Here is a 40878-nt window from a genome sequence, read left to right as displayed (position 1 = left end):
GTGCATCCGCATTCAGCGCTCGGCTACAAATCGCCGCGGATGTTTAGGAAAGAGCGACGCCGTCAGGCTCTGGAAACTGACGCTAACTAAGCATCAGGCTGTGTCCGGGAAAAGCGGGGCAAGATCACTGTTCGGGAGGGGCAGCTCTTCTGGACGGTGATTGCCATGTGTGCGGCTGCGTCGTACGAGGCTGCCGTTTACATGGGCACATTGAAGGGTGCGGACATTTCCATTGGTCGCATGATTGCCTGGACTGCGATAGCTTGGCATATCGCAATCATAGTAATTTCAGCAGTACTGATTGTGTTGGGCGCGATGGAGGCTGTAGATGAGGAAGACCGCGCGGCCACTCTTCAGGCAACCCAGGTCGCGGCCCAAGCGCCGCAGATTATGGTCGTTTCGGTATGGCTGTCGATAGCGACTGCTGTTTCTGTTACAGCTACACACCTGTGGGCAAGTTAGCGCGCCATCAGTGCTCACTCCACCGACTCCCGATGCAGGTGCGCTGCCCGGTACCGGCGGACCAGCGAGCGGGACTGGCGGCCACCATAAACGCGCGCCCACTCGACTGCCTGGCCTATCTGTTCTACGTCAATCGCATCATCGAACTGGATTACTGTGACCTGCACTGCATTCCGGTGCCGAAGGAGCTCATCTCGGCGGCCTGCCAATTCATCTGCAGCCTCGCAGCTGGTTGCCATCAATTCGTCAAGGAAGGCTAACTCCCCGTTCAGGTTAGCCAATAGCTTTGCGAGGCGCGTGAGTGCGGTCTGCGTTCGCGTGCGGGTCATCGTCAACGCCATTGCTGCTCCAGCTCGGCAAACGTCGTTATGGGCGCCTGCCAGCGCCACGTTCCGAGCGCTCCCGCTACTCGACGTTTCGTCGTCAGGCGCTCAATGAGGCCAAGCGACTGCAGCCAGCGCAGCCCGCGGCCGACCGTATTCACTTTAAAATCGTAAAGCTCCTCCGGGCAGGACATCGTCAGCTTGAAGTGCACCAATGCCTTCTCCGCTAATTCGGAGGTGGTGAATTGCGCTGGTGACGCCTCCCTTAGCGTATCAAGCATGAACTCCTTGAGGCCGCCGTAGCGTCCATAATGGCGGTGCGCGCGAACCGTCGGCAATCCACGCACCTGGCGGCCGGCTTGATAGTCCAGCGTATGCTGACAAGCCGCACGCGCGCGCTCAACTGATTCCCGAAGCGCAGATAGTCGGGCTAGTTCCAGGTCGATGCGCTCAAGTTCGCCCTTCAGCATAGCCGTCTCGTTGATGAGCCATTTGATGTCCGGCCTCGTCTTGGTCGACATCATGCGCCTTTGAGGCCGGGAGACCGGCGAGACGTGCTAGGTCGGCGAATGTGGGTACCCTCGGCCGCAAACGCCATGTGGAGGACTGATTTTGGCCGGCTGAAAACACCTCCAGCATCCCCTCTCGTCGCAACCGCTGAAGCTGAGGTCTCAAGCTGTTGCGCATGAACTGGGTGCGCTCTTCTTGGGTAGCAAATTTGAGCTGAAAGTGTTCCTCCGCCTGGCTCGTGAGCGCTTGCAGCGTGAATTCGGCTGTCGAGGCCGAAACGGTCGAGACGAGGAAGTGTTTCAACGCGCCGCGGCTCCCATACGCCGGTGCATGCCGCCGCACCGTGCCACCAGCATCGGCTCTCGCACGGGATTCCAGCACTGCTATCGTATGGTCCAGGGCTTCTCGCGTGACACGAAGCTGCGCAAGTTCTGCCGCCAACAGCGCCTGACGCCGTTCCAGCTGGACAATGTCGCCCATGAGAGTAGCCCGCTCGACGAGCAGCCATTTGATTTCGGGAGGGGTGCGGAAGGCCAAGTCGGGTATCCATAAAAATGACGATACCCAAGTACAGCGAATTGACAACGCTGATTTTGCGCCGCAACGCGGCAAATCAGCCTATTTAGTCGCCCTGGGCGGCGACGTTGGGCCAACTGCTTAATAACACCCTTGCGCCGGTTTTCGTTCAAGCCTTGACCCTGCGCCTGCGCGCCATCGCCAGGCCGGCCAGGGCCGTGCCGAACAGGGCGAGCGAAGCCGGTTCCGGCACCGTGAAGTCATCCATGGCCCATTGCGTGCCGCTGCTGTTGTAGATGACAAGCGTATCGATGTCCTTCCATCCGAGCCCGATCCACAAGGGCGTGGCCGTATCGATCACATAGGACACGGCGGTGGAATGGACCAGCCGCCCATCGCGCCAGCCGTCGAAGGCAAGTTCCTGCTCGAGCCAGGCGGAAGTGAAAAAGGCGCCGACGAAGTCGAATCCGCCTGCCTTCGACACCGCCGCGATGCCGCCGTCGCGGTTGAAGGCGGTATTCCCGAACGAAACCGTGCCGGCGGCGTAGCCGCTGCCGGGATAGGCGTCGGCCCGGATCGCGCCCAGGTTGTCCCAGTCGAAACCCTGGTAGCCGTTGGCGATCGGCGCGCTTTCATCGCCCGCCAGGTCATCGAAGCCGATCACGCCGGCGCAGGCGCCGGCCGAGGCCAGCAGGAGCAGCAGGGAGAAAATGGTGTGTTTCATGCTCGTATTCCTTATGCTTGGGTGATCAGCGGGCCAGGGCCGCGATATCGGCATCGCTCAGGGCCGCGCCATAGATGCGCAGCTCGTCCATCGCGCCCTTGTAGGGCGCGTCCCACCAGTTCACGCCCAGTGCGAACACGCCGCTCGTGGTGGTGAACACGTTGGGGAAGTTGCTGCCGCTGAAGCGCTTCACGCCATCAACGTAGACATTGACCGCGCCGTTCCTGACGCTGAAGGCCACATGCGACCAGCGGCCGACCGGCAGGTTCATGCCCAGTCCGGCGTCGTACCAGGCCGTCCCCGACCACAACATGGAGGCGCCGTTCACAAAGCCATGCCCCATCGGCAGGAAGCTGATCCAGGCGTCGGCGGTCCGGGCGCCGAAGAAGGTGGTGCTCAAGGCCGTCAGTTGCGCCGGCTTGAGCCAGAGCGCGACCGTGTAGGTATTGGTCGAGATCAGGCCGTTCGGCAGGCGGATGCCGCTGGCGCCGTTGAAGACGGCGGCCTGGCCCCTTACACCTGCTTCATAGCCGATGCTGCCGCCGGCGAGGTCGAGCCTGGCGCCGACCACGGCGCCGGGCGCCGCGGCGCCATTGGTGTCGGCCAGGTTGCCGTCGAAGGCGTAATGCGCCAGCAGGCCGCCGGCCTTGCGCACCGTGACCGTAAATAGCTTGGTGGCGCTGGCTGAGCCTTTGCCGATGCGGGCAGTCAGGGTCACGGTGAGGTCGCTGGCGCCTGGGGTGACGACGCCGCTGTTGCTCACGACGGCCGGATGCGATGAGCTCCAGGCGATGGTCGCGCCGCGCGTCGCCGTGGTCGGCAGGTTCAGGTTGGCGCTCACGGCCGCCGTATTGCCCAGGCTGAGCTCGGCGTAGATGGCATTCACCACCTGCGCATCGGTACGCGGAAGCAGGCGGCTGCCGAACACCGCGACCCCTTCGCGCGACAGGGCCGACAGGGTCATGACATAGCTTTTCGAGGTCTCGTCCCACTGGCTCAGGAAGATGCCCTTGTACGGCGAAGGCGAGTCGGCCAGGCGCAGCTCGACGCCATTCGCGCCGGAGAGCAGCCAGGTCCCCGTCACCGCGCCGCTCACGGCGCCGTCGCTGCCCAGCGTGACCGACTGCGACTTCTTGACGGTGGCGGAGATGTCCTTGCCGTGGTTGACCAGCAGGTAGTCGCCGATCACGAACTCGCGCCGCACCGCCGTCGCATTCTCCTTGGCGTAGCGGTAGGGCGCGACGACCGGCCAGCCGTCGGCGTTCATGAACATCTGGTGGACGCGGACTTCGTGCTGCTCGCCGCGCTCCGGAAAGCGCGCATGGAAGACCAGGAAATGCCTGCCGGTCGCGGCATCGTAGTAGGCCGAGTTGTGGCCGGGCGACACGTAGCCGGTGCCGATGCCGGTGCCCGGCTCGCCCAGCTTGCGCTCGAACAGGAAGTTCCCCATCAGCTTGACGCCGTAGGGCGCGATCGAGGCGTCGTCGAACAGGGGCTTGCTCGGGTCGGAGCGGACATTGGCCATGTCATTGCCTTGGGCGTCCAGGTAGGGCCCGTCGGGCTTGAGCGAGCGCGCCACGCGCATGTTGTAGCCGCCATTGGCGTCCAGGCCGCCGAACGAGGTGAACATGTAGTAGTAGGAGGTGGCCGGGCTGTACATCACGAAGGCGCCCTCGATACGGCTGTGGTTGCCGCCCATCAGGCGCTTGCCGTAGCCCTGGCCCGGCAGGGGCATGCCGTTGGTCGGGTTCATCTGCATGATGAAGATGCCGCCCGAATACGAGCCGTAGATCATCCACAGCCGGCCCGCATTGTCCGTGAACACGTGGGGATCGACGGCATTCGGGTGTTTCATCGCGTCATAGATGCTGCCGTCATGGCTGGCCTGCCCCCACATGCCGGAGCGCAGGATGATGCCCTTGTCGACATAGGGGCCTTCGATGCGGTCGGCCACGGCAATGCCGAGGGCGGAGCGGGGCGAGTCGCCCTTGCAGGCGTTGTAGTACATGTAGAACCTGCCGTCCGCCAGCTGCCTGACGTCCGCCGCCCACAAGGTATCCGATTGCGCCCAGCTGAAGGTTTCCGCCAGCTCGGTGAACACGTTCGCCGTGCCGTTCAGGAACAGGGGATTGGTGGCGCTGACGCCGCTGGCGATCTGCTGCCAGTTCATCAGGTCGGTGGACTTGGCGGCAGCGAGGTGGGAACCGAAGACGTACCAGGTGTCGCCCGACTTCACGATCGACGGATCGTGGACGGCAGCGTTCTTGAAGGTGATCGGGGTGAATCCGGCCTGGGCGGCGGCATCCGTGGCGAGCAGGGACGAGGCCAATAGCGCCCCCAGCCCCCATAGCGAAAGGGTGTTCTTCATGCATGTCTCCGTGATCGTTATGTAGCGTGATGCCGGCGCATGCAAGATTGAAGAAGTCTTTGCCTTTTTACTAATGAGATTAATGCGGCTGCCGATACCCGTATCGGTATCGGCAGCCGTGCACGGCAGGGAAGTGTTGGCGCGGCCGGCTTACAGCAGGGCCGCGGTCAGGCTCTTGACTTCGTCGGCCGATTCGGCAAGCACCTGGGCCAGGGTGCCTTCGCCGATGGTGAAATCGATGGTGGAGGCCGAGTCGAGCGTGGTCGCGCCCGGACGCATGTGCAGCGGGGAGGGGAAGGGGGCCAGGTCCTTGGCCAGCAGCAGGGTGTCGCCCAGGGTTTCCGGCGGCAGCGCGCGCATGCCGTTCCACAGCGCCTCGATGGCGCCCATCACCGGTACCGGCACGCCGAGCTTGAGCAGCACGCCGCGGCCGATCGCCACTTCGCCATGCTCGATCCACTCCGCGGCGCTGTCGCCGGTGGAATCGTCGAGCAGGCCGGGGAATTCGCCCGCGCGCGAGAGCAGGTAGAAGCCGCCCACCTCGTGCACGATGCCGGCGAACATCGCGGTTTCCGAATCGACGAAGGAGACGCGGCGCGCGATCACCTGCGCCAGCGCGGCCACGTGGGCCGAATGGATCCACAGGGCGTCGGCCTTGGCGCGCAGGCCGGGATCGACGATTTCGCTGGCCAGCTGGCGCACGATGACCGAGGCGGCCAGTGCGCCCAGGGTACGGAAGCCCACGCGCTGCACGGCCGCGCGGACATTGGTGACGTCATGGCCGGCCCGGTTATAGGCCACCGAGTTGGCGATCGCCACGGTGCGCGCGGCGAGCAGGGGTTCGGCCTGCACCAGGCGCGCCGCCATGTCGGTATGGCAGTCGGGCTCGTTCAGCGCGCGCTGCAGCTTGAGCGTCGCATCGACGTTGGTGGGAAAGCTGAGTTCGCCACGGCTGGCCTGGGCGGCGATGCTCTTGAGGGCGGAGAGTCGGTCCATCAAAAAATTATACCCCCATCGCCCCATTCAGCTGGGAAAACTTTCCTTGTGGAACTATTCTAGTGTTTGATTTGCATCAAGGTTCACTGAAGATGGCGTCGCAGCCTTCCTTCTGTTCTTCACGGTCTTCCAGCTCATCGACCAGACCCATGTCGAGCAGTTCTTCACTCGCATTCATGAAGCTGTTGAGCTTGGTTGCGCCGATGAGGCGGTAGATCTCGCCGGCTTCGTTGCGCACGCCGATCAGCATGGCTTCCTGCTTGACTTCTTCCAGGGGAGCGACATCCAGCAGGATGTTACCGATGATGTGCTTGTCGAAATGGGCAGGCTTCTTGCCTTCGATCAGGGATGTTTTCAAGGCAATTCCTTTGCTTGTGGTGGTTGGGGAGGAAGACTGCCGGCGGCGATCTGGTCGCGCAGCTTGCGCAGGACGTTTTCCAGGGCGTCGAAGTCGGCTTCGCCATAGCTTGAAAACAGCTGCTTGCCGTGCGCGATTACCCTTGGGAATACATCGCGGAATATGCCGTCGCCGGCAGGCGTGAGGCGCACGAAGAAGGAGCGCTTGTCGTCGCTGCTGCGTTCGCGCAGCACCAGGCCTTTCTGTTCCAGCCGTTCGATCACGCCGGTGAGGGTGCCCTTGGTGATCAGGGTGCGCTCACCGAGTTCCTTGTAGCTCATGCCGGGCGTGTTGCCCAGCGTGGCAATGATATCGAACTGCGCGTGCGTCAACCCGTGCTGGCGCACCGATTCGCCGGAAAAACGCTCGAAGCCTTGCATGCACTCGGCCAGCAGCCGGACGCTCTTTAAATATCGTTCCCCCATGGGCAGGATTATAGCTGGCCGCAGGCGTTTTTCCGGAACGGCATCGAACGGGCCCGACCACGGCACTTGCTCCCAGTCGAGGTATCTCCGGTATCATTATCCCTTGATGACACCGCCCGTCCGTTCCGATGCAGCCTTCTGACCTGTCCCTCCTGGCACAGGAACGTCCGTTGCGCGTGCTGCTGGTGAACGCCGGCGAGCCGGACATGCTGACCTGGTCCGGCCTGGTCCAGCCGCTGCGCCTGGCCGCCAAGCTGCTCGGCCCCGAGCTGCTGCACGTCGACGTGCGCAGTCCCGACAAGTTCAGCGACTCGCAGCGCCACTGGCACCTGGTGCTGCTGGTGGCCGACGAGGCCGAGGCCGCCCTGAGGCCGGCCAACTGCCGCGCCCTGGTCGACCGCTGCCGCGCGGCGCCGTTCTGGGGCGGGGTGGGGGCCGGCGTGCTGTGGCTGGCCGATGCCGGCGCCCTGCACGGCGTGCGCACCGCCTTGCCCTGGGCGCTCTACCCCGACACCAATGCGCTGGCCGAGCAGGCCCTGTTCACTCCCAACCTGTACGAGTTCGACCGCAACCGCCTGACCTGCTGCGGCGGCGCGGCCAGCATCGATTTCGCCCTGACCCTGGTCGAGATGCTGTTCGGCGCGGGCGTGCAGGCCCAGGTGAAGGAAATCCTGTGCGTGGACCGGGTGCGCGGCAAGGACGAGCGCCAGCGGGTGGCCCTGCAGGCCCGTTTCGGCACCCTGCAGCCGAAGCTGACCGAGGCGGTGGCCTTGATGGAGGCCAACATCGAAGAACCCCTGTCCACCGACGAGATCGCGCAACTGGCCGGCATCTCGCGGCGCCAGCTGGAGCGCCTGTTCAAGCAATACCTCGGCAGCCTGCCCTCGCGCTACTACCTCGAGCTGCGCCTGCAGCGGGCGCGCAAGCTGCTGTTGGAAACCAATTACTCGATCGTGCAGGTGGGGCTGATGTGCGGGTTCTCGTCGGGCTCGCACTTTTCGACGGCTTTCGGGGCGCTGTTCGGGAATACGCCGCGGGAGGAGCGGCAGAGGAAGCTGGGGCAGTAGTGAACAAACTTGGGTACCGGCCTGCGCCGGTACGACGAGCTGGTGGCTCACGGTAAATCGTCTTGTCACTTCCGCAATATTTCTCCGACCAAAAACGAAAATCCCTGTCGCACTTCTGCAAGAACTTGTCAGGGTGGCTTTCTATAATGGCTTGAACCTGCGCGGCAATCGGTCCGCGTACAACGATCATCCATGAGGAAGCAGCCATGAACGCAAACCTTGACTCCGGTGTCACCACGCGGCCTGTCACCCGGCAGACCTTCGACGAAGTCCTCCTCCCGACCTACGCCCCGGCCGCCATGGTGCCGGTGCGCGCGAAGGGCCTGGACGTGTGGGACCAGGAAGGCAAGCGTTACCTGGACTTCACCTCGGGCATCGCCGTCTCGAGCCTGGGCCACTGCAACCCGGAACTGGTCGCGGCCGTGACCGAGCAGCTCAATACCGTCTGGCACCTGGGTAACGGCTACACCAACGAGCCGGTGCTGCGCCTGGGCCGCGCCCTGACCGAAGCCACCTTCGCCGACCGCGCCTTCTTCTGCAACTCGGGCGCCGAAGCCAACGAAGCGGCGCTGAAGCTGGCCCGCAAGTACGCGCACACCAAGTTCGGCCCGCACAAGTCGCGCATCGTCTCCTGCCTGTCGTCCTTCCATGGCCGCACCCTGTTCACCGTCTCGGTGGGCGGCCAGCCGAAGTACACCGAAGGCTTCGAGCCGCTGCCGCCGGAACTGAGCCACATCCCGTACAACGACATCGAGGCCGCGCGCGCCGCCATCACCGACGACGTCGCCGCCGTGATCGTCGAGCCGATCCAGGGCGAGGGCGGCGTGATCCCGGGCGACCACGCCTACCTCAAGGCCCTGCGCGAGCTGTGCGACCAGACCGGCGCGCTGCTGGTGTTCGACGAAGTGCAGTCGGGCGTCGGCCGCACCGGCGCCTTCTATGCCTACATGGACACCGGCGTCACCCCGGACATCCTGACCTCGGCCAAGGCCCTGGGCAACGGCTACCCGATCGGCGCCATGATCACCACCGAGGAAATCGGCATGCACCTCAACGTCGGTTCGCACGGCACCACCTACGGCGGCAACCCGCTGGCCGGCACCGTCGGCCTGAAGGTCGTCGAGACCATCAACACCCCGAGCTTCCTGGCGCGCGTGCGTGAAGCCAGCAGCAAGATCTTCGCCAACCTGGAGAAGCTGGCCGCCGACTACCCGCAGGTGTTCGGCAAGCCGCGCGGCCTGGGTCTCCTGATCGGCCTGCCGATGGGCGCGGACTACAAGGGCCGCTCCAAGGACTACACCAAGATCTGCGAAAAAATGGGCCTGATGCTCCTGATCGCGGGCCCGGACGTGGTGCGCCTGGCGCCGGCCCTGGTGGTGTCGGACGAGCAGATCGCGGAAGCCGACCGCATCATGCGCGAAGCGGTCGAGGCATTCATCGCAGGCTGATCCACGGCAGGCATCCGGCCGGCGCGCTTTTTGGGGTGCGCCGGCTTCGCTGTTTGATCTCTTCCAGGAGTTCGCATGTTTGTAGTCCGACCGGTTGAACGCGCGGATATCGGGGCCCTCGAGGCCATGGCTGGGGTCACGATCCCCGGCGTGCACACGCTGCCGCGCACGCGCGAAGCCATCGTCGCGGCGGTCGAGCGCTCCATCGCCTCGTTCGCCGCGCACGTCGACATCCCGAGCGAGGAGTCCTACCAGTTCGTGCTGGAAGACCTGCGCACGCGCGACGTGGTCGGCACCGCGTCGATCCACGCCTCGGCCGGTTCGAACGGCACCTATTTCGCGTTCCGCAACGACGTGATCCAGCAGGTCTCGCGCGACCTGAACATCAGCCACAGCGTGCACGCGCTGACCCTGTGCTCGGAACTGACGGCCTACTCGCACCTCTCAGGGTTTTACATCCGCAACCGCGACAGCGCCGGCTTCGAGGCCGCGCTGCTGTCGCGCGCACGCCTGCTGTACGCCGTGCTGGCGCCGCACCGCTTCGGCGACCGCTTCTTCGTGCCGCTGGCCGGCGTCACCGACGCCGAGGGCCAGTCGCCGTTCTGGAACGCGCTGGGCCGCAAGTTCTTCAAGATGGACTTCCTCGAGGCCGAGCGCGTCATCGACGGCGCCCGCAACCGCACCCTGATCGTCGAGCTGATGCCGCACTATCCGGTCTACGTGCCGCTGCTGCCGGGCGACGCCCAGGCCGCCCTCGGCCAGATCCACCCGAGCGGCCAGCTGGCCTTCCAGCTGCTCACGCAGGAAGGCTTCGAGGCCGACGAGTACATCGACATCTTCGACGGCGGCCCGATCCTGCAGGCCCACCGGAACGCGCTGCGCTCCTTCTGCGCTTCGCAAGTGCGCCAGGTCGAGAGCGCCGGTCGCGCGGCCGGCAGCGCGAACGGGCACGACGAACTGGTGACCTACGCGGTGGCCAGCAGCGAACAGAACTTCCGCGCCGTCATCACCGCCTGCCCGCCGGCCGAATCCAGCCAGGTGGTCTGCCTGTCGCGCGACGCCCAGCAGGCGCTCGGCGTGTCGCCCGGCGACAGCGTCACCTGCGTGCGCATCTGAGAGGGGAATTGATGCTCGTAATCCGTGCAGTGAAAACCGACGACCTGGACGCCCTGATTGAAATGGCGCGCCAGGCCGGCAGCGGCATGACCACGCTGAAACCCGATCGCAAGATGCTGGGCGACCGCGTCGCGACCGCGGTGGCCTCGTTCAACGAAAGCATCCCGCCCGAAAAGCGCGACTACATGTTCGTGCTCGAGCATACCGAGGATGGCAGCATCGCCGGCGTGTGCGCGATCAAGGGCGCGGTCGGCCTCACCGAACCTTTCTATAACTACCGCATCGGCACCCTGGTGCACTGCAGCCGCGAACTGAACGTGTTCACGCGGATGGAGACCCTGTACCTGTCGAACGACCTGACCGGCTCGTCCGAGCTGTGCTCGCTGTTCCTGCTGCCCCAGTACCGCGCCGGCTTCAACGGCAAGTGGCTGTCGAAAAGCCGCTTCCTGTTCATCGCCCAGTTCCAGCAGCTGTTTACCGAGAAGATCATCGCCGAGATGCGCGGCTACCAGGACGAGAACGGCGTATCGCCCTTCTACGAGGGCCTGGGCCGTCATTTCTTCAAGATGGACTTCGACCACGTCGACGGCCTGACCGCGCTCGGCAAGAAGTCCTTCATCGCCGAGCTGATGCCGCGCCAGCCGCTCTACGTGGACTACCTGCCGGATTCGGCGCGCGACGTCATCGGCAAGGTCCATACCTCGACCCAGCCGGCGCGCAAGCTCCTGGAGAACGAGGGCATGCACTACGAAGGCTACGTCGACATTTTTGATGCCGGTCCGGTGCTGCAGGGCCGCGTGTCCGAGCTGCGCGCGGTGCGCGACAGCGTGCTGGCGGAGGCGGTCGAAGGCGTCCACGAGGAAGAAACCGAACATCTGCTGGTGTCGAACACCAGGCTCACCGATTTCCGCATGATCCTGACCCGCGGCGTGCCGGGTGCCGCCCGCATCGCGCTGTCGGCGCAGGAGATGTCGCAGCTGCACGTGCAGGCCGGCGAAGAAGTCCGCACGCTGCCCCTCAACACAAGGAAGAACGCGAATGCCTAATCTCTCGAATTACATCGGCGGCGAATGGCTCGCCGGCAGTGGCCCCGAGCTGGCGACCGTCGACCCGTCGACCGGCAAGCAGACCTGGACCAGCAATGCCTCCAGCGCCGAGGATGTGGCGCAGGCGGCCGCAGCGGCACGCAAGGCATTCGAAGCCTGGGCGCTCACCCCGCTCGAAGAGCGCATCGCTGTCTGCACGCGCTTCCGCGACCTGCTCAAGGAGCATGCGGAAGAGCTGGCCGCGATCATCGCCGAGGAAGTGGGCAAGCCGCTGTGGGAAGCGCGCACCGAAGTCACGACCATGGCCAACAAGATCGACATCTCGGTCCAGTCCCATGGCGCGCGCACCGGCGAAACGGCTGCCAAGGTCGCCGACGGCAATGCCGTGCTGCGCCATCGCCCGCACGGCGTGTTCGCGGTCTATGGCCCGTACAACTTCCCGGGCCACCTGCCGAACGGCCACATCGTGCCGGCCCTGATCGCCGGGAACACCGTGGTGTTCAAGCCGAGCGAATACGCGCCGCGCACCGCGGTGAAGACCGTGCAGCTGTGGGAGCAGGCCGGCCTGCCGAAGGGCGTGCTCAACCTGGTCAACGGCGGCCGCGACACCGGCGTGGCGCTGGGCCAGCATGCCGACATCGACGGCATCCTGTTCACCGGCAGCAGCCAGACCGGCATCGCCCTGCACAAGCAATTCGGCGGCAAGCCCGGCAAGATGCTGGCGCTGGAGATGGGCGGCAACAATCCGCTGGTGGTGTGGGACATTCCGGAAGATCCCAAAGCCTTGGACGCGGCCGTGCACCACACCGTGATGTCGGCCTTCATCTCGGCCGGCCAGCGCTGCACCTGCGCGCGCCGCCTGGTCATCCAGGACACGCCGCAAGCCCAGGCATTTCTTGACCGTTTGGTAAAAATCGCATCGACCCTGCAGGTGGGGCCGTCCAACGCCGACCCGCAGCCCTTCATGGGCCCGGTGGTATCCAGCGCCGTCGCTGCCCGCCTGGTCGAGGCGCAGGCCGATATGGCCGCGAAAGGCGGCAAGGTGCTGCTGCAGATGAAACAGCTCGACCCGAACGCCGGTTTCGTCACCGCCGGCATCGTCGACACCACCGACGCGCAAGGCATCCCGGACGAAGAGTGGTTCGGCCCGCTGCTGCAGGTGATCCGCGTGAAGGACTTCGACGAGGCCCTGCGCGTGGCCAACGCCACGGAGTATGGCCTGGCCGCGGCCCTGCTGTCGCCATCGGAAGAACTGTGGAAGCGCTTCTCGGTGCGCGCACGTGCCGGCATCGTCAACTGGAACCGTCCGACCACCGGCGCGGCCAGCTCGGCCCCGTTCGGCGGCGTCGGCAAGTCGGGCAACCATCGCCCGAGCGCCTACTATGCCGCCGATTACTGCGCCTACCCGGTCGCCTCGATCGAGACGGCGGAACTCGAGATGCCGGCCAAGCTGTCGCCCGGCCTGACTTTCTAAGACTATGCGTATCGCTCGCGAATACAACTTCGACGGCCTGGTTGGGCCGTCCCACAACTACGCCGGCCTCTCGTTCGGCAACGTGGCTTCGTTCAGCAACGTGCGTAGCGCCTCGAACCCGCGCCAGGCCGCCCTGCAGGGCCTGGCCAAGATGCGCGAGCTGGCCGCGCGCGGCTTCGCCCAGGCGGTGATGCCGCCGCAGGCGCGCCCGAACTTCCGCCTGCTGCGCCGCATCGGCTTTTCCGGCACCGACGCCGACGTGCTGGCGCGCGCGTGGCGCGAAGCGCCGGTGATCCTGGCCTGCGCCTACTCGGCCGCGCCGATGTGGACCGCCAATGCCGCCACCGTCAGCCCATCAAGCGACACCGCGGACGGCCGCGTGCACTTCACCCCGGCGAACCTGAACAACAAGCTGCACCGCTCGGAAGAATACCTGCAGGCCACGCGCACCCTGCGCGCCATTTTTGGGGATTCGAGCCGCTTCGTGGTGCACGATGCGCTGCCGCCGGTCCCAGCCTTCGGCGACGAAGGCGCCGCCAACCATACCCGTTTCGCCGCCGCACATGGCGCGGCCGGAGTGGAGTTCTTCGTCTACGGCCGCGCCGAATTCGACCCTGCCGCTCCGGCGCCCAAGAAATACCCGGCACGCCAGACCCTGGAAGCCTCGCAGGCAGTCGCCCGCCTGCACGGACTGGACCCGGCGCGCACCGTATTCGCCTCGCAGAACCCGGACGTGATCGACCAGGGCGTGTTCCACAACGACGTGATCGCGGTCGGCAACGGCAACGTGCTGTTCTACCACGAGCAGGCCTTCTTCGACGAAGCCGCTACCCTGGACGCGCTGCGCGGCGCCCTGGGCAGCGTCGACACCGACCTGGTGCCGGTGCGGGTCTCAAGCAGCCAGGTGCCGGTGGCCGACGCGGTGGCCAGCTACCTGTTCAACAGCCAGCTGCTCACCAAACAGGATGGCCGCATGGCCCTGGTCGTGCCGCACGAATGCCGCGAGAACGAAGCGGTGGCGCGTTACCTCACCGAGATGGTCGCGAGCGGCGGCCCGATCGACGAGCTGCTGGAATTCGACCTGCGCCAGAGCATGCGCAACGGCGGCGGACCGGCCTGCCTGCGCCTGCGCGTGGCCCTCACCGAGGACGAGGCGCAGGCCATGCACGGCGGCGTCGTCATGACCGAGACCCTGTACGGGCTCCTGACGTCCTGGGTCGAGAAGCACTACCGCGACCGGGTCGAGCCGAAGGACCTGGCCGACCCGCAGCTGGCGATCGAATGCAACACCGCGCTCGAGGAACTGGAACGCATCCTCGGCCTGCCGGGCCTGTACGACCTGTCGTAAGGCCCGGTGGCCATGTTCTAATAACGGATTCGGACGGGACACCCCCGTCCATATAAAGCCAGGGGGGCGCGAAGCCACAAGCAAGAGCGCACCCGGGCACACAAACTTTGGAGAAGTAACATGAAAGACATGCCTCAAGATTTGCGCAGCCAGACGCTCAACCTGGTCAACGCGAACCAGTCCGCCGCCGGCGCCAATGCGCAGGTAGGAGCGCTCATCAGCGCCTGGCTCGGATCGCTCGACGACGAAGACCTGGCCGGCACCGCGCCCGAAAGCCTGGCCCCGGTGCTGTGGGAAGGATTCTCGCAGCTGGCCCAGCGTAGCGGCCCCGGCTGCCAGATCGCCACGATGCGCTATTCCGACGGCCGTGGCGGCATGGCGACTGCCCTGCTGATCCTGAACGACGACATGCCTTACCTGGTCGACTCCTTCGTCATGGCCCTGCGCAAGGAGCGCCAGACCGCCAGCGGCGTGATGAATGCCGTGCTGCCGGTGCGCCGTGACGCGAATGGCCAGGCGAGCGCCGTCGGCGAAGCCGGCGCGCCGCTGGAATCGATCGTCCTGATCCTGATGAGCGACGAGCTCGAATTCTCCGAACTGGATTCCCTGACCGCGCGCATCCGCATGGTGGCCAACGATGCCGCCACCGTGCACCGCGACGCGGTCAAGATGGCCGACCGCATGACCGCGGTGGCCGCCGCAGCCGCGCAGGCCGGCAGCGCCGAAGGCCAGGAAGTGGCCGCCTTCCTCGAGTGGGCCAAGAACGAAGGCTTCGAGCCCTTCGGCTACGCCTATTACGTGGTGAAGGAAGGCGCGCGCGAACTCGAGCGCGACATCCCGAGCCGCATCGGCGTGCTTGCCGACACCGCCCACCCGGTCTACGGCACCTGCCTGGCCAACATCCCGGGCGACTTCGAAACCCTGTCGCGCCGCGCCGACACCCTGTCGATCGTCAAGGCCGACGTCGAGGGCACCCTGCACCGCGACCAGCCGCTCGACTTCATCGGCGTGCGCAACACCGACGCCCAGGGCAAGATCCTGGGCGAGCACTGCTTCGTCGGCCTGTTCACCCGCGCCGCCACCTCGACCCCGCTGGCGCGCCTGCCGTTCGCGCGCGGCCGCGTCGCCAAGGTGCTGTCGATCGCCGGCGTGCGCCAGGAAGGCTTCCGCGCCGAGAAATTCGTCGAGATCCTCGAGTCGCTGCCGCGCACCGAAGCGCTGGAAGCCGATCCGGAGTGGCTGGCCCAGGTGTGCTCCTCGGTCGTGTCGATGTACAAGCAGCCGCGCCCGAAGGTCTTCGCGCGCCGCGACGTGTATGCGCGCCACCTGAACGTGCTGGTCTACCTGCCGCGCGAGCGCTACAGCGCCGCCGTCGCCGCCAGCCTGGCCTCGGCCCTGAAGGAGACCTCGGGCGCCGTTGAGGTGCGCGTCCAGACCCTGGTGGCCGACGGCCCGCTGGCCCGCGTCTACCTGATCGCGCACGCCGCCCGCTATCCGCTCGACCTCGAAACCGACATCCAGCAGCCGCTGCTGGCAGTGCTGGACGGCTGGCATGACCGCTTCGCCACCGCCACCAACACCATCGACGACGCCGGCCTGCGCAGCAGCCTGCGTAAACTCGGCGCCAACCTGCCGGTTTCTTTTGTTACCAACACCGCACCCGAAACCGCCTTCCGCGACCTGCAGGCCCTGCTGAAGAACGGCCGGACCGATGGCCAGAACCAGCGCGTCGCCGTGCGCGTGGAGCCGGGCGACGCCGCCAACGGCATCGACGCCTCGATCCGCCTGTACTCGGGCGAGGTCGTGCCTTCGCTGTCGCGCATCCTGCCGGCCCTGCAGAACGCCGGCATCGCGGTCGACCGCGAGCAGACCTGGACCTTCAAGACCGCCGACGGCGCCGTGCACAACGTGACCGCCCTGGCCGTCGACGACGAGAGCGGCGCCAAGCTGGTCAAGCCGGGCATCATCCCGGTGGCCGAGGAGCTGTTCACCGCGCTGTTCAACAACGATGCCGAAGACGGCCGCATGAACGGCCTGACCATCGAAGGCGGCCTGTCGCTGCGTGAAGTGCAGCTGGTGCGCGCCTACATCAGCTACTGGCGCCAGCTGGGCTCGAAGTTCTCGGTGCGCTACATGGCCGAAACCCTGCGCACCCAGCCGGCCCTGGTGAAGGAATTCGTCACCGCCTTCCTGCTGCGCTTCGATCCGAGGCTGGACCAGGCCGAGCACGCCGCCGGCACCGCCAAGCTGGCCGCGCTGAAGGCCGGCCTGTCGACCGTGAACCACGCCGACACCGAGGAAATCATGGCGGCCCTGGTCGACCTGGCCCTGGCCACCATGCGCACCAACTACTTCCAGAATGCCGGCGAGAAGATGATCTTCAAGGTCGACACCAGCAACCTGGCGCTGGCGCCGGAACCGCGTCCGTACCGCGAGATCTACGTGTTCTCGCGCCGCTTCGAAGGCGTGCACCTGCGCGGCGGCCCGGTCGCCCGCGGCGGCCTGCGCTGGTCGGACCGCATGGAAGACTACCGCACCGAAGTGCTGGGCCTGGTGAAGGCGCAGATGGTGAAGAACGCCGTCATCGTGCCGGCCGGCTCGAAGGGCGGTTTCGTGTGCAAGCAGATGCCGCAGGGCGCCCCGCGTGAAGTGGTGGCCGCCGAGGGCGAAGCCTGCTACCGCGAATTCATCTCCAGCCTGCTGGAAGTGACCGACAACCGCGTGCGCGGCGAAATCGTCCCGCCGGACAACACCGTGCGCCATGACCAGGACGACCCCTACCTGGTGGTGGCCGCCGACAAGGGCACCGCGACCTTCTCGGACATCGCCAACAGCATCGCCGTCAAGCGCGGCTTCTGGCTGGGCGACGCCTTCGCCTCGGGCGGCTCGAACGGCTACGACCACAAGAAGATGGGCATCACCGCCAAAGGCGCGTTCGAAGCGGTCAAGCGCCACTTCTTCGAACTGGGCCACGACATGAACACCACCCCGGTCACCATGGTCGGCGTGGGCGATATGTCGGGCGACGTGTTCGGCAACGGCGTGCTGCTGTCGCGCCAGCTCAAGCTGGTGGCGGCCTTCGACCACCGCCACATCTTCCTGGACCCGAACCCGGATACCGAAGTCTCGTTCAAGGAACGCCAGCGCATGTTCGCGCTGCCACGCTCCTCGTGGGAAGACTACGATAAATCGCTGATCTCGCAGGGCGGCGGCGTGTTCCCGCGCACCGCGCGCTCGATCGAGCTGAGCCCGGAAGTGCGTGCCGTCCTCGACATCAAGGAAAGCTCGCTGTCGCCTGAAGAGCTGATGCACCGCATCCTGCTGGCGCCGGTGGACCTGTTCTACAACGGCGGCATCGGCACCTACATCAAGTCCTCGAACGAGACCCATGCCCAGGTGAAGGACCGCGCCAACGACCGCATCCGCGTCAACGGCGGCGAGATGCGCTGCAAGGTGGTGGGCGAGGGTGGCAACCTGGGCGCGACCCAGGCCGGCCGTATCGAGTTCGCCCTGAACGGCGGCCGCATCTTCACCGATGCGATCGACAACTCGGCGGGCGTGGACTGCTCGGACCACGAAGTGAACATCAAGATCTGGCTGGACACCGAAGTCAACGCCGGCGAGCTGCCGGAAGCCGACCGCAACCGCATCCTGAACGAGATGACCGGCGCGGTGGAAGACCTGGTCCTGCGCGACAACAAACAGCAGACCCACCTGCTGACCCGCGAAGCGCAGGCGCAAGCCACCGCCTCCGTGGTGGACGGCTACGCGGCATTGATCACCAACCTGGAATCGGAAGGCGCCGTCAACCGCGAGCTGGAGCAGCTGCCGACCGACGCCGAGCTGGCCCGCCGCAAGGCCCTCGGCCTGGGCTTGACCACGCCGGAACTGGCGGTGGTCATCGCCAACGTGAAGAACCGCTTCAAGCGCACCCTGCTGGCGCTGCCGCTGGTCGAGGAATCGTGGGCCGAATCGCTGCTGCGCCCATACTTCCCGGCGCAAATGGTCGCCACCCGCAACCCGCTGAACCACCCGCTGGCCAACGCCATCCTGGCGACCGTGCTGGCCAACGAAGCGGTGAACCGCTGCGGTCCGCTGATGCTGCGCGACCTGGCGGCCGAGCACCGCGTCGACGAGACCGAAGTGGTGAAGGCCTGGGCGCGCGCCTGGTCGGCGCTGCACCTGGCGCCGGTGTTCGACGCGCTCGACGCCGATGCGCTGAAGGTGCCGCGTGACGTCTCGATGGCGGTCGACATGCGCACCCGTGCGCTGATGCGCGCCGTGATCGAAGGCGTGCTCTCGCTGCCGGCCGGCGCCGACGGCATGGCCGAGCTGTCGACCCTGTTCGGCCAGGCCGACCAGCTGCGTTCGCTGACCCCGGCCCGTTCGGAAGCCGACGGCCACAGCGGCCTGCCGGCGCCGTTCACCGCGGCCTGGAAGACGGTCGAGACCATCGAGTCGCTGGCTACCTTCCTGTTCGCGGCGGTGTCGGTGCAGCGTCCGGGCGGCATGAGCCTGGCCCAGTTCCTGCAGGTCGGCATGGCGCTGCGCCAGCAGGCCGGCATCGACATGCTCGAGCGCGGCCTGAAGCTGCCGGCCCAGAGCAAGGCCCAGGAACAGCTGCGCAACTACGCGATGCAGGCCCTGCGCCGCACCCAGCAGCGCCTGCTGCTGCAGGTGATCGAGCGTGCCGGCCAGGGCGGCGACCCGCTGGCGGCCGTCAAGGAAGTCACCGAGGCGCGCGGCCTGACCGGCTTCGCACAGCCGGTCGAGCTCGAGCAGGCCATGCTGGACGTCTGGGCGCTGTCGGAAGGTTCGAGCCCGGACCGTCTGGCTGCGTAAGCGGATGAGCGCGAACCTGGGTTCCGCGCTGCCGGAAGCGGTGCGCGCACTGGCCGAAGCGGACTTCGCTTCGGTCGCGCAGCGCTTTTCAGGCGCCGGCTTCGCGGTCGCGTTGCCGGCGCCCGGCATCCTGACGGTGAAAGCGGCGACGCCTGACCCGGCACGCGCGAGCGTGTTGGTGTCGGTGGGCGTGCACGGCGACGAGACCGGGCCGATCGAGATGGTGGCCTGGCTGATCGAAGCCTTGTCGCGCACCCCGCGCGAGCTGGCGGTGGACCTGATGCTGTGCGTCGGGAACATCGACGCCATCGCCCAGGGCAAGCGTTTCATCGACGCGGACCTGAACCGCATGTTCCGTGCGGATCGCGGGACGCTGGCCGGTACCGCGGAAGCGGCGCGGGCCGATGCGCTGGTCCAGGCCACCTGCGCCTTCTTCGAGGGCGCGGGGCCGCAGCGCTGGCACCTCGACCTGCACACGGCGATCCGGCCGTCGCACTATCCGATGTTCGCGATCGTGCCCGAGATCATTCCCGATGCGCCGCGCAAGGCGCTCATCGACTGGCTGGGGCAGGCGGCGATCGGCGCCGTGATCATGAACCCGAAGTCGGTGGGCACCTACAGCTACTATTCGTCGGAACACCATGGCGCTGCCGGCAGCACCGTGGAGCTGGGGCGGGTCGGGACGCTGGGGCAGAACGACCTGTCGCAGTTCGCCGATGCGTCGAGCGCGCTGGATCGCCTGCTGCGCGGACAGCCCGGCCTTGCGGCCAGGGCGGCGCCGCACGTGTTCGCGACGGCGCGCCAGGTGATCAAGCTGTCGGATGCCTTCACCATGTCGGTGGGGCGCGAGACCTGGAACTTCACGCCGATGAAGAAGGGTGAGGTGATCGCGACCGATGGCGAGACCGTGTACCGCGTGGAGCATGACGAGGAACTGGTCGTGTTTCCGAATCCGGATGTGCGGGTTGGCTTGCGCGCGGGGCTGATGGTCACGCGTATCGGCTGATCGAGCAAACTTGGGTCCCGGCCTGCGCCGGGACGACGGTCTTAAAGCCAACAAAGTAAGCACGTCATCCCGGCGAAGGCGGGAACAATGCCACTGGCATTGTTCCCTCCAATTTCCCCAAGCAACGTCGCAGCACCAATTTCCCCTCCAAGCTAGACTGAAGCCTTTGCCCCAAGCGGAGGCCTCATGAGCAGCATGCTTTTCTCCCCAGTCACCCTGGGTCCCCTGCAACTTCCGAACCGTATCGCGATCGCGCCGATGTGCCAGTACTCGGCCGTCGATGGCCTGCCGACCGACTGGCATACCATCCACCTGGGCAACCTGGCGCTGTCCGGTGCCGGCCTGCTCATCATCGAAGCGACGGCGGTGACGCCCGAGGGCCGCATCTCTCCGGACGACCTGGGCCTGTGGTCCGACGCCCACCAGGAAGCGCTGGCGCCGGTGATCCGTGCGATGCGCCGCCATTCCCCCATCAAGATCGCCATCCAGCTGGCCCACGCCGGCCGCAAGGCCTCGACCAAGGTGCCATGGGAAGGCGGCGCCCAGATCGCGCCAGGACAGCCGCGCGGCTGGCAGACCCTTGCGCCGTCAAGCATCCCGCACGCGGAAGGCGAGGCGCCGCCCCTTGCGCTCGATGCCGAGGGCCTGGTGCGCGTCAAGGAAGCCTTCGTCGCCAGCGCGCGCCGCGCAGCTGCGCTGGGCCTGGACGGCATCGAGCTGCATGCGGCCCATGGCTACCTGATGCACCAGTTCCTGTCGCCGCTGTCGAACCTGCGCGAGGACGACTACGGCGGCTCCCTGGAAAACCGCATGCGCTTCCCGCTCGAGGTCTTCGACGCCGTGCGCGCCGCGGTTCCGCGGGAGATGGCGGTGGGCGTGCGCATCTCGGCCACCGACTGGGTCGAGGGCGGCTGGGAGATCGAGCAGAGCCTGCGTTTCGCCCGCGAGCTGAAAGAACGCGGCTGCGACTTCATCCACGTCTCGACCGGCGGTCTGTCGCCGCAGCAGAAGATCCCCGTGGGACCCGGCTACCAGGTCGGGTTCGCGCAGCGCATCAAGGAGGAGACCGGCATGCCGACCATCGGCGTGGGATTGATTACGGAGGCGCAGCATGCGGAAAGCATCCTGCAGCAGGGCCAGGCCGACCTCATCGGCCTGGCGCGCGCCATGCTGTACGATCCGCGCTGGCCCTGGCATGCGGCGGCCCAGCTGGGCGAGCAGGTGTTCGCGCCGCCCCAGTACTGGCGCTCGCAGCCGCGTGAATACAAGGAACTGTTCGGCAGCATGCGCGTGGGCTGACGCGGGGCGGCTGGCGGCGCGCAGCCGCAGCTCAGCTATCGTTTCTTGCAGCCTGTCGCACGGGGCAAGCGGGCAGGAGAGGTGATTGTTAAAGTCGCACCAGTTAACAACCACAGAGGATTTTCGCCATGCGTCTCATCGCCCTTGCCACCATCGCCGCGGCTGTCGCTTCCCTGAGCGGCTGCGCCATCATCGTGTCGCCGAACGACGGCGACGTGCGCATGCGCACGGTGTTCAGCGACAACGCGGTCGAGGGCGACGGCGTTGCCGCGCGCGACCAGCGCCAGGTCGCGGCGCACGGCGTGCTGGAAGTGAGCGGGTCGATGCAGGTCGAGGTGCGGGTCGGCCAGGCGCCTTCGCTGCTGGTCGAAGCCGACGGCAACCTGCTGCCCTATATCCGCACCGAGGCACAGGGCAATACCCTGAAGATCTCCAACGAGCGTCAGCTGCGCAGCAGGACGCCGGTGCGCATCGTCTACACCACGCCGCGCCTGACCGAGGTGCGTGCCGGCGGTTCCGGCCAGGTCGTCGTGCGCGACCTGAACGGCGCGCCGCTGGAGGTGCGCAAGAGCGGTTCCGGGACGGTAGCCCTGTCCGGCAAGGTCGACAGCCTGCATGCGCGCGTGAGCGGCTCGGGCGTCCTCGATGCGGGCCAGCTGCGCAGCGCCAGCGCCGACCTGAGCCTGGCGGGTTCGGGCCGCATGAACGTCGGCGAGATCCGCGGCGACTACGTGCGCGCCAGCGTGGCCGGCTCGGGCGTGCTGCAGGCTGGCGGCGCGGTGCGTTCGCTGAATGCCCGTGTCGCAGGCTCGGGCAGCGTGGACCTGGCCGCGCTGTCGACGCAGGACGCCGACCTGGCGGCCGATGGTTCGGGCGGGATTCGCGCCACCGTCAAGCAGTCGCTGGTGGCGCACGGCGGCGGCTCGGGCGGGATCCGGGTGTATGGGCATCCGGCGCAGCGCAGCGTTACCGGCCGTAACGTGCATCTGCTTGATTAATATTTGTAGGGTGGGCGGCTCGTGATCTGGTCCACTGGACCAGATCACCCCACGCGGTGATACGTGCAACCGGATCTATCGCGGCCGTGCTGGCGGCAGTTGAACGCGTGGGCGGGAGACCCGCCCACCCTACGTAAAGCAAGGCCTCGCTTAGAGCAAATTATCGAGCAGATCCGGCCCGAACACCTCGCGGTGCAGGCGGCTCGCCGGCGCGCCTGCCGCCAGCAGGGCATTCCACTGCGCCTGCATGAAGGGCAGCGGGCCGCACATGTAGACATCGGTCTCGCCGCGCGGCCACGAGGGCAGGCGCGCCAGTTCCATCTTGCCCTTGAGGGCGGCGCTTGCCTCTTCCTCTTCGTAGAACGTCACCACGTGCAGGTGCGGCATGCGCGCCTTGGCTGCGGCGATGTCCGCCTGGTGCGGGTGGTGCGCCGCGTTGCGTGCGGCGTGGGCGAAGATCACGCGGCGCTCCGGGTTCACGGTCGCGATGCGGTTCAGCGCCGCGATCATCGGCGTGATGCCGACGCCGGCCGAGAGCAGCACCACGGGCTCGTTCGATTCGGTATCCGGCAGGAAGTCGCCGAAGGGGTGGATCACGTGCAGCAGGTCGCCCACGTTCACGTTGTCGTGCAGCCAGGTCGACACTTCACCTCTTGGTGCGGCGCCGCCATCCTCGCGCTTGACCGAGATGCGCAGGCTGCCCTTGCCCGGCGCGTCCGACAGGCTGTACTGGCGCAGCTGGCGGCGGCCGTCGCTGAAATCGACCGCCACGCTCAGGTACTGGCCGGCCTTGAAGGGCGGCAGGGCGCCGCCGTCGGCCGGGACGAAGCGGATGGAGACCACGTTGTCGCTCTCGCGCACCACTTCCGTCACGCGCATCGCGCGCGTCTCGCCCGGCTGCACGCCGGCTTCCTCGTACATCTTCGCTTCCGCATCGATCAACAGGCGCGCCAGCGAGGTGTAGGCCTCTTCCCAGGCCTTGAGCAGCGGCTCGGTGGCGGCGTCGCCCAGCACGGTCTTGATGGCGCCGAGCAGGTGATGGCCGACGATCGGGTAATGGTCGGCACGGATGCCCACCGCGGCGTGCTTGTGCACGATGCGGCTCACCACCGGGCCGAGCGCCGCGGCGTTGCCGATGTTGGCGGCGTAGGCGAACACCGCCGAGGCCAGCGATTGCTGCTGCACGCCGCTGGCCTGGTTGCCCATGTTGAACAGGTTCTTCAGCTCCGGATGGGCCTCGAACATGCTGCGGTAGAAGGTGGTGGTGATGGCCAGGCCGTGGTCGCGCAGGACGGGGACGGAAGCGTCGATGTACGGACGGGAAGCGCTCGAGATCATGATGTGTTCCTTGATAGATGTATCAGTTATGCATGTTTAAGGCCAAAAAATTGGCCCGGACGCGATGGGCAATCGGTGCGGACAGGAGCATTCTAACAAAAGATGCTGAGTAAATGCATCTTTGCGCAAACAATTTTATTGCGAGAACACAAAACCCATATAATCGCTGCTTTTAGATGAGCGCTTGACCGGAGCGCTGCCGACGCTTCCATACAAAGGACATGCCGTGAATCTGACCCTTGGCCAAAAGCTGATCCGCACCAAAACAGCCGAACGTCAGCATGACGAAGAAAGCAGCGGCGGCGGCCTCCAGCGATCGCTCGGCCTGTTCCCGCTGACCATGATCGGCGTCGGCGCCACCATCGGCACCGGCATCTTCTTCACGATGGTCGAGGCGGTGCCGAAGGCCGGTCCGGCCGTGATCCTGTCCTTTCTGCTGGCCGCCGTTACCGCCGGCCTGACCGCGCTGTGCTACGCCGAACTGGCCGGCCGCGTGCCCGCCGCCGGTTCCTCGTATTCCTTCGCCTATGCGACCGTGGGCGAGTTCGCCGCCTTCATCGTGGCGGCCTGCCTGCTGCTCGAATACGGCCTGGCGGGAAGCGCGGTGGCGATCGGCTGGTCGGATTACCTGAACAACTTCCTGTCGAATGCCTTCGGATGGGAGATCCCGGCCCACCTGCGCTCGCCGATGTTCGTGTCCGACCACCACAACGTCCACTTCAGCCCGGGTAACTTCAACCTGCCGCCGGTGATCCTGGTGGCGATGTGCTGCATTTTGCTGATCCGCGGCACCAAGGAATCGGCGACCACCAATTCCATCATGGTGCTGGTCAAGCTGGCCATCCTGATCTTCTTCGCCGTGATCGCCTTCACCGGCTTCGATTCCGCCAACTTCACGCCTTTCTTCAGCCCCGACCCCGACAGCGGCTTCGTGGGCATGGCCGGCGTGACCGCCGCCGCCGGCACCGTGTTCTTCTCCTTCATCGGCCTGGACACCATCGCCACCGCCGGCGAGGAAGTGAACAACCCGCGCCGCAACGTGCCGATCGGGATCCTGTCCGCGCTCTTGATCGTGACCGTGTTCTACCTGCTGGTGGCGGTGGCCGCGATGGGCGCCCAGCCCGCCCGCATGTTCGCGGGCCAGGAAGCCGGCCTGTCGGTGATCCTGCAGAACGTCACCGGCCAGGCCTGGCCGGCGCTGGTGCTGTCGGCCGGCGCCGTGGTGTCGGTATTCTCGGTGACCCTGGTGACGATCTACGGCCAGACGCGCATCCTGTATGCGATCAGCCGCGACGGCCTGATCCCGAAGACCTTCCAGAAGGTGAACAAGCGCACCCTGGCGCCGACTGCCAACACCATCATCGTCTGCCTGGTGGTGGGCGCGGTGGCCGGCCTGGTCGACGCCACCTTCCTGTGGGACATGGTGAGCATGGGTACCCTGACCGCCTTCATCGTGGTGTCGATCGCCGTGCCGGTGATCCGCGCCAAGCAGGGCCCCGGCGAGCCGGGCCACTTCCGCGTGCCTTTCGGTCCCTACTTGATCCCGGGCCTGTCGGTATGCGCCTGCCTGTACATCATGAAGGACCTGTCGCCGGCCACCTTCCGCGTGTTCTTCATCTGGATGGGCGTGGCCGTGGCCACCTACTTCCTGTACAGCGTGCGCCACAGCCGCCTGAACAAGGGGTAGAAAAATGGACGTGTTCGAACGGCGGCGCGACCGCTTCGCGCTGTTCGATGCGATGGACAGCGCCGCGGTCAACATCTGCTTCCCGCTCGAGCTGCCGGATTTCCGGCCCTGGTGCCGGGAAGCGGGCCTGGCCCCGTTCCACGTGCTGCTGTGCGCGGTGCTGCGCGCAGTGCTCAAGGTGGAGAACTTCCGCTACCGCCTGCTGGACGGCGAGGTATTCCGGATCGAGCGCCTGCGGCCGTCCTTCACCGTGATCAACCAGCACCAGGACCTGAATTTCGCCCTGTTCGACTGGAGCGACGACCTGCGCGAATTCGTGGCGCGCGGCATCGCCGCACGCGAACAAGCCTCGGCGATGACGGAGCTGAACGGCGCCTACCGCAGCCTCGGCCCGCGCGAAGCAAAGGAGCAGGTCTTCATCACCTGCATTCCCTGGCTGGCCTTCACCTCCATCCAGCACCCCAGCGCCTCGCTGGCACATCCGGACATTCCCTCGCTCGCCTGGGGCAAGTTCCGCGACGCGCCGGGCGGCCGCCTGGAGCTGCCGTTCTCGGTGCAGGCCCACCACGGTTTCGTCGACGGCTTCCACATCCACCAGCTCGCGCAGCAGATTGCCGGCGAGCTGGAGGCGATCATTTCGCCAGCGGCTTGACGACTTCCAGCAGGCTGACGAGAAGCTTGCCCGGCTCTTCCCACGGCACCATGTGGGCCGAGCGCTCGAACCAGACGATGCGCTTGTAGGGCGCGTCCACCGCGTCCATCCAGGCGACGGTCGGCGCGGCCGGTGTGGTGTAGTCGTGGCGGCCCAGGAACATCACGACCGGGATCGGGAAGCGCTTCAGGTTCGAGAAATCTACCTCGAGGAATTCGGGCAGCACGCGGCCCAGGGTCAGCAGGCTGCCCTTGTCGATGTCCTTCACCTGGCTCGGGGTGTATTCGGGCGAGAGCAGGGGACCGCGGAAGAAGTAGCCGGATTCGCTGCGGAACGCGGACAGTCCGCCGTAGTGTTGCGGCCATTTACGGGCGATAACGATGCGCTCGCGCGTGATTGGCCGGTCGCCGGGGTAGGGCGCGATCGATGCCATTTCCTTGAGCGCTTCGGCATTGTTCTCGCGCCTGGCGCGCTCCCAGGCGTAGTCGAAGCTGATGCGCTCGTTCTCGCGCACGTTCAGCACCTGGCCGATGCCGACATAGGCGTGAAACAGGTCGGGGCGCTTGAGGGCCGCGCGCATGCCGACGATGGTGCCCCAGCTGTGCCCCATGAGGATGAGCTTGCGCTTGCCGTATTTCTCCTTCAGGTGCGTGGCCACTTCGATGGCGTCGTCGACGTAGCGCTCGATGCGGATGGTCTGTCCGACCTTGTCCGGATCGGCTTCGGCATAGCTCTTGCCGGCGCCGCGCTGGTCCCAGTTCACCACCGTGAAGTATTCCTCGACCGGGCGCTGGAACTGCCACATGGTCGGCGTGATGGGGGAGGCGGGGCCGCCGTGCACGAACAGGATCATCGGGTTGGCGCGGTCCTGGCCGCGCACGCTGAGCCACTGGTCGACGCCGCCGATGCGGACCTTGTAGGATTCCTGCACGCCGGACGGGGCGCTGATGCGGTTCAGGTCCTCGATGATGGCGCGCGCTTTCGCGTACGGGTCAGGGGTTTCCTGCGCCGTCGCGCCGGAGCAAATCAGCGCAAGCAGCGCGCCGCAGAGTAGGCAGGTCTTGTTCATGCCAGTCCTTTCACTATCGATGAAAGGAGTATGGCGGCGCGTCTGCATGCCTGCATCCGTTGCGCGACGAACTGCACGAACGGTGGCATGAAACGAAAAAAAGCCACGCGGCCTTGCGGCGGCGTGGCTTCAGGGAAGGCGCCCGCAGGCGCCGTCGGGCTTATTGCACGCCCATTTCCTTCAGCAGGTTGTCGGCCTTGTCCACATGCTTCATGTTCCACAGCATGTAGCGGCTGTCGACCTGGATCGAGCGGGTCATGGCCTTGTTGAAGTCCCAGTCCGAGATGATCGAATCCAGGGTGCCGTCGAAGGCCAGACCGATCAGCTCGCCCTTCGAGTTCAGCGCGGCCGAACCCGAGTTGCCGCCGGTGATGTCAAGCGTTGCCAGGAAGTTGACCGGCACGGTCTTCAGCTTCGGATCGACGTACTTGCCGAAGTCCTTGGACTGGATCGCCGCCAGCTGGGCTTCCGGCGCGTTGAACTCGCCTTCGCCGGTGTGCTTGGCCACGATGCCCTTCGGGGTCGTGAACGCGGTCCAGGAACCGGTGCCGTCGGCGCCGACGTCACGGCCCATCACCTTGCCGAAGGTGACGCGCAGGGTGCCGTTGGCGTCGGGGTAGACGGCCTGGCCCTTGCTGTTCATGTAGGCGATCTTGGCGCGCATGTAGTTGCCGTAGGCTTGCTGGATCTTGCCCGCCATTTCCTCTTCCTTGGCTTCATCCTTCAGGCCAGCGTCGTACATCGCGACGGCGGCCTTGATGAAACTGTCGTTCGAGGCCTGGAACTCGGCCGGCGACTTCTTCAGCCATGCGGCGCGCTCTTCCTTGTTGGCCAGCTTGGAGCCGGCGTAGATGCGGTCCAGCGCGGCCTTCAGCTCGGCGTCGCTCATGCCCGGCTTGATGCCGAGGGCGGCATCGAAGGCGGCGTCATGCTCGGCAGCCGGCTGCGCGTTGTACTTGGTGAGGAAGTTCAACACCAGCGCCTTGTCGACCTTTTCGTCGTAGGTGCGGTCCTGGCCGGTGATGACCGAGGTCCAGCGCGCCAGGTCGCGTTCCTGGAAGCCGGTCTTGCGTTCGGCGTCCGGCTTGGTGCGTTCGTTGGCCAGGCGGTACAGCGAACGCGCCGAGGACAGGAACTTCGGCTGGGCGTACGAAAGGTAGAAGCCCTTCTTGGCGTTGGCGTCGCGCTCGGCGATCAGCTTCTCGGCCTGCTCGATGTCGGCGGCATACTGCGCCTTGCGCGCCGGGGTGGCGTTGACCCAGGCCTTCAGGGCATTGTGCTCGGCCGTCTTACGCTGCAGGAAGTCGCTGTTCGCGTACGAGGTCAGCATGCCCTTGCGGTTCTTGTAGTAGTTGTTGACGCCGGCGATCTGGCCGGCGTACTTGAGCTTGGCGGCCGGGTCGTTCTTGGTCTCGCGCTCGATGATCGCCAGGGTCTCGCCCGATGCCTGCACGAAGGCCGGGTAGTTCCAGGTGAAGGTCGATTCGACTTCCGACGGCAGGCGATGGCGGTTGGTGCGGCCCGGGTAGCCCAGCACCATCACGAAGTCGCCTTCCTTGGCGCTGGCGCTCGGGTCGGCAATCTTCAGCACGTGCTTCGGCTTGTACGGCACGTTGTCCTGCGAGAACTCGGCGGCCTTGCCGTCCTTGCTCACGTAGGCGCGGTAGAAGCCGTAGTCGCCGGTGTGGCGCGGCCACATCCAGTTGTCGGTGTCGCCGCCGAACTTGCCGACGCCGGCCGGCGGTGCGTGCACCAGGCGCACGTCACGGATCTCGAGCTGCTTCAGGCGGTAGAACTCCAGGCCGCCGTAGAAGCTGGCCACGGTGCAGCGGTAGCCGGCATCCTTCTCGCACTCGGCCACCAGCGTCTTCTGGTTCTTCTCGATGGCGTCGATACGTGCCTTGCCGCTCAGCTTGGCGACGTCCGGGGTGATGATCTGGTTGGTGACGTTGGCCACTTCCTCGGTCACGTAGACACGGCTGCCTGGTGCGGCCGGCAACTCTTCGCCCAGGGTCTTGGCCAGGAAGCCGTTCGCCAGCAGGTCGCGTTCCGGGGTCGAGTTGACCGCGATGCTGTTGTACACGCAGTGGTGGTTGGTGACGACCAGGCCCTGCGGCGAAACGAACGAGGCCGAGCAGCCGCCCAGGCTCACGATCGCGCCCATCGGAAATTCGGTCAGCTTGGTCAGGGTGGACGGATCCAGCTTGAGGCCGGCGGCTTTCAGTTGCTTGGCTACTTGTGGCAGCTGCTGCGGCATCCACATGCCTTCGTCCGCGTGTGCGGCGAAGCTGGTCAGGATGGCCAGCGAGAGGAGGGTCTTTTTCATTCGCGTCTATGTATAGGAAGTGGGAACTCTTGGGCTCCGCGGAGCATCCAAGAGTATCCGTAATCACCATACACATCGTCAACCAGTATTTCGTACAGACAAACGCGTAGTTTTTCGTTAGAAACTTGTCCTACAACTGGGCGCTAAACAGCGAGGCGACGCCGGTGCTCAGTCGCTGCCACCACGGCCGTTCGCGGTGTTCCGCCTTGGTTACCGGGCTCGAGTGCCGCCAATCATCCTCGAAGATGGCGGTCTGCTCGCGCGCGAAGCCTTCGTGCAGCACGTTGAGATTGGCCTCGTCGTTGATGCTGAAGGAGCGGTTGTCGAAGTTGGTCGAGCCGACCGACACCAGCAGGTTGTCGACGATCAGGGCCTTCACGTGGTACATCGTGGGCTGGTATTCGGCCAGCTTGACGCCCGCAGCCAGCAGTTCGCCCCAGCGCTCGCGCGAGGCGGCCTTGACCAGGTCCGAATCGATGATCTTGCCTGGCATCAGGATGCGCACCCGCACCCCGCGTTTCGCCGCTTCGATCAGGGTGCGGATGGTGAGCTCGTCGGGCACGAAGTAGGCCGCGGACAGGTCGATGGTCTTGCGCGCCGAGGTGATCGCCATCAGGTACATCAGGTGCATCGACTCGGCGCCGCCGGTCGGCGAGCTCGAAAACATCTGGGCCGGCATGTCGCCCACGTGCTGCAGGGCCGGGAAATAATCGGCGCCGTCCAGCACGGTGCCGGTGGCCTTGGTCCAGTTGTCGTTGAACACGGCCTGCACCTGGCCGACCACCGGTCCTTCGATGCGGAAATGGGTATCGCGCCAGTGGTCCTTGTCCTGGGCATTGCCGCGCCACTGGTCGGCGATGCCGACCCCGCCGGTGAAGCCGACCTTGCCGTCGATTACCAGGAGCTTGCGGTGGGTGCGGTTGTTCAGGCGCGCCAGCTTCCACCAGACCGGCTTGTGGTAGCGCTGCACCTGCACGCCGGCCTGTTTCATGGCGTCGATCTGGGCCAGGTCGAGCTTGAGGCTGCCCATGAAATCCAGCATCACGTGGACTTTCACGCCGGCGCGGGCGCGCTCGATCAGGGCCTCGGTGAATTCCTTGCCGATCGAGCCGGACCAGTAGATATAGGTTTCGAAGGTGATGCTCTTCTTGGCCGAACGGATCGCATCGAGCATGGCCGGGAAGATCTGGTCGCCGTTGAGCAGGACCTCGACCTTGTTCCCTTCGAGGATGGGCGGACCGAGCAGGACCCCGAGCGAGCGGCGGAACTGCGGGTCGTTGGTATCGTACTGCCGGGTCAGACGGGTATCGATTTGCGTTTCGCTCGGCATGAAATTGAGCGCGAGCACTCCGCCGACCAGCGTGAGAGCGGCCGTGACGAGGATGGTCCAGAATCGTTTGGGTGATAGTAGGGACATACGGAAAGACCGATGGAACTGCGGGCGTAAAAAAACCAACGCATGAAGCGTTGGTTTTTAGCTAGGGCTACCCGATTGCTGATTAGCGAACACGGCCGCGACGCAGCAGGTTCACGATCGCCAGCAGGATGACAGCACCCAGGAACGAAACCAGCAGCGACGAGACGCTGAAGTCATCGGAGTTGATGGTGCCGGTGCCGAACAGCGGCGACAGCAGCCAGCCACCCAGGAAGGCGCCAACGATACCAACCACGACGTTGAGAATCATGCCTTGCTCTGCGTCGGTCTTCATGACCATGCTGGCCAGCCAGCCCAGAATGCCACCGACAACGATCCAAATGATGAATAACATGGTGTACCTCCTTCAAGTGTAAGAAAACATACCCCCAGGCCCTTGAATTGCCGTGGCCATGGAGAAAAGTCTAGAGACCAGTCCCCTTCAGGTCGGTGCGGCAACGAACGTTAGACGGCGAATCTGCAAGCCTGTTCTGCCGCTTCGAATTGTTGAGCGAAAAGAACCGGGTAGGGTGCGTCAGCGAACAGAAGAGGTCTTGTGCGGGGCATAAGGTTTCAACACTTGCAAGATCGATTTTGTTTGCAGGACCCAGCACCTGAACCTTCTGAAAGGATTCGCCATGAGCAACTACGATTCGAATAACACCAACCAGAATTCCCGCATGGTCACTGGCCTGTTCCCCGACCGTGCCAGCGCAGAACGTGCATATTCCTCGATCTCGACCCGCGGTTACACCAAGGACGACGTCAACCTGATGATGTCGGACGAGGCACGCAAGACTCATTTCGGCGACACCGATACTGAACTGGGCAGCAAGGCCGCCGAAGGCGCCGGCATCGGCGCCGGCATCGGCGGCACCATCGGCGCCGTCCTGGCAGGCATCGCCGCCGTCGGCACCACCCTCGTGCTGCCTGGCCTGGGCGTGGTCGTCGCCGGCCCGCTGGCAGCGGCCCTGGCCGGCGCCGGCGCCGGCGGCATCACCGGTGGCCTGATCGGCGCGCTGATCGGCGCCGGCATCCCGGAAGACCGTGCTGCCCACTATGAAGAAGGCATCAAGCGCGGCGGCATCGTGATGGGCGTGAACGCCCGTTCGGACGAAGATGCGCGCCACATCCAGCAATCCTGGACCGACAGCGGCGGCACCCACATCATCGGCACCGGCGTCGGCGCCCTGGGTGGTGCGGCAGCCGGCGCCGCCATTGGTTCGGCGGCCGGCCCGGTCGGCACCGTGGCGGGCGCCGCCATCGGCGCGGTCACCGGCGGCATCGCCGGCAAGGGCGTGGGCGAAGTCGTGAACCCGAAAGCGGGCGACGACCTGTCGGAACACTACCTGGCCAAGGGCGTCGGCGCCAGCAGCGGCGCGGCCGTGGGCGCGATGGCCGGCGCGGCCGGCGGCCCGATCGGCATGGCTGCCGGTGCGGTGGTCGGCGGCCTGGCGGGCGGCGCAGCCGGCAAGGGCGCGGGCGAAGTCGTGAACCCGAAAGCGGGCGACGAACTGCACGACCATAACCTGGCGCAGGGCGTCGGCGGCGCCGGCGGCGCTGCGGCCGGCGCGGTTGCCGGTTCGGTGGCGGGCCCGGTCGGCGCCGCAGCGGGCGCCGTGATCGGCGGCCTGGCCGGCGGCGCGGCAGGCAAGGGCACCGGCGAAGTCGTGAACCCGAAAGCGGGCGACGAACTGCATGACCACCACCTGGGCACCGGCGTCGGTGCGGCTGGCGGCGCTGCGGTCGGCGGTGCGGTGCTGGGCGGCGCGGTCGGCGGTCCGGTCGGCGCGGTGGCCGGTGCCGGCATCGGCGCGGCCGTCGGCGGCATGGCCGGCAAGGGCGTGGCCAAGATGGTCAACCCGCAGGAGGAAGACGCCCACTGGCGCAACCAGTACCAGACCCAGCCGTACTACACCCCGGGTTACACCTACGACGATTACGCACCGGCCTATGCGCTGGGCTACAACTCGGCAGGCCGCTACCCGGGCGGCTACGACATGCACGAGAACGAGCTGTCGACCGAGTGGGAACGCACCAAGGGCAATTCGCGCCTGAGCTGGGACCAGGCCAAGCACGCGTCGCGCGCCGCATGGCACAAGGTCGAGCGCGCCATCCCGGGTGACGCGGACCGCGACGGCCGCTGATCGCTGACGGCGTCTTGACGTAAAAAAGCCTCGGTTCCTTGCGGAACCGAGGCTTTTTCCATGCTGAACGAGCGATTACTGCTTGACCGCTTCCACCTGGATCGCCAGCTTCACTTCCGGCGAGAACTTCGGCAGGCCGAAGTTGATGCCGAAGTCGCTGCGCTGGAAGCTGCCGGTCACGTCGGCGCCGCACACTTCGCGCTTGAGCATCGGGTGGTCGATGCACTTGAACTTGTTGATGGTCAGGGTCAGCGGCTTGGTCACGCCGTGCAGGGTCAGCTCGCCTTCGGCCGAGGTCGGGACGTCGCCGGTGAACTTGATCGACTTCGACTTGAAGGTCGCGGTCGGGAATTGGGCGGCGTCGAAGATGTCCGGCTTCTTGGCGTGCTCGTTCATCTTGTCGTGGCCGAAGTCGATGCTGTCGATGTACACGGTGATGTCGAGGGTGCCGGTCTTGGCCTTACGGTCGAGGGTGACGGTGCCGTCGGTCTTGTTGAACTTGCCGCGCCAGACCGAGATGCCCATGTGGTCGGCCTCGAAGCTCGGGTAGGTGTGGTTCGGCTCGATCTTGTAGGTGTCGGCGGCGAAGGCGATGCCGGCGCCGAGGGTGCTCGAAGCGGCCAGGGCTGCGATCAGGTGCTTGATTTTCATGGAAGGATTCCTTGCGTGTGTTGAGGTGTTTGCTGGGGTGATTACTGGCCCGCCGTGACGCGGAACTTGATGACAACCTCATCGGCGACCATGCTCGTGTCCTTCCACTCGCCTTCGCCGATGTTGAACGCCAGCCGCTTGATCGGCAGCTGGCCTTCGAATACCTGTTTGCCGCCTTCCGCCTTGACGCTCAGCGGGAAGCTGACGTCGGCGCTGCGGCCCTTGATGGTGAGCTTGCCGCTCACGTTCAGCTTGCCCGCGCCGGCCGGCGCGATCGCGGTCGAGACGAAGCTCGCCTTCGGGAACTGGGCGGTGTTGAACCATTCCTTCTTGGCGACTTCCTTGTTGTAGTCCGGGTCGCCCAGGTCGAGGCTGGCCGTCTGGATCTCGACGCTCGCCTTCGACGCGGCCGGCTTGGCGGCGTCGTAGTCGATCTGCGCAGCAAACTGCTTGAACTTCGCTTCGACCGGCACGCCCATCTGCTTGAAGGTGGCCGTCACGCTGCTTTTCGCCGGGTCGGTTTTCAGGGGCGCCGCGATGGCGACGGCGCTGGCCAGCAGCGAGGCCAGCAGCAGGCTTTTCATGGGTTTCATCGAGACTCCTTACGGGTAGAGAAAGGCAGCATGCGCGCCATCACGCCGTCGCGGTCGACGAGCAGGTGCTTGAACGCGGCCGCCACGTGCAGGCCGACGAGCAGCGCCAGCAGCATGTTGAGCCAGTAGTGGACATCCTTCAGGATGACTCTCAGGGCCGGATCCGGCCCCATCAGCACCGGCAGTTCGATCACGCCGAACCAGACGATCGGATAGCCGGTCGCCAGGCTGTAGAAATAGCCGGACAGGGGCACTGCGAACATCAAGATGTACAGCAGCCAATGCAGGCCATGGGAGGCGCCGCGCTGCCACGCCGGCATCTCGTCGGCGTAGGCCGGCGGATGACGAAACAGGCGCCACAGCAGGCGCAGGGCGGCAAGCAGCAGCACCGTCACGCCGGCCCATTTGTGCCAGTTGAAATACTTCAGCTTGGTCGGCGTGATGCCCGGGATATCGGTCATGACCAGCCCGAGCGTGAAGGTCCCGATGATCAAGAAGGCGATCAGCCAGTGCAGGACGATGGCCGGGATGGTGTAGCGGTACATATGTTTATTTTCAATAATTCGTACTGGTTAGGACTATACCAGTCTTTAGCGGGGCTCGCTGTAGGTGTAATTTCGCTGGGTACACTAGCACGCTTTGTATTCACTGCACAGCAATAGCCGCCAGAATGTAAAATTCGATAAAGAAGGCCTTATCAAAGATTACCTGCGGATACTTTTGCTGCCATGGAGCAGGACTTATGCGACATCCTTTTACACCATCGGGCCTGAGGCTCAGCCGGCGCGCCCTGGCCTGCCTGGGCGCGGCCCTGGCCTGGCCGGCGCTGGCAGCTGGCGACGTACCGGCGAGCCAGGGTGAGCTGGCCGACCTGTCGATCGAGGAGCTTGCCAACATCCACGTCATGTCGGTGTCGAAGAAGCCGGAGCGCCTGCTCGATGCGCCGGCATCGGTGTTCGTGATCACGGCCGAGGACATCCGCCGCGCCGGCGCGCACAGCCTGCCCGAAGCGCTGCGGCTCGCGCCCAACCTGCATGTGGCACAGCGCTCCAGCTTTGGCTACTCGATCAGCGCGCGCGGCCTGAACGGCAGCAACAATAGCGCCTCCAACAAGCTGCTGGTGATGATCGATGGCCGCTCGGTCTATGCGCCCCTGTTCTCCGGGGTGTTCTGGGACATGCAGGACCTGATGCTAGAAGACGTCGAGCGCATCGAGGTCATCAGCGGCCCGGGCGGCACCCTGTGGGGCGTGAACGCCGTCAACGGCGTCATCAACATCACCACGCGCTCGGCCGCGGCGACCCAGGGCGGCCTGGCGGTGCTGCGCGGCGCCACCGATGGCGGGGATGCCGCCTTCCGACAAGGCGGAAGCAGCGGGGAAACCAGCTGGCGCGTCTACGGCAAGCTGCTGCAGCGCGCACACGGCGAGAACGGCGACGGCAAGCGTATCCGTGACGCCTGGCGCCAGGCCCAGCTTGGCTTCCGGGCCGACTGGAAGGACGGCGCCGACACCGTCAGCGTGAACGGCAACGCTTACCGTGGCGAGCCCGAACAGCCGGAACCGGGCGAGATCTCGGTGAGCGGCACCACGCTGCGCCTCGGCGACATCGACACCGCGGGCGCCAACCTCACGGCGCGCTGGGAACGCGCCCTTGCGGACGGCGGGCGCTTGTCGGTGCAGGCCTACCTCGACCACACACGGCGCGAAGTGCCACCGACCTTTGTCGAGTCGCTGCAGATCGCCGACCTGCAGTTCCAGCATACGCTGCCGGCCTGGGGCCGCCACAGCCTGGTCTGGGGCGCGAACCTGCGCCACAGTTGGGACGAGGTGGAAAACAGCGAGGTGATCGCCTTCCTGCCGGCGCAGACGGAGCAGACCTGGTCCAGCCTGTTTGCCCAGGACGAGATCGCGTTGCGTCCCGACCTGAGCCTGGTCGTCGGCGCGCGCGCCGAGCGCAACGTCTATACCGGCCTGGAATTCCTGCCGAGCGTGCGCCTGTCGTGGCGCCTGGCGCCCCAGCACGCGTTGTGGACCGCGCTGTCGCGCACCGTGCGCGCGCCGACCCGCCTCGACGTGGACGCCTTCATCCCGGGCCGTCCGCCTTACCTGCTGCGCGGCGGTCCCCGGGTGCGCTCGGAGGTGGCGCGCGTGTTCGAACTGGGTTACCGCGGCCAGCCGCTGCCCGACCTGTCGTATTCGGCGACGCTGTTCCACAACCAGTACGACCACCTGCGGACCCAGGAGATCGACCCGACCTGGACTTTCCTCACCTTCGGCAGCCTGATGGAAGGGAAGGCGACCGGCATCGAGATGTGGGGCAACTACCAGATGAACGGGGCCTGGCGCCTGTCGGCCGGCTTCACGGCGCTGCACGAGCGCCTGCGCCTGAAACCGGGCAGCAACGACGCCGCCGGCCCGGGCATCGCGGGCAAGGATCCGGAGCACAGCTTGCAGCTGCGCTCGCACCATGCGATCGATGAGCGGCGCGAGCTGGAGCTGGCGCTGCGCAAGGTGGCGGCGCTGGAGAATCCGGAGGTGCCGGGCTACTGGGCGCTGGACGCGCGCTTCGGCTGGCGCTTGACGCCGCAGCTGGAGCTGTCGGTGGTGGGGCAGAACCTGAATGGCAGCCACGCGGAATACGGGCCCGCCGACGCGCGGGTGGAGCTTGACCGCAAGGTGGCGGTCAAGCTGGTGTGGTCTTTGTAGGGCTTAGATCGCTTTCGCCAGCTGCGCCGCCAGGCCGGTGTAGTTCGCCGGCGTCATGTGCAGCAGCAGGTCCTTGGCTTCCTGCGGGATCGCCAGCTTGCCGATGAACTCCTGCAGCGCTTCGCGGGTGATGCCCTTGCCGCGGGTGAGTTCCTTCAGCTGCTCGTACGGGTTCTCGATGCCGTAGCGGCGCATCACGGTCTGCACCGGCTCGGCCAGCACTTCCCAGTTCGCGTCGAGGTCGGCTTCCAGGCGCGCCGCGTTCACTTCCAGCTTGTTCAGGCCGCGCAGGCAGCTGTCGTAGGCCAGCAGCGCGTAGCCGAAGCCGACGCCGATGTTACGCAGCACGGTCGAATCGGTCAGGTCGCGCTGCATGCGCGAGACCGGCAGCTTCTCGGCCATGTGGCGCAGCACCGCGTTGGCCAGGCCCAGGTTGCCTTCCGAGTTCTCGAAGTCGATCGGGTTGACCTTGTGCGGCATGGTCGACGAACCGATCTCGCCCGCCTTGAGTTTCTGCTTGAAGTAGCCGAGCGAGACATAGGTCCAGATGTCGCGGTTCAGGTCGAGCAGGATGGTGTTGGCGCGCGCGATGGCGTCGAACATCTCGGCCATGTAGTCGTGCGGCTCGATCTGGATGGTGTACGGGTTGAACACCAGGCCCAGGCGCTGCTCGATGACTTCCTTCGAGAAGGCCGGCCAGTCGAAGCCCGGGTAGGCTGCTAGGTGCGCGTTGTAGTTGCCGACCGCGCCGTTCATCTTGCCGAGGATCTCGACGTCGGCGATGCGCTTGACGGCGCGCTGCAGGCGCGCGACCACGTTGGCGAATTCCTTGCCCAGGGTGGTTGGGCTGGCGGTCTGGCCGTGGGTGCGCGACAGCATCGGCAGCGCCGCATTGGTGTGCGCGATTTCGGTCAGCTTGGCGATGATGTTCTGGAGGGCCGGCAGCAGCACGCCGTCGCGCGCGGCTTTCAGCATCATGCCGTGCGAGGTGTTGTTGATGTCTTCCGAGGTGCAGCCGAAGTGGATGAATTCGCTCGCCGCCACCAGCTCCGGCACGTCCTTCACCTGCTCCTTGAGCCAGTATTCCACCGCCTTGACGTCGTGGTTGGTGACCGCCTCGATCTCCTTGATGCGCGCCGCTTCGGCGTCGCCGAAGTTCGCGGCCATGCGCTCGAGGTGAGCGTTCGCTTCGCTCGAGAACGGCTTGATCTCCGGGAAGCCGGCCTGCGACAGCGCCTGCAGCCAGGCGATTTCCACCTTCACGCGGTGGTGCATGAAGCCGGCTTCGGACAGGATCGGGCGCAGCTTGTCGGTTTTCGACGCATAGCGGCCGTCCAGCGGGGACAGGGCCGACAGGGTAGGGGAGGGGACGGTAGAGGTCATGGCGGGCGGTCCGTGCAAAAACGCGGATTTTACCACTGGGAGGCGCGCGCAGCCTTGCGCAGGCCACGCCGCGGACGGCCCGGGAGGCTCGTCCGGCGCAGACAGGCGCCGAAATGGCGATGCTATACTGGCACCCAATCCTCAAATTCGGGCATGTATGAAACTCATCGGTTCCTTCACCAGTCCCTATGTGCGTAAAGTCCGCGTCGTGATGGCGGACAAGAAGCTCGATGTCAGCTTTGTGCAAGAAAACGTGTGGGTCCCGGAGACCACCATCCAGCAGGTCAACCCGCTCGGCAAGATTCCCTGCCTGGTCATGGAAGACGGCAGCACGCTGTACGACTCGCGCGTGATCGCCGAATACCTCGACACCATCTCCCCGGTCTGCAAGCTGCTGCCGCCGAACGGCCGCGAGCGCACCGAAGTCAAGGTCTGGGAGGCGCTGGCCGACGGCGTGCTCGATGCCGCGATCCTGGTCTTCCTCGAGCGGCGCGAGCGCCCCCCGGAGCAGCAGAGCGCCAAGTGGATCGAACGCCAGATGGGCAAGGTGCACGCCGGCCTGCGCGAGATGTCCAGCCGCCTAGGCGAATCGAGCTACTGCATGGGCATCCACTACACGCTGGCCGACGTCGCCGTCGGCTGCGCCCTGGGCTGGCTGGCTTTCCGCTTCCCCGACATCGACTGGCGCGGCGACTACCCGAACCTGGCGCGCCTGGCCGATAAACTCGCCGAGCGTCCGTCGTTCCGCGACACCGTTCCTTTCGTCGCGTGAACCCGCCTGCCACCACCGTCGTCTTCGGCGAAGCGCTGGTCGACGACTTCACCACAGAGCAGGTGGTCGGCGGCGCCCCCTTCAATGTGGCGCGCCACCTGGCCGCCTTCATGGCGCCGCAGCTGATGCTCACCCGCATCGGCAAGGACCAGCCGGGGCAGGCGGTGCGCGCCGAGTTCGAGCGCTTCGCGATGAGCGAAGCCGGCCTGCAGGTCGATGCCATCGAGGAGACCGGCCGCGTGCTGGTCGAGCGCGGCGCCCGCGGCGGCCACCGCTTCACCATCCTGCCGAACCAGGCCTACGATTTCATCGACCGGGCCCAGGCCGAGGCGGCAGTGGAACATACGCAGCCCGGCATCTTCTATTTCGGCACCCTGGCCCAGCGCCACGAGCGCTCGCGCGCCACCCTGATGGCGCTGCTGCGCGCCACGCCGGCGCTGCGCTACCTCGACCTGAACCTGCGTGAAGGCCAGGTGGACGAGCGCACCGTCACGCGCTCGCTGCAGGAAGCCAACATCGCCAAGGTCAACGAGGAAGAATTGCAGGCGATGTTCGGCTGGTATTTCCAGATCAAGCCGGACGATGCGGCGATGGCGGCCGAAGAAGTGCACGCCTCGTGCCAGGCGCTGCTGCAGATGTTCTCGCTCGACGCGCTGATCGTCACGCTGGGGCACCGCGGCTCGGTGTACTTCGGCGCCGACGGGCAGGTGCTGATGCACCGCGATAACCCGGCGCCGCCCTTCGTCATCGACACGGTGGGGGCGGGGGATGCCTTCTCGGCGATTTTCCTGCTGGGGAAGATGCGTGGCTGGCCGCTCGACCTGTCGCTGGCGCGCGCCAACGAGTTCGCGGGGGCGATCTGCGCGATTCCGGGGGCCGTCCCACGGGATCTGGGGTTTTATGACCAGTGGATGAGGAAGTGGCGCTGAGCCGCAGCCCGGCCTGATAAACAAAACCCCGCACAGGCGGGGTTTTGTTTTTTTATTCGCTGATCTGGCTCTGCAGGTAGTTCTGGATGCCGACCTTCACGATCAGGTCCAGCTGCGTCTCCAGCCACTCGATGTGCTCCTCGGTATCCTCGAGGATCATCAGGAACAGGTCGCGGGTCACGTAGTCCGCCGCCGCTTCCGCCGCCGCGATGCCTTCCTTGACCGTCACCTGGGCCGCGCGCTCGAGCTTGAGGTCGCATTCCAGCATTTCCTGGGTCGACTCACCGATGAGCAGCTTGTGCAGCGCCTGCAGGTTCGGCAGGCCGTCGAGCATCAGGATGCGGTCGATCAGCTTGTCGGCGTGCTTCATTTCGCCGATGGACTCGTCGTACTCCTTCTTCGCCAGCTTGCCGAAGCCCCAGTGGCGGTACATGCGCGCATGCAGGAAGTACTGGTTGATCGCGGTGAGTTCGTTGGTCAGCTGTGCGTTCAGCAGACGAAGAACGTTCTGGTCGCCTTTCATGTGATGCCCTTGATGATGTTGAATAGGCTCCATGATAACAAACAAGCAGCCCGCTTTTGGATCGAAAACGCTGAAAAAGCCCGGGAAAATGCAGTGAAAATCGAAAAAAACGGCGAAATGACAAGCGTTCTCGTTCCGCTGTGCGAACGCTTCTTAGTACCCCGGCGCGGGCGAAAAAAAGCCCCGCGAAAGCGGTAATGCCGTTCAGTTAAGACTGAACGGCATTTTTATTTTGTCGTTGTAAACGCGCGGCAACGCTGTTAACCTTCGTCGCCATGTTCGACGACACTCTACATTTCCTGGCGAATCACCTCGAGGCTCC

35 protein-coding genes are annotated in these 40878 nt (G+C 65.8%); 18 read left to right on the top strand and 17 right to left on the bottom strand.

The annotated features are described in order from the left end of the window. Positions 1-201: 201 nt before the first annotated feature. Both FG94_RS14325 and FG94_RS27330 read left to right on the top strand, forming a co-directional pair. A complete protein-coding gene (locus FG94_RS14325; protein WP_152570989.1) occupies positions 202-462 on the top strand; it encodes a hypothetical protein in 261 nt (86 codons plus the stop codon). Between the two features lie 32 nt (positions 463-494). Then, a complete protein-coding gene (locus FG94_RS27330) occupies positions 495-722 on the top strand; it encodes a hypothetical protein (RefSeq protein WP_152570988.1) in 228 nt (75 codons plus the stop codon). Positions 723-793: 71 nt separating this feature from the next. Here FG94_RS27330 and FG94_RS14315 read toward each other — a convergent pair whose 3' ends face one another. From FG94_RS14315 to FG94_RS14285, 7 genes are all read right to left on the bottom strand, one after another. Continuing rightward, on the bottom strand, positions 794-1255 hold the full coding sequence (locus FG94_RS14315; RefSeq protein ID WP_036212843.1) for a hypothetical protein: 462 nt from the start codon (positions 1253-1255) through the stop codon (positions 794-796). Next, the gene (locus FG94_RS14310) at positions 1236-1832 is read right to left on the bottom strand and encodes a hypothetical protein (RefSeq protein WP_036212841.1); all 597 of its coding nucleotides are present in this window, start codon (positions 1830-1832) and stop codon (positions 1236-1238) included. The genes FG94_RS14315 and FG94_RS14310 overlap by 20 nt, the downstream gene beginning before the upstream one ends. 148 nt (positions 1833-1980) lie before the next feature. Next, entirely contained in the window at positions 1981-2535 is a 555-nt protein-coding gene (locus tag FG94_RS27900; protein WP_036212840.1) for a PEP-CTERM sorting domain-containing protein, read from the bottom strand. Positions 2536-2560: 25 nt separating this feature from the next. Next, positions 2561-4903 carry a family 43 glycosylhydrolase gene (locus FG94_RS28570; protein ID WP_036212837.1) on the bottom strand — a complete coding sequence of 781 codons (2343 nt, stop codon included), beginning with the start codon at positions 4901-4903 and terminating at the stop codon, positions 2561-2563. 150 nt (positions 4904-5053) lie between these two features. Beyond that, complete coding sequence (locus FG94_RS14295; protein ID WP_036212835.1) at positions 5054-5899, bottom strand: HDOD domain-containing protein; 846 nt, start codon at positions 5897-5899, stop codon at positions 5054-5056. 76 nt (positions 5900-5975) lie between these two features. Continuing rightward, positions 5976-6257 (bottom strand): hypothetical protein, encoded by a 282-nt coding sequence (locus FG94_RS14290; protein ID WP_036212832.1) that lies wholly within the window; start codon positions 6255-6257, stop codon positions 5976-5978. Then, positions 6254-6676, bottom strand: coding sequence for a MarR family winged helix-turn-helix transcriptional regulator (locus FG94_RS14285; protein WP_229445950.1), 423 nt, complete (start codon positions 6674-6676; stop codon positions 6254-6256). Before FG94_RS14285 ends, FG94_RS14290 begins: the two co-directional genes overlap by 4 nt. A gap of 173 nt (positions 6677-6849) precedes the next feature. Between FG94_RS14285 and FG94_RS14280 the strand changes: the two genes are divergently transcribed. The 10 genes from FG94_RS14280 (at position 6850) to FG94_RS14235 (ending at position 22365) form a co-directional block, all read left to right on the top strand. Further along, positions 6850-7788 carry a GlxA family transcriptional regulator gene (locus FG94_RS14280; protein ID WP_051996700.1) on the top strand — a complete coding sequence of 313 codons (939 nt, stop codon included), beginning with the start codon at positions 6850-6852 and terminating at the stop codon, positions 7786-7788. Between the two features lie 206 nt (positions 7789-7994). Further along, positions 7995-9236 (top strand): acetylornithine/succinyldiaminopimelate transaminase, encoded by a 1242-nt coding sequence (locus FG94_RS14275; protein ID WP_036212827.1) that lies wholly within the window; start codon positions 7995-7997, stop codon positions 9234-9236. Positions 9237-9311: 75 nt separating this feature from the next. After that, on the top strand, positions 9312-10352 hold the full coding sequence (locus FG94_RS14270) for an arginine N-succinyltransferase (protein ID WP_036212825.1): 1041 nt from the start codon (positions 9312-9314) through the stop codon (positions 10350-10352). An 11-nt stretch (positions 10353-10363) separates the two neighbouring features. After that, the gene (gene astA / locus FG94_RS14265; RefSeq protein ID WP_036212822.1) at positions 10364-11398 is read left to right on the top strand and encodes an arginine N-succinyltransferase; all 1035 of its coding nucleotides are present in this window, start codon (positions 10364-10366) and stop codon (positions 11396-11398) included. Beyond that, entirely contained in the window at positions 11391-12872 is a 1482-nt protein-coding gene (gene astD, locus FG94_RS14260; protein ID WP_036212819.1) for a succinylglutamate-semialdehyde dehydrogenase, read from the top strand. The genes astA and astD overlap by 8 nt, the downstream gene beginning before the upstream one ends. A gap of 4 nt (positions 12873-12876) precedes the next feature. Next, on the top strand, positions 12877-14220 hold the full coding sequence (astB, locus tag FG94_RS14255; protein WP_036212817.1) for an N-succinylarginine dihydrolase: 1344 nt from the start codon (positions 12877-12879) through the stop codon (positions 14218-14220). 120 nt (positions 14221-14340) lie between these two features. After that, a complete protein-coding gene (locus FG94_RS14250) occupies positions 14341-19062 on the top strand; it encodes an NAD-glutamate dehydrogenase domain-containing protein (RefSeq protein ID WP_036212814.1) in 4722 nt (1573 codons plus the stop codon). Between the two features lie 4 nt (positions 19063-19066). Next, complete coding sequence (locus FG94_RS14245; protein ID WP_036212811.1) at positions 19067-20068, top strand: succinylglutamate desuccinylase; 1002 nt, start codon at positions 19067-19069, stop codon at positions 20066-20068. Between the two features lie 186 nt (positions 20069-20254). After that, the gene (locus FG94_RS14240; RefSeq protein ID WP_036212809.1) at positions 20255-21367 is read left to right on the top strand and encodes an NADH:flavin oxidoreductase/NADH oxidase; all 1113 of its coding nucleotides are present in this window, start codon (positions 20255-20257) and stop codon (positions 21365-21367) included. 128 nt (positions 21368-21495) lie between these two features. Then, positions 21496-22365 carry a head GIN domain-containing protein gene (locus FG94_RS14235; protein WP_036212806.1) on the top strand — a complete coding sequence of 290 codons (870 nt, stop codon included), beginning with the start codon at positions 21496-21498 and terminating at the stop codon, positions 22363-22365. Positions 22366-22515: 150 nt separating this feature from the next. On the opposite strand, the gene hmpA is transcribed toward FG94_RS14235, so the two are convergent. Continuing rightward, positions 22516-23703 (bottom strand): NO-inducible flavohemoprotein, encoded by a 1188-nt coding sequence (gene hmpA, locus FG94_RS14230; protein ID WP_036212803.1) that lies wholly within the window; start codon positions 23701-23703, stop codon positions 22516-22518. Between the two features lie 226 nt (positions 23704-23929). On the opposite strand from hmpA, the gene FG94_RS14225 reads away from it, so the two are divergent. Together FG94_RS14225 and FG94_RS14220 are read left to right on the top strand one after the other, a co-directional pair. After that, complete coding sequence (locus tag FG94_RS14225) at positions 23930-25390, top strand: APC family permease (RefSeq protein WP_036212800.1); 1461 nt, start codon at positions 23930-23932, stop codon at positions 25388-25390. Between the two features lie 4 nt (positions 25391-25394). Next, on the top strand, positions 25395-26042 hold the full coding sequence (locus tag FG94_RS14220; RefSeq protein WP_036212797.1) for a CatA-like O-acetyltransferase: 648 nt from the start codon (positions 25395-25397) through the stop codon (positions 26040-26042). Here FG94_RS14220 and FG94_RS14215 read toward each other — a convergent pair. The 4 genes from FG94_RS14215 to FG94_RS14200 all read right to left on the bottom strand — a co-directional run bounded on the left by FG94_RS14215 (position 26023) and on the right by FG94_RS14200 (position 31206). Then, positions 26023-27111 carry an alpha/beta fold hydrolase gene (locus FG94_RS14215; RefSeq protein WP_036212795.1) on the bottom strand — a complete coding sequence of 363 codons (1089 nt, stop codon included), beginning with the start codon at positions 27109-27111 and terminating at the stop codon, positions 26023-26025. The genes FG94_RS14220 and FG94_RS14215 overlap by 20 nt on opposite strands. A gap of 160 nt (positions 27112-27271) precedes the next feature. Continuing rightward, the gene (locus FG94_RS14210) at positions 27272-29437 is read right to left on the bottom strand and encodes a S46 family peptidase (RefSeq protein WP_036212792.1); all 2166 of its coding nucleotides are present in this window, start codon (positions 29435-29437) and stop codon (positions 27272-27274) included. A gap of 130 nt (positions 29438-29567) precedes the next feature. Beyond that, complete coding sequence (gene cls / locus FG94_RS14205) at positions 29568-30854, bottom strand: cardiolipin synthase (protein ID WP_200879980.1); 1287 nt, start codon at positions 30852-30854, stop codon at positions 29568-29570. Between the two features lie 82 nt (positions 30855-30936). Next, complete coding sequence (locus tag FG94_RS14200; RefSeq protein WP_036212790.1) at positions 30937-31206, bottom strand: GlsB/YeaQ/YmgE family stress response membrane protein; 270 nt, start codon at positions 31204-31206, stop codon at positions 30937-30939. Between the two features lie 283 nt (positions 31207-31489). Here FG94_RS14200 and FG94_RS27320 point away from each other — a divergent pair, with 283 nt between their 5' ends. Beyond that, positions 31490-32998 (top strand): hypothetical protein, encoded by a 1509-nt coding sequence (locus FG94_RS27320; protein ID WP_229445949.1) that lies wholly within the window; start codon positions 31490-31492, stop codon positions 32996-32998. A 75-nt stretch (positions 32999-33073) separates the two neighbouring features. On the opposite strand, the gene FG94_RS14190 is transcribed toward FG94_RS27320, so the two are convergent. Genes FG94_RS14190 through FG94_RS14180 form a run of 3 tightly spaced genes read right to left on the bottom strand, consistent with a single transcriptional unit; the run spans position 33074 to position 34787 of the window. Further along, positions 33074-33649, bottom strand: a complete 576-nt coding sequence (locus FG94_RS14190; RefSeq protein ID WP_036212787.1) for a YceI family protein — start codon at positions 33647-33649, stop codon at positions 33074-33076. A gap of 41 nt (positions 33650-33690) precedes the next feature. Next, on the bottom strand, positions 33691-34242 hold the full coding sequence (locus tag FG94_RS14185) for a YceI family protein (RefSeq protein WP_036212785.1): 552 nt from the start codon (positions 34240-34242) through the stop codon (positions 33691-33693). Continuing rightward, on the bottom strand, positions 34239-34787 hold the full coding sequence (locus tag FG94_RS14180) for a cytochrome b (RefSeq protein WP_036212782.1): 549 nt from the start codon (positions 34785-34787) through the stop codon (positions 34239-34241). Before FG94_RS14180 ends, FG94_RS14185 begins: the two co-directional genes overlap by 4 nt. Positions 34788-34984: 197 nt before the next feature. Between FG94_RS14180 and FG94_RS14175 the strand changes: the two genes are divergently transcribed. Then, positions 34985-36949 carry a TonB-dependent siderophore receptor gene (locus tag FG94_RS14175; protein ID WP_081925995.1) on the top strand — a complete coding sequence of 655 codons (1965 nt, stop codon included), beginning with the start codon at positions 34985-34987 and terminating at the stop codon, positions 36947-36949. 3 nt (positions 36950-36952) lie between these two features. Here FG94_RS14175 and purB read toward each other — a convergent pair whose 3' ends face one another. Then, positions 36953-38332 (bottom strand): adenylosuccinate lyase, encoded by a 1380-nt coding sequence (gene purB, locus FG94_RS14170; protein ID WP_036212779.1) that lies wholly within the window; start codon positions 38330-38332, stop codon positions 36953-36955. Positions 38333-38489: 157 nt separating this feature from the next. Between purB and FG94_RS14165 the strand changes: the two genes are divergently transcribed. Together FG94_RS14165 and FG94_RS14160 are read left to right on the top strand one after the other, a co-directional pair. Next, a complete protein-coding gene (locus FG94_RS14165; protein ID WP_036212776.1) occupies positions 38490-39104 on the top strand; it encodes a glutathione S-transferase C-terminal domain-containing protein in 615 nt (204 codons plus the stop codon). Beyond that, positions 39101-40033, top strand: coding sequence for a PfkB family carbohydrate kinase (locus FG94_RS14160; RefSeq protein ID WP_036212773.1), 933 nt, complete (start codon positions 39101-39103; stop codon positions 40031-40033). Before FG94_RS14165 ends, FG94_RS14160 begins: the two co-directional genes overlap by 4 nt. Positions 40034-40085: 52 nt before the next feature. On the opposite strand, the gene bfr is transcribed toward FG94_RS14160, so the two are convergent. After that, the gene (gene bfr, locus FG94_RS14155; protein WP_027866505.1) at positions 40086-40556 is read right to left on the bottom strand and encodes a bacterioferritin; all 471 of its coding nucleotides are present in this window, start codon (positions 40554-40556) and stop codon (positions 40086-40088) included. Between the last annotated feature and the right edge of the window lie 322 nt (positions 40557-40878).

The organism is Massilia sp. LC238 (assembly GCF_000735635.1).
GTDB lineage: Bacteria > Pseudomonadota > Gammaproteobacteria > Burkholderiales > Burkholderiaceae_D > Telluria > Telluria varians.
This window is presented reverse-complemented; position numbering and strand designations above follow the sequence as displayed.

Coding starts and splice junctions, on each gene's coding strand:
- FG94_RS14215 (WP_036212795.1), bottom strand. CDS start 27,111: ATGAACAAGACCTGCCTACTCTGCGGCGCGCTGCTTGCGCTGATTTGC.
- FG94_RS14245 (WP_036212811.1), top strand. CDS start 19,067: ATGAGCGCGAACCTGGGTTCCGCGCTGCCGGAAGCGGTGCGCGCACTG.
- FG94_RS14185 (WP_036212785.1), bottom strand. CDS start 34,242: ATGAAACCCATGAAAAGCCTGCTGCTGGCCTCGCTGCTGGCCAGCGCC.
- hmpA (WP_036212803.1), bottom strand. CDS start 23,703: ATGATCTCGAGCGCTTCCCGTCCGTACATCGACGCTTCCGTCCCCGTC.
- FG94_RS14165 (WP_036212776.1), top strand. CDS start 38,490: ATGAAACTCATCGGTTCCTTCACCAGTCCCTATGTGCGTAAAGTCCGC.
- astB (WP_036212817.1), top strand. CDS start 12,877: ATGCGTATCGCTCGCGAATACAACTTCGACGGCCTGGTTGGGCCGTCC.
- FG94_RS27900 (WP_036212840.1), bottom strand. CDS start 2,535: ATGAAACACACCATTTTCTCCCTGCTGCTCCTGCTGGCCTCGGCCGGC.
- FG94_RS14285 (WP_229445950.1), bottom strand. CDS start 6,676: ATGCAAGGCTTCGAGCGTTTTTCCGGCGAATCGGTGCGCCAGCACGGG.
- purB (WP_036212779.1), bottom strand. CDS start 38,332: ATGACCTCTACCGTCCCCTCCCCTACCCTGTCGGCCCTGTCCCCGCTG.
- FG94_RS27320 (WP_229445949.1), top strand. CDS start 31,490: ATGAGCAACTACGATTCGAATAACACCAACCAGAATTCCCGCATGGTC.
- FG94_RS14190 (WP_036212787.1), bottom strand. CDS start 33,649: ATGAAAATCAAGCACCTGATCGCAGCCCTGGCCGCTTCGAGCACCCTC.
- FG94_RS14175 (WP_081925995.1), top strand. CDS start 34,985: ATGCGACATCCTTTTACACCATCGGGCCTGAGGCTCAGCCGGCGCGCC.
- FG94_RS14315 (WP_036212843.1), bottom strand. CDS start 1,255: ATGCTGAAGGGCGAACTTGAGCGCATCGACCTGGAACTAGCCCGACTA.
- FG94_RS14325 (WP_152570989.1), top strand. CDS start 202: ATGGGCACATTGAAGGGTGCGGACATTTCCATTGGTCGCATGATTGCC.
- FG94_RS14180 (WP_036212782.1), bottom strand. CDS start 34,787: ATGTACCGCTACACCATCCCGGCCATCGTCCTGCACTGGCTGATCGCC.
- FG94_RS14250 (WP_036212814.1), top strand. CDS start 14,341: ATGAAAGACATGCCTCAAGATTTGCGCAGCCAGACGCTCAACCTGGTC.
- FG94_RS14235 (WP_036212806.1), top strand. CDS start 21,496: ATGCGTCTCATCGCCCTTGCCACCATCGCCGCGGCTGTCGCTTCCCTG.
- FG94_RS14200 (WP_036212790.1), bottom strand. CDS start 31,206: ATGTTATTCATCATTTGGATCGTTGTCGGTGGCATTCTGGGCTGGCTG.
- astA (WP_036212822.1), top strand. CDS start 10,364: ATGCTCGTAATCCGTGCAGTGAAAACCGACGACCTGGACGCCCTGATT.
- FG94_RS14295 (WP_036212835.1), bottom strand. CDS start 5,899: ATGGACCGACTCTCCGCCCTCAAGAGCATCGCCGCCCAGGCCAGCCGT.
- FG94_RS14220 (WP_036212797.1), top strand. CDS start 25,395: ATGGACGTGTTCGAACGGCGGCGCGACCGCTTCGCGCTGTTCGATGCG.
- FG94_RS28570 (WP_036212837.1), bottom strand. CDS start 4,903: ATGAAGAACACCCTTTCGCTATGGGGGCTGGGGGCGCTATTGGCCTCG.
- astD (WP_036212819.1), top strand. CDS start 11,391: ATGCCTAATCTCTCGAATTACATCGGCGGCGAATGGCTCGCCGGCAGT.
- FG94_RS14240 (WP_036212809.1), top strand. CDS start 20,255: ATGAGCAGCATGCTTTTCTCCCCAGTCACCCTGGGTCCCCTGCAACTT.
- bfr (WP_027866505.1), bottom strand. CDS start 40,556: ATGAAAGGCGACCAGAACGTTCTTCGTCTGCTGAACGCACAGCTGACC.
- FG94_RS14280 (WP_051996700.1), top strand. CDS start 6,850: ATGCAGCCTTCTGACCTGTCCCTCCTGGCACAGGAACGTCCGTTGCGC.
- FG94_RS14270 (WP_036212825.1), top strand. CDS start 9,312: ATGTTTGTAGTCCGACCGGTTGAACGCGCGGATATCGGGGCCCTCGAG.
- FG94_RS27330 (WP_152570988.1), top strand. CDS start 495: ATGCAGGTGCGCTGCCCGGTACCGGCGGACCAGCGAGCGGGACTGGCG.
- FG94_RS14210 (WP_036212792.1), bottom strand. CDS start 29,437: ATGAAAAAGACCCTCCTCTCGCTGGCCATCCTGACCAGCTTCGCCGCA.
- cls (WP_200879980.1), bottom strand. CDS start 30,854: ATGTCCCTACTATCACCCAAACGATTCTGGACCATCCTCGTCACGGCC.
- FG94_RS14275 (WP_036212827.1), top strand. CDS start 7,995: ATGAACGCAAACCTTGACTCCGGTGTCACCACGCGGCCTGTCACCCGG.